Source organism: Psychrobacter sp. JCM 18901 (assembly GCF_000586435.1).
Taxonomy (GTDB): Bacteria; Pseudomonadota; Gammaproteobacteria; order Pseudomonadales; family Moraxellaceae; genus Psychrobacter.
In genome coordinates this window covers 1-41,646 of the sequence record NZ_BAWH01000025.1, presented here as the reverse complement: position 1 = coordinate 41,646, position 41,646 = coordinate 1, and the positions used below count along the sequence as shown (strand labels likewise).

General features: G+C 43.0%; 31 protein-coding genes, 3 tRNA genes and 11 pseudogenes. 14 read left to right on the top strand and 31 right to left on the bottom strand.

What is annotated here, in order from left to right; translation table 11 throughout:
* Positions 1-17 precede the first annotated feature (17 nt).
* From TT11_RS14940 to uvrB, 5 genes and pseudogenes are all read right to left on the bottom strand, one after another.
* Positions 18-395: a hypothetical protein gene (locus tag TT11_RS14940; RefSeq protein WP_261871013.1), complete on the bottom strand. Its 378-nt coding sequence runs from the start codon at positions 393-395 to the stop codon at positions 18-20.
* 300 nt (positions 396-695) lie between these two features.
* Positions 696-1,478 (bottom strand): histidinol-phosphate transaminase, encoded by a 783-nt coding sequence (locus tag TT11_RS14935; RefSeq protein WP_261871012.1) that lies wholly within the window; start codon positions 1,476-1,478, stop codon positions 696-698.
* Positions 1,450-1,749, bottom strand: a complete 300-nt coding sequence (locus tag TT11_RS14930) for a hypothetical protein (protein ID WP_261871011.1) — start codon at positions 1,747-1,749, stop codon at positions 1,450-1,452. Before TT11_RS14930 ends, TT11_RS14935 begins: the two co-directional genes overlap by 29 nt.
* A gap of 310 nt (positions 1,750-2,059) precedes the next feature.
* A complete protein-coding gene (locus tag TT11_RS17520; protein ID WP_370587872.1) occupies positions 2,060-2,281 on the bottom strand; it encodes a UvrB/UvrC motif-containing protein in 222 nt (73 codons plus the stop codon).
* Positions 2,261-4,046 (bottom strand): annotated as a pseudogene (gene uvrB / locus TT11_RS14925) (excinuclease ABC subunit UvrB); the annotation flags it as partial. The gene TT11_RS17520 and the pseudogene uvrB, both read right to left, overlap by 21 nt.
* 593 nt (positions 4,047-4,639) lie before the next feature.
* Between uvrB and dps the strand changes: the two are divergent.
* A complete protein-coding gene (gene dps / locus TT11_RS14920; protein WP_201579771.1) occupies positions 4,640-5,122 on the top strand; it encodes a DNA starvation/stationary phase protection protein Dps in 483 nt (160 codons plus the stop codon).
* 255 nt (positions 5,123-5,377) lie between these two features.
* Here dps and TT11_RS14915 read toward each other — a convergent pair whose 3' ends face one another.
* The 6 genes from TT11_RS14915 to TT11_RS14890 all read right to left on the bottom strand — a co-directional run bounded on the left by TT11_RS14915 (position 5,378) and on the right by TT11_RS14890 (position 9,537).
* On the bottom strand, positions 5,378-6,088 hold the full coding sequence (locus TT11_RS14915; RefSeq protein WP_261871010.1) for a cation diffusion facilitator family transporter: 711 nt from the start codon (positions 6,086-6,088) through the stop codon (positions 5,378-5,380).
* 19 nt (positions 6,089-6,107) lie between these two features.
* Positions 6,108-6,365 (bottom strand): hypothetical protein, encoded by a 258-nt coding sequence (locus tag TT11_RS14910; protein WP_261871009.1) that lies wholly within the window; start codon positions 6,363-6,365, stop codon positions 6,108-6,110.
* A gap of 178 nt (positions 6,366-6,543) precedes the next feature.
* The gene (locus TT11_RS14905; RefSeq protein ID WP_261871008.1) at positions 6,544-7,377 is read right to left on the bottom strand and encodes an IS5 family transposase; all 834 of its coding nucleotides are present in this window, start codon (positions 7,375-7,377) and stop codon (positions 6,544-6,546) included.
* 93 nt (positions 7,378-7,470) lie between these two features.
* Positions 7,471-7,971: an acyl-CoA thioesterase gene (locus TT11_RS14900; RefSeq protein ID WP_261871007.1), complete on the bottom strand. Its 501-nt coding sequence runs from the start codon at positions 7,969-7,971 to the stop codon at positions 7,471-7,473.
* A gap of 213 nt (positions 7,972-8,184) precedes the next feature.
* A complete protein-coding gene (locus tag TT11_RS14895) occupies positions 8,185-8,595 on the bottom strand; it encodes a DUF2177 family protein (protein WP_057760908.1) in 411 nt (136 codons plus the stop codon).
* A gap of 39 nt (positions 8,596-8,634) precedes the next feature.
* Complete coding sequence (locus TT11_RS14890) at positions 8,635-9,537, bottom strand: LysR substrate-binding domain-containing protein (protein ID WP_261871006.1); 903 nt, start codon at positions 9,535-9,537, stop codon at positions 8,635-8,637.
* 108 nt (positions 9,538-9,645) lie between these two features.
* On the opposite strand from TT11_RS14890, the gene TT11_RS14885 reads away from it, so the two are divergent.
* Positions 9,646-10,818 (top strand): MFS transporter, encoded by a 1,173-nt coding sequence (locus TT11_RS14885; protein ID WP_261871005.1) that lies wholly within the window; start codon positions 9,646-9,648, stop codon positions 10,816-10,818.
* A gap of 101 nt (positions 10,819-10,919) precedes the next feature.
* Here TT11_RS14885 and TT11_RS14880 read toward each other — a convergent pair whose 3' ends face one another.
* The 6 genes from TT11_RS14880 to TT11_RS14855 all read right to left on the bottom strand — a co-directional run bounded on the left by TT11_RS14880 (position 10,920) and on the right by TT11_RS14855 (position 16,172).
* Positions 10,920-12,371 (bottom strand): cyclopropane-fatty-acyl-phospholipid synthase family protein, encoded by a 1,452-nt coding sequence (locus TT11_RS14880; protein ID WP_261871004.1) that lies wholly within the window; start codon positions 12,369-12,371, stop codon positions 10,920-10,922.
* A gap of 115 nt (positions 12,372-12,486) precedes the next feature.
* Positions 12,487-13,548, bottom strand: coding sequence for a DUF1365 domain-containing protein (locus TT11_RS14875; RefSeq protein WP_261871003.1), 1,062 nt, complete (start codon positions 13,546-13,548; stop codon positions 12,487-12,489).
* Positions 13,549-13,632: 84 nt separating this feature from the next.
* The gene (locus tag TT11_RS14870; RefSeq protein WP_261871002.1) at positions 13,633-14,703 is read right to left on the bottom strand and encodes an NAD(P)/FAD-dependent oxidoreductase; all 1,071 of its coding nucleotides are present in this window, start codon (positions 14,701-14,703) and stop codon (positions 13,633-13,635) included.
* Entirely contained in the window at positions 14,657-15,163 is a 507-nt protein-coding gene (locus TT11_RS14865; protein WP_261871001.1) for a hypothetical protein, read from the bottom strand. The genes TT11_RS14870 and TT11_RS14865 overlap by 47 nt, the downstream gene beginning before the upstream one ends.
* Positions 15,126-15,371: an FAD-dependent oxidoreductase gene (locus tag TT11_RS14860; protein WP_261871000.1), complete on the bottom strand. Its 246-nt coding sequence runs from the start codon at positions 15,369-15,371 to the stop codon at positions 15,126-15,128. The genes TT11_RS14865 and TT11_RS14860 overlap by 38 nt, the downstream gene beginning before the upstream one ends.
* 48 nt (positions 15,372-15,419) lie before the next feature.
* A complete protein-coding gene (locus TT11_RS14855) occupies positions 15,420-16,172 on the bottom strand; it encodes an SDR family NAD(P)-dependent oxidoreductase (RefSeq protein ID WP_261870999.1) in 753 nt (250 codons plus the stop codon).
* A gap of 565 nt (positions 16,173-16,737) precedes the next feature.
* Between TT11_RS14855 and TT11_RS14850 the strand changes: the two are divergent.
* Together TT11_RS14850 and TT11_RS14845 are read left to right on the top strand one after the other, a co-directional pair.
* Positions 16,738-17,941: pseudogene (locus TT11_RS14850) on the top strand (pyridoxal phosphate-dependent aminotransferase).
* Between the two features lie 256 nt (positions 17,942-18,197).
* Positions 18,198-18,273 (top strand) — tRNA-Asn (locus TT11_RS14845).
* A gap of 504 nt (positions 18,274-18,777) precedes the next feature.
* On the opposite strand, the pseudogene TT11_RS14840 reads toward TT11_RS14845, so the two are convergent.
* The 4 genes and pseudogenes from TT11_RS14840 to TT11_RS14825 all read right to left on the bottom strand — a co-directional run bounded on the left by TT11_RS14840 (position 18,778) and on the right by TT11_RS14825 (position 21,736).
* Positions 18,778-20,095 (bottom strand): annotated as a pseudogene (locus tag TT11_RS14840) (arsenic transporter).
* Positions 20,096-20,162: 67 nt separating this feature from the next.
* Positions 20,163-20,935, bottom strand: a pseudogene (arsH, locus tag TT11_RS14835) (arsenical resistance protein ArsH).
* Positions 20,922-21,329: an arsenate reductase (glutaredoxin) gene (gene arsC, locus TT11_RS14830; protein WP_261870998.1), complete on the bottom strand. Its 408-nt coding sequence runs from the start codon at positions 21,327-21,329 to the stop codon at positions 20,922-20,924. Before arsC ends, arsH begins: the two are co-directional and overlap by 14 nt.
* Before the next feature lie 44 nt (positions 21,330-21,373).
* A complete protein-coding gene (locus TT11_RS14825) occupies positions 21,374-21,736 on the bottom strand; it encodes a helix-turn-helix transcriptional regulator (protein WP_261870997.1) in 363 nt (120 codons plus the stop codon).
* Positions 21,737-22,090: 354 nt separating this feature from the next.
* Between TT11_RS14825 and TT11_RS14820 the strand changes: the two genes are divergently transcribed.
* Complete coding sequence (locus TT11_RS14820) at positions 22,091-22,699, top strand: MBL fold metallo-hydrolase (protein ID WP_261870996.1); 609 nt, start codon at positions 22,091-22,093, stop codon at positions 22,697-22,699.
* Positions 22,696-23,439, top strand: a complete 744-nt coding sequence (locus TT11_RS14815; RefSeq protein WP_261870995.1) for a rhodanese-like domain-containing protein — start codon at positions 22,696-22,698, stop codon at positions 23,437-23,439. Before TT11_RS14820 ends, TT11_RS14815 begins: the two co-directional genes overlap by 4 nt.
* 374 nt (positions 23,440-23,813) lie before the next feature.
* On the opposite strand, the gene TT11_RS14810 is transcribed toward TT11_RS14815, so the two are convergent.
* The 4 genes and pseudogenes from TT11_RS14810 to msrB form a co-directional block, all read right to left on the bottom strand.
* Positions 23,814-23,890 (bottom strand) — tRNA-Asp (locus tag TT11_RS14810).
* A gap of 37 nt (positions 23,891-23,927) precedes the next feature.
* A tRNA-Val gene (locus tag TT11_RS14805) sits at positions 23,928-24,003 on the bottom strand.
* Positions 24,004-24,229: 226 nt separating this feature from the next.
* Entirely contained in the window at positions 24,230-24,715 is a 486-nt protein-coding gene (locus tag TT11_RS14800) for a glutathione peroxidase (RefSeq protein ID WP_261870994.1), read from the bottom strand.
* Positions 24,716-24,852: 137 nt separating this feature from the next.
* Positions 24,853-25,277, bottom strand: a pseudogene (gene msrB / locus TT11_RS14795) (peptide-methionine (R)-S-oxide reductase MsrB).
* Between the two features lie 444 nt (positions 25,278-25,721).
* Between msrB and TT11_RS14785 the strand changes: the two are divergent.
* Complete coding sequence (locus tag TT11_RS14785; RefSeq protein WP_370587871.1) at positions 25,722-27,200, top strand: aminotransferase class I/II-fold pyridoxal phosphate-dependent enzyme; 1,479 nt, start codon at positions 25,722-25,724, stop codon at positions 27,198-27,200.
* Positions 27,122-27,355 carry an aminotransferase class I/II-fold pyridoxal phosphate-dependent enzyme gene (locus tag TT11_RS17515; RefSeq protein ID WP_370587870.1) on the top strand — a complete coding sequence of 78 codons (234 nt, stop codon included), beginning with the start codon at positions 27,122-27,124 and terminating at the stop codon, positions 27,353-27,355. The genes TT11_RS14785 and TT11_RS17515 overlap by 79 nt, the downstream gene beginning before the upstream one ends.
* 115 nt (positions 27,356-27,470) lie before the next feature.
* Here the strand turns inward: TT11_RS17515 and TT11_RS17510 are convergent.
* Both TT11_RS17510 and TT11_RS14765 read right to left on the bottom strand, forming a co-directional pair.
* Positions 27,471-29,038 (bottom strand): annotated as a pseudogene (locus tag TT11_RS17510) (inorganic phosphate transporter); the annotation flags it as partial.
* 619 nt (positions 29,039-29,657) lie between these two features.
* A complete protein-coding gene (locus tag TT11_RS14765) occupies positions 29,658-31,250 on the bottom strand; it encodes an ATPase (RefSeq protein WP_370587869.1) in 1,593 nt (530 codons plus the stop codon).
* Positions 31,251-31,665: 415 nt separating this feature from the next.
* On the opposite strand from TT11_RS14765, the gene TT11_RS14760 reads away from it, so the two are divergent.
* The 6 genes and pseudogenes from TT11_RS14760 (at position 31,666) to TT11_RS17500 (ending at position 37,675) form a co-directional block, all read left to right on the top strand.
* A complete protein-coding gene (locus tag TT11_RS14760; protein ID WP_370587868.1) occupies positions 31,666-32,259 on the top strand; it encodes a hypothetical protein in 594 nt (197 codons plus the stop codon).
* Positions 32,256-32,378 (top strand): hypothetical protein, encoded by a 123-nt coding sequence (locus tag TT11_RS17505; RefSeq protein WP_370587867.1) that lies wholly within the window; start codon positions 32,256-32,258, stop codon positions 32,376-32,378. Before TT11_RS14760 ends, TT11_RS17505 begins: the two co-directional genes overlap by 4 nt.
* Positions 32,379-32,468: 90 nt before the next feature.
* Positions 32,469-33,568, top strand: a pseudogene (gene ubiE / locus TT11_RS14755) (bifunctional demethylmenaquinone methyltransferase/2-methoxy-6-polyprenyl-1,4-benzoquinol methylase UbiE).
* A 118-nt stretch (positions 33,569-33,686) separates the two neighbouring features.
* The gene (locus TT11_RS14750; RefSeq protein ID WP_261870988.1) at positions 33,687-34,391 is read left to right on the top strand and encodes an SCP2 domain-containing protein; all 705 of its coding nucleotides are present in this window, start codon (positions 33,687-33,689) and stop codon (positions 34,389-34,391) included.
* 102 nt (positions 34,392-34,493) lie between these two features.
* Positions 34,494-36,151 (top strand): annotated as a pseudogene (locus TT11_RS14745) (ABC1 kinase family protein).
* A gap of 96 nt (positions 36,152-36,247) precedes the next feature.
* Positions 36,248-37,675 (top strand): annotated as a pseudogene (locus tag TT11_RS17500) (FAD-binding oxidoreductase).
* A gap of 103 nt (positions 37,676-37,778) precedes the next feature.
* Here TT11_RS17500 and ruvB read toward each other — a convergent pair.
* The 4 genes and pseudogenes from ruvB to TT11_RS14710 all read right to left on the bottom strand — a co-directional run bounded on the left by ruvB (position 37,779) and on the right by TT11_RS14710 (position 41,487).
* Positions 37,779-38,762 (bottom strand): Holliday junction branch migration DNA helicase RuvB, encoded by a 984-nt coding sequence (gene ruvB, locus TT11_RS14725; RefSeq protein ID WP_057760949.1) that lies wholly within the window; start codon positions 38,760-38,762, stop codon positions 37,779-37,781.
* A 175-nt stretch (positions 38,763-38,937) separates the two neighbouring features.
* Positions 38,938-39,557 (bottom strand): annotated as a pseudogene (ruvA, locus tag TT11_RS14720) (Holliday junction branch migration protein RuvA).
* 78 nt (positions 39,558-39,635) lie between these two features.
* Positions 39,636-40,673, bottom strand: a pseudogene (gene fba, locus TT11_RS14715) (class II fructose-bisphosphate aldolase).
* 427 nt (positions 40,674-41,100) lie between these two features.
* Positions 41,101-41,487, bottom strand: coding sequence for a hypothetical protein (locus tag TT11_RS14710; protein ID WP_261870984.1), 387 nt, complete (start codon positions 41,485-41,487; stop codon positions 41,101-41,103).
* Between the last annotated feature and the right edge of the window lie 159 nt (positions 41,488-41,646).

The following is a 41,646-nucleotide window of genomic DNA, read 5'->3' as shown; positions in this document are numbered from 1 at the left end:
TAGTTCAATTAATTAGCCTAAAATCTATTTGTGTCAGATGCTTGAGAAGTTATAGAGGCCGTAAAAGGTAATGATTGGCTACGACGGAAATACTTCGAGGTGCTATCAATAATTTTATCTACTTCCTTAATTAAATCATTAATCACGTCATCGTAAATACCATGATATAGCTCTTTTTCAAATGCTGTAAATGGGTGTTTGCGCGACGCTGAACCCACCTCAGTCACGCCGTCTTTGCTATAAAAAATATCTACGCGACCATCACTATTCAACACACAATTTAATAATCCACCTTCAATCTCCAGCTCTACGCGTTCTGGCATAAAAATATAGTCATCTACATTGATAAGCTTTTTCTCTACTTCTCGTTTAAAAAATGATTTGATATCGAACATAGGTACATCCCTAACTTTATAATTATAAGATACGTGAGCATGCCGAGCACTGTGACTGTTACCCAGTATTCATCTGCGTGATTAACGGGTCATGCTTTACTCAGTTATCGTATAAGATAGTGCTAGATTATTTAAGGTGCGATATGTAAAACTGCGTTTGATGTTGGTAAAAATGTGCGATTGACTTTGAATGGGATATAGACCCAACGAAACAGAACCAGAAAAATAGACTCAACAAAAAAAGAAGCGACCAATAAGCAACTTCCCTTTTTTATTATCGAACTCCATTGACTAACTGAGTTAGACCCAGCCCTTCTCACGAAATGATTTGAGTACCTCTACAAATACTGCCATCTCATCAGGTCTGCCAAGTGTTAAGCGATTAAAGCCACTGATTGGCGCAAACTCACGCCCGACAGCAATGCCATGTTCGCGCATTCTATCGATATAGGTTTGCACATCGCCTTTTATTTCATGGAATATAAAGCTTGCCTGCGATGGCAAATAGCGTAAGCCAAGCTCATCTAATGTTTGCTCGACCAGCTGACGCGATTGATTGGCTGTACGTAAGCTCAATGCTAGAAATGCTTCATCATCAAGAGTCGCTAACGCAGCTACAGCACCTGACAAATTAGTATTATCAATCGAGATAAATGCTTCTAATCTAGCTATCATTTGCGGGCTAGCTACTGCATAGCCAACACGCATGCCCGCGAGTGCACATAGTTTTGAGAAAGTACGCACTACAACGATGTTTTCTGAGTACTCCTCTCGTATCCATGCGACACCACTCTCAAAACTTGGATCAGTCACATACTCTGAATAAGCTTCATCTAATAAAAAGTAATGGTTACTTGGTGCATGCCCTACCCATTCTTTGAGCTTTTCTGTGTCAGTAATAGTCGACGTTGGATTATTTGGATTGCACAGATAAAACAAGCTAATACCGTCAAAGTCATCAGCGACTTTTTGCATGCTTTGCAAGTCAAAGGCATAATTTTCAGTGGTCAGCGGTACTTTTACCACAGGCACATCGACGGATGTCGCGTATAACTCAGCATAGGCAAAGGTTGGATGCGGCACGATAACTTGGAATTTTTTTGCCTGCTACTAATGCTTGATTTTGTAGCATTTGGACGACAGTACGAATATTTTCACTAGAGCCACTACCCAGTGAGATTTGGCTCTCTGTCACACCGTTTATCTCAGCGACTTTGGTAATCAGCGCCGCACGTTGGTCATCGGGATAACGAAAGCCGATGTCTAAAGAGTCGACAACGGCTTGTTTGGCCGCATCTGACATGCCGAGTGAGTTTTCGTTAGAGTTTAATTCTATTAAGTTGTTGGTAAGCACAGTAAATAATACGCCTAGATTATGTCCATTCCAAAAATTTATTATATGTTGACAATGTGGTCTATGAGAACAACAAGCCTAGCCCAAATAGAGCATTACAAATGCTCGGCTTGTTAGCATTTGACTTAAATTTTTGAAATATTATATGGGTGGTGAGATTTATGCGGATATGGTAAGTGGCAATGCGCAGTATTACAAGTATTCTGCACATTCCGATATTGAATAAACCATAAAAAGTGAGGTACTCAACAAGCACCTCACCTTCGCTATTGTTTAGCCTCTTTTTAGCTTCAATATTCGACCCAAGTTATCAGATTAAATGTGCTTTTAACTCAAGCACTTTATCACGCGTTTTTGCTGCTTCTTCAAACTTCAAATCACGCGACATTTGCTGCATTTGCTTCTCTAATCGTTTGATTTCTTTGGCAAGCAGATCAGGACTACGCAAGATATTGATATCCACATCTGGCAAGTTACTCTTAACTGGGATAGCTTGATTGTCATTGGCATCCAAACTTTCACCAGTATCAATCTTGTCTGTGATACTACGGCGAGCACCTTTTGGCGTGATGTTATGCTCAAGGTTAAAAGCAATCTGCTTATCACGGCGACGATCCGTCTCATCTATCGCCTTTTGCATACTTGGCGTAATGCGATCAGCATAGAGAATAGCTTTACCGTTTAAGTGACGCGCGGCACGACCAATGGTCTGAATAAGCGAACGCTCTGAACGCAAAAAGCCTTCTTTATCCGCATCAAATATCGCTACCAGTGATACCTCAGGCATATCCAAGCCTTCACGTAATAAGTTGATACCGACCAGCACATCATGCACGCCAGTACGGAGCTCATGAATAATCTGCATACGCTCAACAGTATCGATGTCCGAATGTAGATAAGCGACTTTTACATCATACTCTTTAAGATAACTGGTCAGATCTTCCGACATACGCTTGGTCAATGTGGTAATCAGTACACGCTCGTCCTTTTCACGGCGTTTGGTAATCTCTGATAGCACATCATCGACTTGCGTCAAGACAGGACGTATCTCAATCTCAGGGTCAATCAGACCCGTCGGACGAACAACCTGCTCTACGACTTGCTCGCTGTGTTCAAGCTCATATAGCGCTGGCGTGGCACTAACATAAATGGTTTTGGGCTTGATACGCTCCACTCTTCAAACTTCATCGGGCGGTTATTCATCGCACTTGGTAATCTAAAACCATAATTGACCAAGTTTTCTTTACGCGATCTATCGCCTTTATACATCGCACCAATCTGCGAAACCGTCACATGCGACTCATCAAGGAACAACAAGGCATCTTCTGGAATATAATCAAACAACGTCGGCGGCGCTTCTCCTGATGGACGGCCAGAGAGATGCTGTGAGTAGTTTTCGATACCGTTACAGTAACCAAGCTGCTGGATCATCTCCAAGTCATACTGAGTACGCTCTTTGAGACGCTGTGCTTCAATCAGTTTGTTGTTGTCACGGAAGTATTCTAAACGCGGCTCTAGCTCAGCACGAATCGTATGGCTAGCTGCTTCTAACTTATTGCGCGGCGTCACATAGTGCGACTTTGGATAAATGGTAATACGTGGCACGCTGCGTACTGTCTTACCCGTTAAAGGATCAAACCACGTAATCTTCTCAACCTCGTTATCGAATAAATGCACACGTACGGCTAGCTGCTCAGACTCAGCAGGATAGATATCTAACAGCTCTCCACGCAAGCGATACGTACCACGGCCAAAATCTAGCTCGTTACGCGTGTATTGCATCTCAACCAAACGCTTGATGGTCGCCGTACGGTCGATGTTATCGCCCACAACGACATGCAATAGCATTTTTAGATAACTTTCTGGATCACCCAAACCATAGATACAAGATACCGAAGCGACGATAATCGCATCGCGACGCTCTAACAAGGCACGCGTGCGGAAAGGCGCATCTGATCAATATGATCGTTAATAGCGCTGTCTTTTTCGATAAAGGTATCACTAGCAGCAACATACGCTTCTGGCTGATAATAGTCATAGTAACTGACAAAATATTCGACCGCATTATTAGGGAAAAACGATTTGAACTCACCATATAGCTGAGCCGCTAGCGTTTTGTTGTGCGCCATAATAATGGTTGGGCGCTGAGTTTCAGCGATGACCTTTGCCATGGTATAGGTCTTACCAGAACCAGTCACACCTAGTAGCAACTGCTCGTCCATGTCCGAATTGATACCGTTAACTAGCTTTTTGATGGCTTGCGGCTGGTCGCCTGCTGGCTCAAAGTCAGTCACCATCTCAAAGGCACGACTTGATATTTGCGTCCCTGACGCATTAACACCACTAATTTCAGCTTCGCCTTGGAGCTGAGTGGCCAATTGATTTAACTGACGCGATGAGCGCGGTTCAGGCATTCGCATAATGGTTTTCTTCTTCTTAAGGTTTATAACAATATGGGGTCTGAGCAGCGGTTTTTAAAGGAGAATAAGGAGTCTTATCCTATAGTCGAAACGCTCTCTCGTTGCCCAAAATATGAGTATATAAAGGTAAGATTTATTAAAAGTTAAGGCTTAATAGTAGCGGATAAAACTTACATCGTTATAAAAAAACGCACACAGTATTCGATAAATTTACAAAGCTTTTCACGGTTAACAAACTCGTTACACGACCACCTAACAAAGCCTAACACTCAAGGGTTCCAACACTGAATTAAGCTGCTATTATCGTTCTTGAATTAACAAGTTGATGACTTTTCAGTACTAGTGAACAAATAGCTTTATAGCAATTCGTATCATTAGCTGTAACTTGCTTGTCATCGAATAGAAGACCAATAAAAATACATTGAACTTTCATTCAATATAATAATTTTAAATAAATGACGGAGTAAAATATGAGAGAACGTTACGCAAGTGGTATTTCAGACGAAACTGCGAAAAAAATGATTGATTTGCTAAACGCTAACCTAGCAAACGTTATCGATTTAACCTTAGATGGTAAACAGTGCCATTGGAATCTACAAGGTACTGGCTTCATCGGTGTGCATCAGTTATTAGATGAAACATCAGAGCGTATCCTTGAAGTATCAGATACCATCGCGGAGCGTATTGTAATCCTAGGTGGTCAACCAAACGGTTTGGCAAGTCGCGTAGTCAAAGAGTCTATCCTAGATGATTATCCAACCGACATCACTGAGGTAGATCAGCATGTACGTGAGTTAACTAGCCGCTATAAGAAAGTCGCAGAGACATTGCGCGAAGCAATTGCCACAGCTGGCGATGCAGGTGATGAAGACACCGCTGACTTATTTACAGAAGCTAGCCGTATCGTTGATAAAGACGCATGGTTCATCGGTGCAAACGCACCAAAGAAATAATAGCATTCAATTTGACTAGTCACTAAGCACTAGAGTTATAAAAAAGCGTCATAGTTGACGGCTTTTTCGTGTCTAGGTTTTTGAATTTAGCAAACGTACTTAAAAGCATTCGATATGACATACGTATTACATATTCAATCCATCAAACCCTCAGATTAAATATTCTCTAAACTTAGCAGCTCAGCGTTAGGTTCGGACAGCGTCAAGATAGCCTCTTGAAAGACTGGGTTACCTCTAAATAAATTTTCAATCTCTTCAAACTTCTGAGCGATATGCTCTTCTTTTTGATTGCCTGCGATATCTACTGCCGCCACCATAAATATCTTTTTTTGGGCCGACCCACTCTAAGTGCAGGTAAGACACACTATCGATATCTGGATGATTCAGCAGCTCGCTCAAAACGTATTCGTGCATCCGGTCAGTGACTCTATGCCCGACTAAGAAATCTCGGTTACGACTGATCAAAAATATGGCGACGACACCCAGTAGTAGACCGACGATGATAGACCCTAACGCATCCCAATATGGTTCGCCCGTATAAGCGTGCATCCCCATAGCAGCAGCGGCAATCACCAAACCGATGACTGCTGCTAAATCTTCAAAGAATACGCCGCGCAACGTTGGGTTGGACGTATCTACGACATAGCCAAGTGCACTGATATCGAGCGCTTCACCATGCTTTTTACTTTGTCTGTATGCCTGAATCAATGAGATCCCTTCGAGCACAAACGCTACTGCCAATACGATAAAGCCAATCGTATAGTTAGCCTCAGACTCAGTAGCGTTCCATTCCTTAATACCGGTATAGATAGAGACAATCGAACCTGCCGTAAATACACCGAAAGCCGCAATCATCGACCAAACGTAAGACTCTTTGCCGTAGCCTAACGGATGGCTTTTATCAGCAGGTTTGATAGATTTTTTTTCTGCGACGATGAGCAAAGTACCATTACCAGCATCTGCCATGAGTGAGCTGCCTCTGCAATCATGGAGCTGAGCCTGTCATAAAGGCGGCAACGGTTTTTGCGATTGCAATAACTAGATTGGCCCCGACTGCAATTAACACAGTGATCAGTGAGCCTGAATGCTCATCATTGGTTTCAGGGCTTTGATTAAGGGTATGTTTTAATTCAGGGTCATTTGGAATTTTAGGATTGCCCGCCCCACGCGCGCGAGGTGTTTGCGCCTTAGGAGAGGCTGGTAAATGACGCTGGGGATTAGCAATAGATGGCTTTAGACTCATGCTAGACTCACTGAAATAACGTATTGATAGTAGAATTTTTGCCGTAGATAAATGGCTTGAAACATACATCAGCTTAAAATAAGCGCTCTACAATAACAGTGTCTTTTTAGTGAGTCGTTGTATGAATTATTAATTCAATAAAACTGGACAACTTTATACAATAGACCTCTTGCAAAAGTCATAGTTTAAGCTCGGAATTAATGATACCAGCAAACAGCTTCATTCTAAGATCATAGCGCTGACGACGGTTGCGATATTTATGAGCCACGATTTTAAACAACTTGATTAAGCCTATTTTGTGCTCAACCACAATACGGAACTTTGCCAGATAGTGATTGGCCTGTTTGCATATCTCCAATAACTGACCACCACGAGGTTTCTTAAATGGTGTGAAAGTTTGGTTATGTAGCTTTGCTAACCCTTGATAACCACTGTCTGCTAGATAGTTAGTGTTCTCAGGTAACCAATCAGGACAAGTATCTTTATATAGCTTAAAATCGTGGATTGACCCTTTACAGGTTTGCACATCAAGTATCAAACCGGTTTGCCAATGAACGATAACCTGCGCTTTTAAGGTGTGTTGTTTTTTTCTTGCCGCTGTAGTAGTCTCTTTGGTTTTTTTTGGACGCTCAATTGGGGTTTCGGTGGCATCGACAATGACGACTGACCAATTGATGTCCTCATCGACGCGACTAGGCAACTTTTTAGGCAATTCAAACCTGCCAGAGTCAATCAGCATGTCTTCTACTTTACGAATGATACGGCTAGCAGAAGACTCATGAATACCAAAGTCCATACTGATATGATAAAGCGTGCGGTATTCACGCCAATAAGTAAGGGCCAGTAATATCTGCTCCTTAAGACTGAGCACGCTTGGTCTACCTGATTTGGTCTTAGATGCTTCATGCTCTTCCATGGCCTCAAGCATGTCATAAAAGGTGGTTTTATGAATGCCAGTGTAGCGTTTAAAACCAGCGTCACTTTGTTTGAGTAGCTTATCTATGTTTGGCATATCTATTAAGTAAGTAGAGTTCAATGATATACGTTGTGTATTACAACTACTTTTGCAAGAGGTCTAATTTTAGCTAGTTCTAAATAACTAGGGCTATTTTTCTCTTTCGTTATACTCTTCGTTCTCGCCAAACTGCTTGTTAATCTCCTCGAAGTCGCAACTTGGACGATGCGAGCTTTCCATACGCAGCTTCTTTCGCTCTTTAGCTGCATCAGCTCGACATTGCTGCATCTTGTTTTTGATATCGAGTGGCGGTGCGGAGGTTGGTTTGCCATTGTCATCGATAGCCACCATCGTAAAGTAACAACTGTTGGTATGACGGACGGTACGACCGCGCACATCTTCTGCTTCGACGCGGATACCTACTTCCATTGAAGTATTACCAACATAATTGACACTGGCGGCAAAAGTAACCAGCTCGCCCACATATATCGGCTCACGGAACATCACCTGATCGACAGACAGTGTCACCACATAGTTACCACTATAGCGACTGGCACAAGCATAAGCGACCTGATCAAGCATCTTGAGCAAATCCCCACCATGCACATTGCCAATGAAATTCGCCATATCAGGTGTCATCAGTACTGACATATATAGCTCGTGGTTTAATGGGGCTTTTTTTTGGCAGTGGAGCTGGTATTGTATTGCGGCATAATATTCCTTAATGGGTTAACACTTATTTATTATGTCTACCATTTATACAGCAGGTCGCCGTATAGCACAAACAGACCTCTGTCATTGGACAGTCTAAATTGTGTAAATCAGGGCTATTTAAACAGCGTTATATAGGCCAAGATATAAGCATTAGCTTAACCAGTGAAAACGATACGCAAGCCAAGCTACTATGGCGCTAACCGAACCGGTCAAAATACCACCCCAAACAAAATCTACCAACGCTGTATCTAGCGTAAAGCCCTTATACAGTGCTAAATTGGTAAAGTCGTATGTTCCATAAGCCATCAAGCCAATCAGCCCGCCGAGTAAGAAAATATGACCAACCGATGCACCTGCTTTGATTTGCGGATACAGAACCAAAATACAAAGCGCCAATATATAAAACATATAAAACACGCCAGCCGCCATCATGTTTGGCTCATCAGCCAATAGATGCCCGATACGCGACTCATAAAAGGCGCCTTTCATGGTCGTTAGCCATACAGCATCGACACCCAAAAAGATAACCACAGCAGCGAGATAAATAAAAACGTAACCCATGATATTACCTCTTATAAAATGAATAAAAACGGATAAAATTTATAGTGTCAGTCTTGGTTGAATAAAGTCTAAAAATGCCAGAATACGCGAAGATACGGCACTGTTTTTGTAATATACCGCCTGTATGGCTTCGCGGTTATTTGGTCTGACTATCGCCTCGGGCAATACCTCAACCAATCGTCCAGATTTCAAATCTTCACCAATCATAAAATGTGACAATAAAGCGATACCTTGGTGATTTAAACATAGCTGACGCAGGGTCTCGCCGCTACTGGCTGTCATGTGGAAATTCAGTTTAACTGGTGTTTTTAGTGGCCAGCTATTTAGTTTTGACGCATCGTTAAAGCCAATTAACTTATGGGTGCTCAAATTATCAATATTCAAATCCTCAATATGAGTCACTTCATTATACTGATGTAAATATTCAGGACTGGATACTAGCCGCAGCTTACTTTTACCTAATAGACGTGCATGCAAATTTGAGTCTTTTAAATCGCCAATTCTGATAGCCAGATCCGTTTTGTGCTCAAGCAAATCGATAATATTGTCATGCGAGGTAAGGTCGAGAGTGATATGTGGATATTGCGCCACAAAACCACCAACCAAAGGCGTCAGTTGATGAAAGACAAACGGGCTCGCGGCGTCAATTCGTAGATGGCCACTCGGCGCTTGCTTTAACAGCTTAATCGCCTCTTCACCGGTATATAACGTATTTAAACTCTCACGCGCATATCTTATAAAGACATGCCCTTCCTCCGTCAGCTCCAAGCGCCGTGTCGTTCTATTTAGCAGCGTGCATTGCAGTGTATCTTCGAGTCTGGACACTGCACGAGATACTTTAGCTACTTGCTGATTCAATAAGTTGGCAGCGCCAGTAAAGCTACCCGTGTCTACTACCGTCAAAAATATCTCTATGTCTTCTGTTTTAGCATGTCCCATCATCATGATTACCTTTACAAAATTGACAAAGGTATTTTGTCATTTGTGCTGTTTTTTGCAAACTATAAATCGGTCAAACTACGCGCATCATTTAATTATTAGGATGTCGTTATGCCACTCGCTTTATGGGCGCTTACTCTAAGCGCATTTGCAATTGGGACAACCGAATTTGTCATCGTTGGATTGGTGCCAACTATTGCCGCCGATCTCGGCGTGAGCTTGCCTTCCGCAGGGTTGCTCGTTAGTCTATATGCCGTCGGTGTCGCCATCGGTGCCCCTATACTTACCGCACTCACTGGCCGCTGGAATCGCAAAATAGTACTGATGAGCCTAATGGGTCTGTTTGTCATCGGCAACTTGCTGGCTTGGCAAGCACCCAGTTATGAAACCTTGATACTCGCCCGTATACTGACCGGTCTGGCGCATGGTGTGTTTTTCTCTATTGGTTCCATGATTGCTACTAGCCTTGTTAGTAAAGAAAAAGAAGCTAGCGCAATTGCCATTATGTTTACAGGACTTACTGTGGCGCTCGTCACTGGCGTACCCCTTGGCACATGGATTGGACAACATTTCGGTTGGCGCGCTACGTTTTTGGTCGTCTCAGTACTAGGTTTAATCGCTTTAATTGGTAGCGCAATATTAGTACCGAAAAACCTAAAAAAATCTATCCCTGCAACGTTCAAAGAGCAACTACAAGTCATTGTAAAACCACAGTTACTGCTGGTTTATCTCATGACTATTCTTGGTTATGGCGGTACGTTTACGGCATTTACCTATCTAGCACCTATCTTAGAGCAGCAAACCAAATTTGCACCATCAGCCATTGGGCTCATCATGCTCGTATATGGCGTGTCCGTTGCTATTGGTAATATCTGGGGCGGAAAACTTGCAGATAAACGTGGCCCTATTAGTGCGCTTAGCATTATATTTAGTGCCCTAAGTGTCATTCTTTTACTGTTCACCTTTACTATGCAGTCCAAGATTGCCGCAGTGCTAACTATTCTAGTATGGGGTGCTTTCGCCTTTGGTAATGTACCAGGTCTACAAATCTACGTGGTTAAGCAAGCTGAAAAATATACGCCAAATGCCGTCGATGTTGCCTCTGGATTGAACATTGCTGCATTCAATATCGGTATTGCACTGGGCTCAATCATCGGTGGTAGCGTGGTTGAAAATATGTCATTACAAGACACAGCTTGGATCGGTGCTGTTATTTCTTTAATGGCACTAGCGGTCACACGCTATTCAGGTCTACGTGATAAGCGTGCCCTGCCAGCATCGTAGAACCTTTCGATGTACAACCTCTCAACACATGGGTCCCAAACTGTTTGTGCAGTATGAGACCCTATTAATGTCATAAGCAAACCATATCTATATGATTAGACTTATACTGATGCGGTGTCTGTTCTATCTTCTTCACTAAATGTCTCATCGTTCAAAACCGTTTTATGATTTAAGACGGCAGATGGCAAATCAGAAAAATGTAGCGTATCGATATTGTTAGGCTTCACCGCAGTAACTTGTACCACACCTATCGTGCGCTCCAAAAACCCACCTTCGCAATAGCAAAAGTAAAACTGCCATAGGCGGATAAAAGCATCGTCATAGCCAAGCGCTTGAATCTCTGCACGCTGGGCCATAAATGCAGCACGCCAGTCACGCAGCGTGTACGCATAATCAAAACCATAATCATGCAATTGTTTGACGACCATATCGGTCTGCTCAGTAAATTGGGTCGTCAGCTCTTGGTTTGAGAGCAGACAACCACCTGGGAAAATATGCGTTTGGATAAAATCAACCGAGTCGATATAGTCTTGATAATTTTGATCATTAAAGGTGATGGCCTGCAATACCATAAGACCTGTCGGCTTGAGCAAGCTATTACACTTGGCAAAGAAAGTCGGTAGATACTCATGCCCCACCGCTTCAATCATCTCGATACTGACTAACTTGTCATATTGACCTGTCAGCTCGCGGTAATCTTGTTTGAGCAGTGTGATTTTGTCAGACAATCCTGCTGCCTCGACTCTTCGTTGCGCCTCGTCATATTGCGCATCAGAGATAGTCGTGGTGGTCACATGGCAGCCGTAGTGTTTGGCCGCAAAGATAGCAAAACCGCCCCACCCTGTACCAATTTCGATCACATTATCATCCGCACTGAGCTGCAAACGTTGGCATATGAGCGACAGTTTGTGCTGTTGCGCATCGCTAAGCGTCACGTCAGGCGTAGGATAGACTGCTGATGAGTACATCATCGTATCGTCCAAAAACCGCTCATACATATCGTTGCCCAAATCATAATGCGCTAGGATATTGGATTTGGAGCCAGATTTGTCATTACTACGTAGCTGATGCTTCGCTTTTTCAAATGCTTTACTAATACCAGCAAAACGATTCTCTAGTTTATTCAATACAGCCAAGTTACGAGCTGCCAACCGAATCAAACCTGTTAGATCATCCGTATCCCATTCACCATCGATATAGCTGTCTGCTAGCGCGATAGAGCCACCAAGTAATAGCTGACGATAAACAGCAGGATCATGAATCTGTAACGTCACATGTAGCGAATGGCGACCAACCGCCGAGCTACTAGCATCATTAGTAGCTACTTTGCCAAAGCTACTTGTCTTAGGTTCCTGCTCATCAAATGTTTCAATCAGCGTGAGGCTACCAAACTGAACGTGCTGCAACGCACGAAAGATAAGCTTTCTCGCTAAGTGATTCACACTATTGCTGACTGGCTGTAGTACAGCACTTTCATTAACCACTTTGCTCACACGAGCAGTTAATTTTTCTAGTTTTGTGACTGGTGCTCGATCGGTCGGTCGTGCTGGCATCGTGTATTTATCCTTATTTAAATGCTTTATTTTTTAGTAGTACATTAACGAGATTTTTAGATTGTTGATATTTAAGATTGCTGTAAATATAAGACATCTTTTGCGTTCGATACTGCTAGCTGCTTTTCTGTTGACTGTCGGCCAATTTTTCATCGTAGTTGATATACGGCACCTTTTTAATCGCATAGAGCTTGAACGCATGCCAATAAATACGGGTTAATGATGTCATATTCATCAGAGGGTTTTTTCGCAAGCTATGACGAACGGCATCTTCTGTCATTGGCACCCCTGATATCTTTATACCAGTTTTTAGCACTTCACCGCGCTCATCACTGATATTGATAGCGATACGCACTTGTAATCCAGTATTAGATTGCTCGTCTGTCTTTGTACGTTTTACCGTAACTTGCCAGCGGTACAGCTGATCGATAGGGTTAAAAGGTGATACGTGAAAGTCCTTGTCATGACAAAAATCAGTATCCTCTCCTTCTAACAAAAACCCGTAGTAATGGCGCTTGTCCCATGGCGTATTAGACACTTCAGCCAATAGATGAGTTGGCGTTTGCTGCGCATCAAACCCTAAGTAAAAATTAACTGGGCTAAAGTACATGCCCGCATTACGGCAGATAAGCAGTCCCAACATATCGCCTTCAGGTGCGCTCCCCGCATATTTCTCGAATGCTCGGCTTAGACGCTGCTTCAATGCTTGATTAGACCGCAAATTGCTATCAATATTTTTATTGTTACTTATGTTTTCATTGTCATTTAGGCTTTCATTATTACTTAGGCTATTGGTACTCTGTAGGTCAGTATGCTGTAGCTCAATATGCTGTAAATAGTCATCAGCACAGAAACGTTGTAGCGCCTTTTTCTTTGCTGAAAATAGAGGTAGACCTTTTGCTAGTAGCTTTTTTGGTAACACTGTACGTAATGGTAATTTTTCTAAAAACTTACTCTCATCAAATGCTGCTGTACTAATTTCAGGAAGTTCCTGTCCTGCCGCTAGTGCGCTAATATTGATGCCCCAATAGCGATAAGGGTAGACGAATTTATTCACACTAGGTAGCAGCCGACTGTGCCATGTCGTACCCTCAAACAGCTGATGCGGCAATGCAGTGGTATCATAAGAATACTCATGACTTGGCATAGCATTGGTATCTTGAGCGGACGTGGTCATAAATAGTCTCTTGGGTAACGGCGTACTTTTTATATAGCGAATCTTTCAAAACACTTAGAATACATAACGGCATTAATCGTCATATCATTTGGTTTTACGGCGACCGAATAAGCCACGCTTCTTATATTGGCTCGTATCAGCAGTTGAACTCTGCAAACGATTAGCATACTCGACCAGCTCCTGATTGGTTGTCGCTGTGGTTACTTCACGCTTGTTCAGTCTACGTAATTTGGTATCCGCTTTTATAGGTAAGTCTTTATAACGGAAAGGCGTATGCGCGCTATCAGCGTCAGGTAAATGAGCTGGATCAACCTCGTCTTTTATATCAATATCAAGCCCAAGCGCCTGACAGACGCGTAATCCACTGCGTACGCCATCTTCATGAAAGCCATTAAACCAATAGGCTCCGCAGAAATGCGTGTGCGAACCGTTACCAGAGATACTCGACCATTTAGTCTGTGCCTCAATCATCGCAAGATCGAATACTGGATGACTGTAATCAATGCTCTTAATTATCTGCTTATCATCGACGCTTTTGTTGTCTACAGCTGGATTTAGGGTGACCAAATAATTGTGTTTTTTGGTCAAGCGTTGCAGGATATTCATATGATAAGTCAGCACTGGCTTTGCAGGTACTTGTGCGTTTCCAGACGCTTGCTCATCCTTAGTATTGCCTGAGTTTGTTTCATCTATTAAGTAATTCCAGCTTGCCCATGCAAGTGGTTTCTTAGGTAAAACACTGGTATCGGTGTGCAATACAGCCGTGTTTTTGGTAAAGCGAAAATGACCTAATACTTCAGATTCATCGGTGCTTGCATCCTTTAAAATCTTTAGCGCAGTATCTGCATGACAAGCAAATATAACCTCATCGAATACAATTTTTTCGCTACGGTTGTCAGCGTTACCTTTATCCTGCACTGTCAAAGCATTCTGTACTGTCAAAGTTACTTGCTCACCATCACGAACCACAGATTGTACTGGGCTATTGACTCGTATCTTGCCACCCGCTTTGATAAAGCGTGGAATCAGTTTATTGACATACTGTTTTGAACCGCCTTTTATCGTAAACCACTGCGGACGATTGACCACGTCTAGCAACCCGTGGTTGTCAAAGAATTGTGCAAAAAAATACCAGTGGGAAATCTTGTACTTCATCTAGACTGGTTGACCATATAGCCGAGACCATTGGCAATAGATAGTTATCGGTAAACAGCTGACCGTATTTCTTTTGCGTCAAATAACCGCCAAGCGTTTGCTCTGCAAAGCTACTGATATCTTGCCCTTGAGAGCGTGCGCTATCATAATCTTGGCGTAGCTGTTTGATATGCTTATTAAACTGCAAGATATCTTTGATAAACTGCCAGAATTTTGGATTGAGTACATTTTTACGCTGTGATAATAAAGTATTAAGCGTATGACCATTGTATTCAAAATGACGTGCAGTATTTTTGACAGAAAAACTCATGTCCGTTGCCTGAAATGGCACCTGCAACTCATGCAGCAAACGAAAGAAGTTCGGGTATGTGCGCTCATTGAAAACAATAAACCCTGTATCTATCGCACTACTCTCTACATTACTACTCTTTGCTTTTTTTACCGTCTTGTAAAGCCACATTAATCGTGTTTACATGCCCGCCGATATAATCATTGGCTTCAAATACCGTCACATCATGTTGCGTGCCTAGATAATGGGCGCATGTCAGTCCTGATACACCTGAGCCGATGATAGCGATACGTTTTTGGGCAGTCTGATGGTCAGAGTCTGTTGCAGCATTAGTAGCAATCTTTTGGTTACTTGCACGCTTGAAACGAGTAAACGGCATAAAAGCATTCCCTTCTATATTTTTCTGTCGATATGATGGCTAAGAGTTCTATTGATAGTAGATTATTTTTTTATTAAGTTTTTCACTAACTTGCTGCCAGACCAAATCAGGCAACGTGCCCAATGCTTTTAAAGGCATAGTCAATTTCTTTGGAAATTCAATCACCTCATGCCCACTTTCGATACCGTCGCGTATGGCTTTACTGGCCTGCGCTGGCGTCTGGATAAATGGCATCGGAAAGTCATTCTGTTTGGTCATCGGTGTCTCAACAAAACCAGGTACGACTAAGCTAACTGACACATCATGCGGAGCAAGGCTAATCTGTAAGGTCTTCATCAGATAATGGATAGCAGCTTTTGAACTACCATAGGCCTCAGCGCGCGCAAAAGGCACATAAGCAGACGCTGAACCGATACCGACCAAGCGACCTTTTGAAGCGATTAGCTTTGGCAGCACTCCTTCGATCGCATGCGATAAGGTACCCATGTTTACTGACATCACTTTCATAAACACACTGCTATCAAAGTTCGGCATATCTAAGTACTCGCACATGCCAGCACCGCAAATTGCTAGATCGACATTGTCGATTTTTTCAAAAGCTTCGATGACCTTTTCTCGATCCATTAAGTCTAAATCAATCGTTTTTGCGCCTAACGTCTTAAGCTCAGCCAACGCTTCGTCGTCACGGCCGACTGCATATACATGATGATCTGCTAGCAGATAGTCTTTTGCCAACTGCTTACCAATGCCCGACGTCGCCCCAGTAATGAGAATATGTAATTTTTCAGTAGAATCTGTCATCGTAAATATCCTTTTTGAGTCTTCTTATCTTTTTAAGTATTTTCATAATATGGAATTAATGCTCTTGAACTGATTGCTTAATAAAAATTTAGACCTTTGATAACAGCTAGCTATTATTGTTATTTTTCACAAATATCATTGGTCGCATTTCATTAAGCTATAGGCCATTTTATTTAACAAATCTAAATAATTATAGTGGTCGGCTACAGGTTTATTGTTGTGTCTTCGCAATCGTCTAGGCTTAAGCTTAATCTCAGCGTGTTATTTGTCATTTTCACAAATACCCTGCTATCACAAGCAACGACACAATATTCTGTTACTAGCGTCGTAAGACAGCTCAATATCAGCATGCTACAATGCAAAAACTAATGCAAAAACTAGCAATCGCGTCGTTTGCCGAAGCATCATCACCATCATCTATAGTCGAATGACCGCCGTATTACGGTAAGATGACGCTATCTTTTCTTAAACTGTCTGACATCTTGTCCTGATAGCAATGAAAACGTTATATAATTAATATCAGATTTTCACCAACCCCACCCTCATATAAAAAAAAGGATCTCTCATGAGCGAGTTGCAACTGTCTGACCGCGTCAACAACATCCAACCATCACCTACGCTAGCGATTACCAATAAAGCCAAAGAGCTAAAAGCAGCTGGTAAAGATATTATCGGTTTGGGCGCTGGTGAACCTGATTTTGATACCCCTGAACACATCAAAAAAAGCAGCAATCGATGCAATCAATGATGGCTTTACTAAATATACGGCTGTCGATGGTACGCCAGAGCTAAAAACAGCCATCATCGAGAAATTCAAGCGCGACAACGACATCAGCTATGAGCCAAATGAAATATTAGTATCGGTCGGCGGTAAGCAGTCGTTCTTTAACCTTGCTCAAGCATTTATCAATCCTGGCGACGAAGTCATCATCCAGCACCATATTGGGTCAGCTATCCTGACATGGTTATCATTGCAGAAGGCGTGCCAGTCATCGTCAAATGCCCAGCTGAACAAGATTTCAAAATTACTCCTGAGCAGCTAGAAGAAGCAATCACTGACAAGACTAAATTGTTGGTATTAAATAGCCCATCGAATCCAACGGGTATGATTTATACATTAGATGAGCTAAAGGCCATCGCTGAAGTATTAAAAAAAGCATCCACAAGTTTATGTAGCTTCAGACGATATGTACGAGCACATCCGCTGGACAGGCGATAAGTTCTACAATATCTTAAACGCAGCACCTGAGCTAAAAGATCGTGCCATCATCTTGAACGGTGTGTCTAAAGCGTATGCGATGACAGGCTGGCGTATCGGTTATGCGGGTGGCCCTGCTAAGCTAATCGGCGCGATGAAAAAGGTACAGTCACAGTCTACTTCATGCCCAACATCAATCAGCCAAGTGGCAGCGGAAGTCGCTATCAGTGGTGATCAGAGCGTACTAGAGCCGATGGTAGCCGCTTTTGAGAAGCGCTGTGACCTAGTCGTAGATGGTCTAAATGCTATTAAGGGCATTACTTGCTTGCGTCCTGATGGCGCATTTTATGTGTATCCAAATATCGTACCGCTTATCAAAGCGGCTGGCCTGTCATCATGTACTGAATTCTCAGCATGGTTATTGGACAAAGTAGGCGTGGCAGTCGTACCTGGCGATGCATTCGGTCTTGGCGGCTATATGCGTATCTCGTACGCTACTGATGAGGCAACATTGAAAGATGCACTATCACGTATCGAAAAAGCAGTGGCTGATTTAGACGTTGCTGAATAAATCGTAAATAGCAACGAGTCTTACCGCTGTTCATTAAAAAGACGCCCTATACACTCTATAGGGCGTCTTTTTTGCGAGAGTCTTAGACATAATTAGGAAAAACACGCTATCTCATCATTAAAATGACAATTTTTACTAATTATGCAAAAAAAAGGCTTGACGTATTTTTTAACTTTGCTAGAATACGCCCCACTTAGCAAGAACTCGTTAGAGACTTCTAAGGCTCGTTGTAAGCGATTAAACACTTACAGCCTATTCTCCAATAGCTCAGTTGGTAGAGCAACGGACTGTTAATCCGTGTGTCCCTGGTTCGAGCCCAGGTTGGAGAGCCACATTTTAGTAGTAAATTTCTTGAGTCAACTTTGATTCAATTATGGCATTTGCCAAAACCCTCATCAATTTGATGAGGTTTTTTTATGCGTATCATTTAGGTTCTGTTGAACATTCAAATGTGGTACTGGCAGTGACTATTTTTTTAGACAATACGCAGTGAAATTTTTGACGCCTAGTCGTTCTAGGTTAGACAATTTCGCCATGTATTGGCAAAAAAATAGCCCTGTCCTGAAAGGCTGATGCTAAAATCACCTCAAACGTTGTTGCAAGCCTAGTTAAGGTCTCGATATTATCGTCGGTTTACGCCTAGTTTGATGCGATTTTAGCGATCAGCAGTCCTAATATTTGAATGTTCAACAGACCCTAATATTGGTTATCTATTTTGCCATTTTGATAAGCGCTAATCACTACTTTATCTCATACTTGATTATGACAATGATATTTAAAAATGAATATCATTGTCACGATAGAATATTACTATAGCAAGTTTTCTATTGTCTAGTTTAGCTTGGCAACATTGTTAGCATTGGCAACCAAAATACCAATGCTAACAGTGTCACTAACAACACAGGCGGCGTGATCAGTAGACCAATCTTTATGTACTGCCCCCAGCTGATTTTGTAGTCCTTCTCTGCCAACACATGTAACCATAGTAAAGTAGCCAGACTACCAATCGGCGTAAACTTAGGGCCCAAATCATTACCAATGACATTGGCATAAATCATTAGCTCTCGCGTTGCAGCAGGTACTTGTGCTTGATCAATCGCAAGCGCACCGACTAAGGTGGCTGGCATATTATTCATAACAGACGCGACTATGGCGGATAAGAACCCAGTTCCAACCGTAGCAATGACGGCACCTTGTTGTCCCAACCAGTTGAGTACTTGCGCCCCATAGGCAGTAAGTCCTGCATTACCCAAACCATATACCACCAAGTACATACCGATTGAGAATAGTACGATTTGCCAAGCGCCTTGCGTACTACATCGCTCACAGAGACCACCGCACCACGCCCGCCTTGCCATATGCGACCAGCGATTGCCATTAGTGCAACAGCAGCGATACCTGTAACCAGTGAAATAGGCAGCCCCAACGGCTCTGTTGCAAAGTAGGCGACCAGTAGCAAGCCTAATAGTGGAAAAGCAGCTCGGAATACTAATGGATCGGTAATGGCAGATTCTGGAGCGCTTAGCTCGCTAGTTGAGTAGGTTTTTGGAATATGACGTGCATAGACAATCCACAATACCAGTAGCGTCGCTAATACAGACACTATATTGACCGGTACCATTACCGCCGCATAACGACCAAAGCCAATATCGAAATAATTGGCACTGACAATGTTGACTAAATTTGAGGTGACCAATGGCAAGCTTGCCGTATCAGCGATAAAACCAGTCGCTATGATAAATGCTAAAGCTGATGGTGGCGAAAATTTCAGACGTAGCAAGATAGCAATGACAATCGGGGTTAGTAATAGCGCAGCACCATCATTGGCAAAAAAAGGCAGAAATAAAGGCGCCCAATATGACAATCATCGGAAACAACAAGCGCCCTTGCCCATTGCCAAGACGTGCCACGTGCAATGCGGCCCAGCCAAAAAAACCCTGCCCGATCTAAGATAAGCGAGATGATAATCAGCGCCACAAAAGTAAAGGTCGCATCCCAGACAATATCCCAGACGATACCCACATCTGATAACTGCACGACGCCAAGCGCTAACGCGACTAAAGCACCACCCATGGCGCTCCAGCCGATGCCCAATCCTTTAGGTTGCCAAATAACTAAGACTAAAGTGACCACAAAAATAGCAAATGCAAGCATTGTACGACCTTACTTAAGCTGATTTTATTCAGCCGATTTAATATAGGAAATTAGATCGATTAGGAGGTTAGATCGATTTTTGATTGACGCGGCTCGATAGTTCTTCAGCACTCTCAACGCGTTCTGAATAACGATCAGTGAGATAATCTGAACGTCCGCGTGTGAGCCAAGTAAACTTCACTAGCTCCTCACAGACATCGACAAGACGCAGATATAACGGAGACATATCCATGCGATTGTCGTCGTTGAACTCCAAAAACGCTTTGGGTATCGAGGATTGGTTGGGGATAGTAATCATCCGCATCCAGCGCCCGAGAATACGCATCTGATTGACTGTATTGAAGCTCTGACTACCGCCGCTGACTTGCATCAGTGCTAGGGTTTTACCTTGAGTTGGACGCACGCCACCTAGGGACAGCGGTATCCAATCGATTTGCGCTTTCATAATACTGGTAATACTACCGTGACGCTCTGGACTCACCACAGCATGCCTTCTGACCACTGCGCCAACTCCCGCAATTCTTGCACTTTAGGATGGTCTGAGTCTACATCGTCAGGCAATGGTAGGCCGGATGGATCAAACATTTTTACTTCACAACCATACCAACGTAGCAATCGGCTAGACTCTTCAGCGGCCAATCTAGAAAATGAGCGCGCACGGACAGAACCGTATAGCACTAGTATTCTTGGCGGATGACGTGAGTCATTTGGCGCAACCAAAGACTCAATATCGATAGGCTGAAGATTATCTATATCAATATTGGGTAAGTCGTCTAAGCTAAATTCTGGCGAAACAGTAGGATCAACTGCCAATGCTTGGTCAACCTCAGTGTTTGTCATGAGTAACAACCTCGCCGTCTTCTTTTGTGAAGCTATTTACTGGATTGGCTAGCAATTCAAACACACGCTCTGACGGGCGGCATAGAGCAGCGCCTTTATCAGTCACCACGATAGGACGGTTGATTAAAATAGGATGCGCAATCATAGCATCGATAATTTGATCGTCAGACAACTCAGGATTATCTAGACCAAGCTCATCATTGATAGCTTCTTTGCTTCTTAATAGCTCTCTAGGCGAAATCTGCATTTGTGCCAATAGCTCAACTAAACGGTCGCGGGTTGGTGTATTTTTCAGATATTCCACCACTTCTGGCTCTTCACCTGACGCTTTAATAATGGCAAGCGTATTACGAGAGGTTCCGCATTTAGGATTATGAAAGATTAATGGCTTCATAGTTTTTACACCTATTTTATGTATTTATTGAAATGATAATTGGTTTAATCGTTACTTTGCTCAGCAGACTCATTTACGCTGCAGCTACTCAGGCTATCCATGAGTGACGCACACAATTCTGGATGTCCCGCACAGCAATCTTGCAACAGGAACTGAATGACGTTATCCATATGTGATAGCGAAGCACGATAGATAATCTGTCGGCTATGACGCTGTGAGACCACCCATCCTGCCCGTGCTAGCACCGATAAGTGGGCTGACATTGTGTTATGAGGAACAGAGAGCTGACGGGCTATTTCGCCCGCAGGTAGGCCTTCAGGCTCGTGGCTGACTAGCAGCTTAAAAGCCTTTAAACGAGTATCTTGAGAGAGCGCAGCAAAGCTTGCGATAGCATTAGTTATTTCCATATGTCCAATAATACAGACATATTAAAATAATTCAATGTTTTACAGATATTTTTATTCTAAAGAGATACATCTATGTGATTAAACTATATATATCAACAAGTAAAAGCAATTAACTAAATAGTGGAAATAATGATCACTTCACCTCTTTAACCTAAAATTCTCTACGTTTAGTCTTATGTAAATAACAAGTTTAATATATGTTATTGTATATTGATGACACTTATAAGTTCATGCTAGATTGAATGCAAGCTTATGCACAGTAAAACTAGATTTGGCTGATAGCTCTCGCTCTGTACTGCCAATAAACCTGATTAAAATAACTATTATGATTAAAACAACAATAAGGAAATGACCATGCTACTAGAGAAAATTAAGACACCTGGACTTTCGCACTTATCTTACTTGGTAGGCTCTAGTGGTCAAGCAGCGGTAATTGACCCACGTCGTGACTGCGCAATATATGTAGAAAAGGCGCGTGCAGCAGGGCTTGAAATCACTCATATTTTTGAGACACATCGTAATGAGGATTTGGTTTCTGGCGCACCTATCTTGGCTGCAATGACAGGAGCAATAGTTTTGCATGGACCCAATCCAGAACAACCTGTTGTCTACGCTGAGACCGCACGTAATGGTGATTGCTTTTCAATTGGCCAATTAGAAATCCGTGTCTTAGAAACGCCTGGTCATACCGATGATCACCTGGCTTATGCGCTGTTTGACACAGCGTACCCAGATAAGGCGGTTGGCGTTTTTACTGGGGATGCGCTATTCGTAGGTGATGTCGGTCGTACTGACTTCTATCCTGAGCGTCGTAGAGAAGTTGCAGGTCTACTTTATGACTCATTACAAGACATTTTAGCGCTCGGTGATCAGGCGATTATTTATCCGGCTCATGGTGCTGGCTCCGTCTGTGGTTCAGGTATGGCAGAACGTGAGTTTCTACCGTCGGTCACGAAAGAATGAACAACCCACGCTTACAGATTACCGATCGTGAGACATTTATTGACTTCAAGACTAGCGAAAACCATTATCAGCCGCCCTACTTCAGATTGATGGAGCGCCTCAACATGGAAGGTGGTGAAGCACCTCCAGTCGTTATGCGTCCGCGTAACCTTTCGCTCAAACAACTGCATGACTGCGATGCTGATCATCTCATCGATATTCGTGAACCCATGGCATATGCGTCAGGACACTTGCCCGGCTCTATGAGCTTACCTGTCAATATGCTACCTGCGTTTGCTGGATGGTTTATTGAAGAAAGACAAAGCTTGGCACTGATTGCCTCTGATGAAGAGCAACTGGCAACTGCGATGGAGCATCTGGTACGTATTGCTTTTGATAATGTTATAGGTGGCTATGTGGGTGTCGTCCCTGCCGCTACCAAAGGGGAACAGATGCAGCAAACCCCTATGATCGATACAAACGAGGTAGAAAGTCGTCTTAATAATGCTCAGAACTGGACGTTGCTCGATGTACGCGATATCGATGAGAGAAATACCAATGCGATCGAAGGCTCACAGCATATCTATGTTGGTCATCTGAACGAGCGTTGGCATGAGCTTGACCAAAGTCGCCACTACACCTTGATGTGTGCCAGTGGTGCTCGGGCAACGATAGCAGCAGGATGGCTCGCTAGTCGAGGTTTTGAGCACATTGATATCTATCTAGGGTCAATGGGTGCATGGCAAGCAACGCATGAGTAACTCTTTACCCTTAACTAAAATCTACAATGAGCTAAAACGCATCTCAAGTGTTAGATAATGAGTTCCAAGTAAAGCCACCAAAGAGTACTGTAACTAAGACATGCTATACCTAAAACAAGTACGACGACCTTTCTTTTACTCAGTATAAGACTGATATAAAAGAAGGGTTGTCGTTTTAGCTGACTTTTAAGTGATATGACTTGAGTAAATATAAGTCATGGCTCTAGATTCTAATTCTTACTGTATTTCCTTACCTGACTTATCACTCATAAAACATAGATACATAAAAAAAACAGACACAAAAAAAACCTCAAACAATCTAATGCTTGAGGCGAAACTTGCTTAAACTTAACAGTTTAAATTCGTTTTAAATATGGCGCAGCGGACGGGACTCGAACCCGCGACCCCCGGCGTGACAGGCCGGTATTCTAACCAACTGAACTACCGCTGCTTAGGTCTCTTAGCTTGTTTAGCCACTTGCTAAGAAGTGGTGGGTGATGACGGATTCGAACCGCCGACATTCTGCGTGTAAGGCAGACGCTCTACCAACTGAGCTAATCACCCTTCGAACAATTGCTAGGCAATTTATTCAACATCAACCGAGCTCTTAAGTTTGTCACTAAGCTCCGTTGCTGTGGGTGTGTATTATATAGATTTACTGTTGGGTGTCAAACAATATTTACCACTTTTTTTAGATATTTTTTTCGACTTTTATTAGAATGTCTAGCAAGCATTTGTTTTTATTGATTTTATATTTTCATACAAAACCAATGTTTTTTAGATTTAATGCTTATTTATTGGCTAGTGCTTGCTCGATGTCGTTTTTGATGGCTTCTGGCTTAGTCGTTGGTGCATAGCGGTCAATAACCTGACCTTTACTATCGACTAGAAACTTGGTGAAATTCCACTTAATACCATCAGTCAGCACGCCACTCTTTTGTTCTTTGAGCCATTCATAGATAGGATGAGCATCTGCGCCATTAACATCGGTCTTTGCCATCATCGGAAAGCTGACACCATAATTCTTTTGGCAAAACGCACCAATCTCGTCATTGCTACCTGGGTCTTGGCTACCAAATTGATTACAAGGAAAACCGATAACTACCAGTCCTTGATCCTTATACTGTTGATATAGCGACTCTAAGCCTTCGAACTGCGGCGTAAATCCACATTTGCTTGCAGTATTGACGATTAATAATACTTTATCTTGATAATCTGAAAAGGCTTGTGAGCTACCATCCATGCGCTCAGCCGTAAAATCATAAATTGTACTCATCATTTATCCTTAAATTGAGGTTTTTATTGTTTTGAGTGTCTATGCACTACTTCTTTTTCTATCATACACATAATAAAACTATTGAAAAGGAAGCACCTTGTACTTCCCTTTCACGTTTCTAATACTACTTAGACTACTTACTTCTCAGACTTATCTAAATCAATAGATACTGATTGATGCAATAACGCATGCCTGTTGTCTCAGTAGGACCATCAGGGAATACATGGCCCAAATGTGCGCCACAGTTGCTGCAAGTGACTTCGGTACGAGTCATGCCTAGCGAGTTATCGACGTGCTCTTCAATCGCGCTGTTATCGATACCTTGATCAAAACTTGGCCAACCACAGCTCGCATCAAATTTATTACTTGAGTCAAACAAGCTTGCACCGCAGCCTTTACAACGGTAAACGCCATCATCGGTCGCATCATTATATACACCTGTAAATGGGCGTTCAGTGCCCTTCTCACGCATAATATGATACTCATCAGCGGTTAAACGCTCTTTCCAGTCAGCTTCAGTCAACTGGCTGATTTCTTCTTTGCTTAGTTGATTGTCTTGCATAATTTATCCTTATTCGAGTATTTATTATCTAATCTCGGTAACTATTTTATCGCCATATGATTATGAGAACGACGTGCTCTATCTGTTGGTTATCGACGCACTATTCAAGACATATATAAGAAAAGTACTCTCTATATTGTAAGATAGATAGCATGATTGACGAGATTAACTGAGTCAAATATAGCAAACTAATTTTAGATAATAATGGGTAAAGATGTAATTTTGATACCCATACATTTTATAGTCTATATAAGAGATTTAGAGCCGTATGAACATAAGCCAAACGTTAATTGCAAGATATACTTGCAAATACTAATAAAGCTGATTGTAAAATCATTTGCAAATTAACTATCAATGCAATAATATCTTGCATTAGTATTTGACTAAAATGTTTAATATATCTCTACACTGAATATTTACTGATTAACAAAGGCTCAAACAACAATGTCTGACGACAATAGTAAAAGTACGCAAGCGGAACGACTGGTACAGTTGCGCCGTGATAAAGGATTTACTGCTGAGCAGCTAGCGCAAGCCATGACAGCCGCTGGTGCAAAAGTGAGCCGTGGTGCTATTTCAAACTGGGAGCGCGGTACCAACGGCATTGTCTCATCCAAGCTGCCTACGCTCGCGCGTATTTTGGGCTGTAGTGAAGGCTACCTATTGCGCGGCGACCTCAATAATGAGGCTATTGATGCAGACGAGTCGACATCATCTGTAGAGCGCAGTAAACATCAAGAGCTAGATACGAGTTCACACGCCCAGTCAGGTATTAAGACAACTGATGCTCAGTCCACGCTAACTTCTACTGCTGGTAAAGACTCAAAAACCAATTCGACAACCAATCCGAAAAACGGTCACGCTATGAACACCATAAAAAAATCTGATAAATTACAAAACGTTTGCTATGACATTCGTGGTCCTCTCTTACAAACTGCCAATAAGATGGAAGCAGAAGGCAAACGCATATTAAAATTAAACGTGGGCAATCCAGCGCCTTTTGGTTTAGAAGCCCCGCATGAGATTTTGCGTGATGTCGCTATGAACTTATCTGAGGCGACTGGCTATTCAGACTCACAGGGGATTTTCTCAGCACGTAAAGCCATTTTGCAGTATTACCAGTCTAAAGGTTTGTTATCAGCCGTTGATGTGCGTGATGTGTATTTGGGCAATGGGGTTTCTGAGCTTATTGTCATGACCATGCAGGCATTGATGAACGATGGTGATGAAGTCCTCATTCCAATGCCAGACTACCCGCTTTGGACTGCCGCGGCCAACCTCGCTGGCGGTACTGCTGTGCACTATCGCTGTAATGAAGAAGACAACTGGCATCCTGATATTGAAGACATTAAGTCTAAAATCACGAGTAAAACAAAGGGCATCGTGGTTATTAACCCAAATAACCCGACAGGCTCACTTTATAGTGATGAGCTATTAAAGCAAATCATCGAAGTTGCTAAAGAGCATGATTTAATCATCATGGCTGATGAGATTTACGATCGTATTCTATATGATGATAATGTACATACCCCAATGAGCACCCTAACTGACGACGTGCTGGTGCTCTCTTACAATGGCTTGTCGAAGTCACATCGTATTGCAGGATTTCGCTCAGGTTGGATGATGGTATCGGGTCGTAAACAGCACGCAGCTGACTTTATTGAAGGCTTAGATATGCTCGCATCTATGCGTCTTTGCTCTAACGTGCAAGGACAGTATGCTATTCAAACCGCGATGGGTGGGCATCAGAGCATGCAAGACCTGACTTCTGAAAAAGGTCGCCTATATAAGCAACGTGAAATGCAGTCTCACGTCTTAATGCTATTAAAGGTATTTCTTGTACCATGCCTCAAGGCGCGTTTTACTGTTTTCCGAAAATGGATCCAGAGGTTTACCCTATCACCGATGATATGGATTTTATGATGGACTTGCTCGTTGAAGAAAACGTATTGATGGTTCAAGGTACTGGGTTTAACTGGGACAGACCTGACCATTTCCGTCTGGTGTTCTTACCTAACTTGCTTGACCTAGAAAATGCGATGGATAGATTGGACAGATTTTTTGCCAAAAAAACGTAAGCAGTTTGGTACCGAGTAAATTGTTATACATCATTAAAAAAACGCTTATCGGCATGATGCTGATAAGCGTTTTTTATTGCGTTGAACTTAGTTATTCAAACTCAATTATAATAATTCACTGATAAAAACAGCGCATTAAAAAAATGTTGCTCAATACTAGATAGCTGATAGCAGACATAGTAGCCGCTGCAGGCAGCGTCACAATCCAAGCCAAACCAATCGGTTTCATAAGCTTCCAGTTAGTATCTCTGTTGACGATACCGATACCCAGTACCGCGCCTACTAGCGTGTGAGTACTTGATACAGGTAGACCCATCGTCGATGCACCCATCACAACTGCTGCTGCTGCTAGCTCAGCTGAGAAGCCTGAAGCTGGATGCATTTTCGCTAGATTGGTACCAACGGTTTGAATCACTTCTTTACCAATGAACCAAAGACCAACGATTAATGCTACACCAAAAGTCAGCATGACAGCAGGTGGCACGGCAGCTTCAGTAGCGATACTGTTAGTACGAATCACATCCATGATAGCGGCAAAAGGACCAACCGCGTTGGCAATATCGTTTGAACCATGACTAAAGGCAAAAGCTGACGCGGTAAAGACCTGCATCCAGCTAAACATAATGAACGTCGCTTTGGTCAAATCTTCTTTATGCTTACCGCGGATACTCTTGGTATAGATATAAGTCGCTAACCATACTAGCGCCGCTATCATACCCATAATCAAGAAGCCCTGTAGTGTAGTCAGGCCACTATTAACATTTTTCAGACCTTTAAAGACGACTAGAGAAGTCATCACCGCACCACCTGCGGCAGCAATGATGGGTACCCATTGCTTAAGTGCTTTTAAAGTATCAAGGCTACTACGCTCATTCTCAATATCATAAAGCTTTTTGTAGTAATCAGTTTCTAGGTCTTCAACGTTACAATCATCATCTTTATATATTTCCTGATCACGTAACATCGCTGACGTATAAGCCAATTGCTCAGACTCTGTCAAACCATCCAAAAACTCTTTATGGTTTTGCTTTAAGACTTTTTTTATTGCCTTTTAACGTCGCAATATAAGCTTCGGTTTTATCATTATATTCAATGATGTTTTTCTTGATTTGTCCATATAAAAGATAAGACAACACGCCACCTAGTAGCGGTGACAGTACCCAAGAAATAGCGATAGTCCCAACCGTTCCCCAGTCTACCGTTGATAGCGCCATATCTGTACCACCTAACGTGATACCTAAAACAATAGAGCTACCAATCACACCGCCAATAATGGAGTGAGTGGTCGAAACAGGCAGACCTTTTTTTGGTCGCAAATAACAGCCAAAATGCTGCTGCAACCAATGCGGAGAGCATGACATAAATAAACTGATTGGGCGTCACTGATAGACCATCTAGATCGACGATGCCGCTTCGAATCGTATCAGTAACCTCCCCGCCTGCAAGGACTGCCCCCGATACTTCAAATATCGCGGCAATACCCAATGCTTGCGGGATAGTCAACGTCCCTGCACCCACCGAAGTACCAAATGAGTTGGCGACATCGTTACCACCGATATTGAATGCCATAAAGACACCAAAAGCGGTCGCCACGATGAATAGCGTCGTTTGCTGACGCATGGTGTAATCTAAACCCCACCACAAAAAGTAGGAAGTCATCGCAATCAGTAAAATGGCAAAAAAATAGATTTATTCTTATAGAGCAACTGGCTTGACTGACTCTGTAGAACTGCTGCTAATACCCATACGTTAGTACGTCCTGCGTAAGCTGATTAAAATTATATGAGGTTGATAATACTGCGCTGCTACTCACAGTGCTTGTCGCAGCATCTAATGAAGTAGCAATAGAAAATATATAACATGCGGTTAGAAGGTCTTAAACCGACTATAATGAAAGGAGAAGTACATCCTTCAACATGTCACAAAGCCGCAAGTAATGTTGCCAAATCGTCTGATTACAGCATCTTGCGGCTTATATATTTCTTAGCGATATTTGTGGTACTACTAACAGCTATTGTAACAATTTTTGTCGTAATTATTAAGTTATCTATACTAAATAACCAAAATACGTTGTTTGCTAAATTAAAATTATTATTTAGCAGAAGCTGTTTTGCGCTCTATTATATTAAATATGAGCACATAATGCATGATGATATTGCGAGATTTGTAACTGCGAGTGTATACGGACAAGACTACACTCTGTAAAAGACAGGATGGCTCGAATATGTTTTGAGCCATCTTACTTAGGAAATACAATTATATGAGCCTATAAGAGCCCTTAAACTTCAGGCATCTTTAACAACTACTTGCTTTTGGTGATTGCCGACAACTGCTCTATAGCATGATCTAACACATCTAAACGCGCCTGACGCTTTTCGTTGGTTGCAATAACACACCATGGCGCTGTCGTTGTATCCGTGCGTGCCAGCATATCTGCTGCAGACTGCACGTAGTCTGACCATTTATCACGGTTACGCCAGTCATCATCCGTTAGTTTAAATTGCTTATGCGGTGTTTCTTGACGATCTTCAAACCGTTTAAGCTGCTCTTTTTTATCAATCGCTAACCAATACTTGATAACCAACGTTCCTGCTGCTGCCAAGTCCGCCTCGAAACGGTTGATTTCATCATATGCTCGTTGCCATTCATTAGGAGATGCAAATCCTTCGATGCGCTCAACCAGCACACGCCCATACCAAGTGCGATCGAAAATAGCGATACGGCTAATACGACTGGTTTGCTCGTCAGGCAATCGCGTCCAGAATCGCCACAAGTAAGGATGCTGAGTCTCATACAACATCGGCGCGCCAATATTATAGATTTGATACTCGCGAGGATCTAGCGGTGCGACCAACCTCTTGATTGCACCGCCCTTTCCCGCAGCGTCCATCCCTTCAAAGGCAAACACCACATGCCGACCTTGACGGGCACGTAGCAACTCAGCAAGCCGCGCTTGCTTCTCTGCCAATGCCTCACGATAGTCGGACTTGCTGATTTTTTTATCTTTAATAGACGTCAGCTGCTTAGGTATCGGTACAGGTTCAAACTGTTTTTGTTTAGTATCTGAGTTAAGTTCCAATGTCTCGGACTGGGGAGCGTTTGCTGATATTTCATTATCATTGTCATCGCTATCTGTCTGACTACTCGCCAGCGCGGTTTGCATAGCGTGTAGCACCAAGTGACAAAAGTTATCAGCGGCCTCTAACTTATCGTCACCATCAATGATGACCCAATCATCCTGTTGACGCAGCAAGGTCGCAGCCACCTCATTAAACTTCTCGATGACTTGTTTGTTATTCCAGTCAATTTGATACAAAAACTGCGGATCTGCTTCATCATCCTTTAAGCGACTGTGCAACGTTTCGATATCAACATGAAACCAACATTTTAATAACTTGGTTTGATTGGCAATAAGATCCTTTTCAAATGCTTTTAGCGTGTCCAACTGCTGCTGTAGATAGTCTTGCCACTGAGCGATAGGAAGCGAATTTTTACCTTTTTGACCTTTATCATTTGATAATGCTTCAAGGTTCTCACTATCTGATGTCGCTAGTCGCATGACATTGTATAATAAATCAGCATACCAGTTGCCGAAATACACCATGACATCGCCATGGCGTGGCATGGCGCTAGTATGCGCTTGCCAAATGGGTTGATAGTTCAATGGCGAATGACCAATAGTTGCCTCAACTTTAAGCAGCCTTGGATCCACCCATTGCCTCAACTGTTTAACGGCGGTACCTTTACCCGCTTGCTCCATTCCATTAACTAGCACCAATAGACCTGTTGGCTTATTGAGGGTCGGCGGCGTTTGCTGGCGAGTGGCTTTTAAAGCATACTGAGCTGTTACCAATGCCAGTCTAAGCGAATCCTCATCCAGTGAAAACTGACTCAAAGGATTGGGCTTTAGACGCTGCTCCACAACTTGCTCGCTAAATTGTGTACTTACGCTTGTGGTGCTTTTGGTTCAGTAGTATCATTTTTTTGAGACATGATTACACTCGCTATTGTTATTGGGCTGCTTTACTAATGAATGACTTATGGGATAGCTCTCGATAAGATAACTCTCAACATTTTTATCTCATCGCTCATTTTCATCTCATTTAATCATAGCACTGCACCAATTGAGTAAATAATATTGCTGTGTAACAGATTGGTATTTGTATTCTTAATTATTTTCTTTTAAGGTGAACACAATTTTGGGTATAGGGTAGAACAGTTGTTGCAAGCCTTATAACCCTGAACCACCATATTTAAAACAACCATACTTAAATTTGATTACCCTATTTACTTCTACAGGATTCACTGCCATGACCGCTTTAGCTGATTTACAACAGCATTTGACACGTTTTTGGGCGATGCCTCATCACCAAGATGATGCATTAAACGCTAAGCTCAAAGAAGTACAATCATGGCAACAAGTACGTCTCCAACAGACGCATCGCGAGCTATTTGAACAACCCAAAAACCAGCTAATGGCAGATTACTTTCTCACCCAACTATATGGCGGCGAAGAATTCAAGTTATTGGCAGAGCAGTTAGCACGTATCCTGCCAAAAGCGAAAAAGCTAGAACGTCTTGCCAAAGAGTCAGCCCTAGAGGCTGGTAGTATGGGCATCCAAGCGGCGATTTTTGCCATTGAGCTAGATCTGCATTTAGCCCAGTGGTTACTCGCTCAGGATTTACCAGTGGATGAAGAGAATATGCTAACCGCCTATCGTACTGTTGATGAAGAAGACGAGCGCCGAGTTCAGATTGCTAATCTAAAAGACGTCTGTTATCGCACGGACAAACACCTAAATTCGTTTATGCTCAAAAAAGCCTTTGCACTAGCAAAAAGTACAGCCTATCGTCATGGCTACCAGCCGCTTTATGATTTTATTGATACAGCTTTAAGGCCATGAAACCTCTGAGTAGCGTCAGCGATTTTATTGAGCCGTTCTGCGAGCGTGAACTGTCCATTATCGATCAGGTTCATGATACGGATAATGGCAGTAAGCCGGTAGCGTTTGGTGTATCATAAACTCAATATGCTAAATGGCCAGTTGACGCTTACTATTTAACGACTTCCTCCGATAAAGACAATCATAAAAATAAATTCTAGGACAACATGATGACTGATAATGCAAAAGATAGCAGCGCTCCTTCTAATCAAGCCACAACGACTAATGGTCATTTGCAAGACAAACTGGTAAAAGACAGTATTGCTCATAATCAACAGATTAGCGCGCAGATATTACGTAATCAAACCACCAATGTCGTGCCGAGCAAGAATAACAGCGTTGCTAGTGATGACAATAGCGACTTTACTAAAGTTCAAGACCTACCTACTGGAACGCCGCAAGGCCAACAAACCACTATGCCAAACAACGACAAAACGACTCGCACAAATACTTCAGAGCAAACCATAAAACAAACGCTATTCAATCAGCGTGATGATATCAATAATCCGCACACGCCTGAAACAGATGGTAATGAGCAGACGCATTTTGGCTATAAGACCGTCAATAAAGCAGAAAAACAAGCACGTGTGGCTGACGTATTCACTTCTGTTGCCAAAAATATGACATCATGAATGATTTGATGTCATTTGGTATTCATCGTCTATGGAAGCGCTATGCGATTAGTCTATCAGGCGTGCGTGCTGGTCAGCATGTCCTTGATATCGCTGGTGGTACGGGCGATTTAGCCAAAGTATTTAGCCGTGAAGTCGGTAGAAATGGCCACGTAGTACTATCTGATATTAATGCTGCGATGTTAGAAGTGGGCCGTGAGCGCCTGATCAATGCTGGCTGTAACAACGTTGATTTTGTCTTGGCAAACGCTGAGACATTAGCGCCTTTTGATGACGAAAGCTTCGATTTAGTCACTATTAGCTTTGGTTTGCGTAACGTCACAGACAAAGATGCCGCGCTAAAGTCTATGTATCGCGTCCTAAAGCCAGGCGGTCGTCTATTGATTCTGGAGTTCTCAAAGCCCGTATTTGAGCCACTATCTAAGGCTTATGATTTGTATTCATTTACCGCACTGCCAGTAATGGGTAAGTTAATTGCTAATGATGCTGAAAGTTATCAGTACTTGGCTGAGTCAATTCGTATGCATCCTGATCAGCAGACACTTAAGCAGATGATGCAACAGGCTGGTTTTGAGAACTGTGACTATCATAACCTGACTGCTGGTATCGTGGCTGTCCATCGCGGCTTTAAAGCGTAACGCTAAATTACGATTGGCAAGACCATTACGTTTAGGAGACTATATTGAACCTAACACGAACATACCATGCGCTGATGCAGCTAATGCAAAGGCGCTCACTTACCGATGCGAGAGCCTTATGCTGACTGTCCTTCTATTAGCTGGTGCCGAGAAGCTAATTAATATTGCCATTGCTAGTGATGAGATTACCAAAGCAGGTTTAGCGCCGCTTGCAGGTAAGGTGTTACGACTTAATATGGGACTGCCTGAAATTCAGTTAGACATCTTGTTCACTCATGAGCGTTTGCGCTTTGAGCCGGTCACGACAGAGAGCATATTTGAGCCAAGTGGCCAAATGAGTGAGCGCCAAAAAGCCAGCATGGAACGCGCACGTTTTGGTCATAGTCGTCCAGACTGTACCATCACCGTAGACAATGCTGCTCAACTGCTCAATCTGATGCGTGGCGCTGAAGGCAACCTACCAATCGCTGGTGATTACAAAGTGCTAATGCAGCTCAAACAACTGGTTGCAGGGTTTGATCCTGACCTAGCTGGACAGCTTGAACCATTTATTGGTAAACCAATGGCTAGCCAGTTACATCTCCTTATCTCTCAGCTTAAAGGTAGCTGGCGTCATAGTGCCAAACGTGCTTTTGATGACGTTAGTGATTGGGCCAATGAAGTGGCTGGCAATAGCACACCTGACCCTATCGAGGTGACTGAAGTAAATGATCTTAAGCAACAACTGTTAAAATTACGTGCTGACGTCGAACGAGAAGAAGCCAAACTTGCTGCTATTAAAGAAGAGCAAGCGCAGTTTCTCAATAACTCGTTTCATCAATAGCCGATTGCATCGATCATAAATGAACGCTATTACCGATGGCACTATTTATGATTAAGCACAGCGCTTACCCCATTTTCGTCTTTGTTTAGAGTACCTAATCCCATGCTATTATCGCACCGCGCTCGTCTACTTGAGCTTTGGCGTATCGCCGCAATGTATCGCCTTGATACCCATTTTTCTATCGAGGAAGCACCGCAGCTGCAGCCTTTGGCGCGATTAATTCGCATGCATCCAGCAGCATGGGGCAAAAAGCACCAACCAAATGCGATTAAGTATGCGCTTGAAGATATGGGTACGCTGTTTTTGAAACTGGGCCAGTTACTCTCAACGCGTCGCGACTTGGTACCGCCTGAGATTATCGCTCAGTTGATTCAGTTGCAGGACAAAGTTAAGCCTTTTGACGCTGATATTGCTGTTGCTCAAATTCAGCATCCTAAACATGGTCTTGGTCAGTCTATTGAAACCTTGTTTGCCCGATTCGATATCAAACCGTTAGCGGCCGCTTCTATCGCCCAAGTTCATACGGCTGCCTACATGATGGGCGTGAAGTCGTGGTGAAAGTGGTTCGCCCCGATATTCGCACTGTGATTGTTTCTGACTTTGAACTACTACGGGAATTGGCAAGTTGGGCATCTGCACGAATTGAAGCAGCACGTGCCATTCATATCATTGATATTGTCGAAGACTATCGGCAAGTCATGCTCAATGAGCTTGATTTGACGCTTGAGGCTGATAATACTACTCAGATGCGCAACAACTTCTTGGGTTCAGCACTGATGTATGTGCCTGAAGTTTATGATGCTGCCAAAAACGTGATGGTCATGGAGCGTATCCAAGGTGTCCCTATCTCACAAGTTGAGATGTTTGATCAGTTAGGCTATGACCGTGCGGCGCTTGCAGAAAAAGGCTTAACGATATTTTTCACCCAAGTCTTCCGTGATAACTTCTTTCATGCTGATATGCATCCAGGCAATGTGTTTGTAGAGACGCCACCTGTGCAAACCTTACATGCAGGTATGGCAGCAGTTGATTTAGGTCATGAGCACGTTATATCGGGCTTGATTGCGCCATCATGGGCACTTTATCAAAAGACGATCAGCTCATCGTGGCGCGAATGCTGCTTGCCGTGATGAACAATAACTTTACCGCTGTGGTTGATATCGTCAGCCGTGCAGGTGGATACCACCAAATGCTGATAAACATGCCTGATGCGTGATATGAAACGTACCGTCGGCCCTATGCTACAAAAATCAATCGATGATATCGACTTTGCTGGCGTACTGATGCAGATTTTGGACATTGCGCGTAGACACCATATGAGTATCCCACCGCAGCTGATGCTTCTGCTAAAAACTTTGGTCCATGTAGAAGGGCTCGGTCGTGATTTATATCCTGATCTGGACATTTGGTCACTTGCCAAGCCAATTCTAAGCAGTTGGATTAAAGAGCAATTAGATCCTATGCGTAATCTACAGCAACTGCGTCAACAACTTCCTGAAATGCTCCTGTCTACCACCGATATTCCTAAACTATTAGATCAAGGACTACAAAGCCTTGCCTCACAGGGCTCTCGACAAGACAGTCAACTACGTGAAATACAACAAATTCGTGCTGACATGCTAAACGACCGTCGTCGTGATTGGTTGGCACTTGCAGGGTTTGCTATTTTTATTGCTATTGCTACGCAAGTTATCGGCTGGCTATCACCTATATTTTATATACTGGCTGTCTTGGTAGTAGTTTGGCGCACCCTAACTTAGTTACAATAGAACAAATGTCTGTCAATAAATCATATCAAATGGATATTGAATATGCTAAGTTAATGCTAAATATTCTCATTATCTATAGGAACACTCATGTCAGCGCTACCACTGTCACAGACCCATAACACTAGTAAACCAGACTATAGTGAGGCTATCACAGCTTTGCAGGAACGTTTTGGTAAACAACTGAGTGTGAACGCTACAGTTCGTGAGCAGCATGGCCATACCATGACGTGGTTAGCCAATCAGCCGCCAGATGCAGTATTAATAGTACAGGACAAACAGGAAGTAGCTGCGGCCGTTGAGATTTGCCATCAGCATCAAATGCCAGTGATTGCTTTTGGTATCGGCTCTTCTTTGGAAGGTCAATTAAATGCTCCCTATGGTGGACTGTGCATCGATATGCATGCGATGGATGCTATTTTACAAGTCAATAATGAAGATTTGACTGTTACCGTTCAGCCGGCGTGACGCGTGAGCAGCTAAACCATTATCTGCGCGATACAGGGCTGTTTTTTTTCCGATAGACCCCGGTGCTAATGCCAGTATTGGCGGCATGGTCGCCACTCGAGCCTCAGGTACTAATGCGGTGCGTTATGGCACTATGAAAGATGTGGTACTCGCACTAGAAGTAGTGACCGCAAATGGCTATATCGTACGAACAGGCACACGCGCGAAGAAGTCTGCGGCCGGTTATGATTTGACGCGCTTTATGATAGGCTCAGAAGGTACACTTGGTATTGTCACTGAAGTCACGCTAAAACTATTTGGTATTAGCGAGTGTATAGGCAGCGGCATTTGTCATTTTTCAACCATCGAAGATGCTTGCCAGGCCGTAATGCTAACGATTCAAATGTGCTTACCTATTGCTCGTATCGAGCTGCTTGATGCAATGCAAATCAAAGCATGTAATCAATATGCCAATCTCGATCTAACCGAAACGCCTACGCTATTTGTCGAATTTCATGGTACAGAGGCAAGCGTTGCTGAACAGGCGCAAATGTTTGCTGATATTATCGAAGAGTTTGATGGTCGTGATTTTGCTTGGGATACCAATGAAGCTGAGCGTAAACGTCTCTGGCAGGCAAGACACAATGCTTATCATGCTAGCTGTGCGTTACGTCCTGAGACAAGCGCCCTATCGACTGACGCTTGCGTACCTATTTCGCGCTTGGCAGAATGTGTCAGCGCCACTGCAAAAGATATTGAAGCATCAGGGATGATTGGACCAATTGTAGGTCATGTAGGCGACGGTAACTTTCATGTTTTATTATTGGTCGATACCAATAATCCTGAAGAGGTAGCTACTGCTGAGGGTATTATCGGTCGTCTCGCCACGCGGGCCATCGAGATGATGGTACTTTTACGGGTGAACACGGGATCGGACAAGGCAAACAAAAATATATGCAGCAAGAACATGGTAATGCGCTGATACTTATGGAGGCTATCAAGGCAGCCCTCGATCCTAAAAACATCCTTAATCCAGGGAAAATATGGCCTGAGGCTTTATCTGCTTCCTAATACTATTATAAAGACTAAGACCATACTAAAACCAAAGCAATAGCCAAAAAAATGCGCCTACTTCTAATCAAAAGCAGGCGCATTTTTTATTAAATACTAATTATTATAACATCTGATCAATTGCCATCTGTGTCAGTACGCGACCACGAGCAGTACGCAGAACATAACCTTGTTGAATCAGATATGGCTCAATCACATCTTCGAGTGTACCACGGTCTTCAGCCATCGCTGCTGCTACCGCTTCAACACCAGCAGGACCACCGTCAAAGCGCTCGTGCAATATTTCGATATAGCGTCTGTCTAAATGATCAAGACCGCGTCTATCCACTGCCAACATATCTAGCGCGCTACCTGCAATCGCGCCATTAATACTACCGTCGCCTCTTACCTCGGCATAGTCACGCACACGGCGTAATAGGCGGTTAGCAATCCTTGGTGTACCACGTGCACGGCGCGCAATCTCTACAGCGCCATCTTCACTCATTGGTACGCGCATTAGACGTGCTGCACGACTGACAATCGTCGTTAGATCAGCGATATTATAAAATTCGAGTCGCTGTACAATTCCAAAACGGTCACGTAGTGGTGAGGTTAGCAGTCCTGCCCTAGTGGTTGCTGCTACCAAGGTAAATGGTGGCAGATCAAGCTTGATAGAACGCGCAGCAGGCCCTTCACCAATCATAATGTCCAACTGGAAATCTTCCATTGCTGGATAAAGTATCTCTTCAATAACCGAGCTCAGACGGTGAATTTCATCAATAAACAGCACGTCACCCGCTTCTAGATTGGTCAGCATGGCCGCCAAATCTCCTGGGCGCTCAAGCACAGGCCCTGAAGTAGAACGCAAATTGCCACCCATTTCACGAGCAATAATATTGGCGAGGGTCGTCTTGCCCAGACCCGGTGGACCAAATATAAGTGTGTGATCTAGCGCTTCGTCACGGCCACGAGCAGCACCGATGAAGACTTCCATCTGCTCACGTACCACCGGCTGACCAATATACTCAGCCAATAATGCTGGTCGGATATTGGCATCAGGAGCGTCACTTGCGCCTTCTAGCGGATTAATTAAACGATCTTGCGTCATAGAATTTATCATTATATTAAAAAATTAGTTAACAAATAGCATAACCAAACGCTGCGCATAAGTCATGCAAAACCTCATTAAGCGAGCACTAAAACGAAAATAAGCGACATTCAATGTCGCTTATTAATTTAATACATTATGTGGTTGTCATCGATAGACGGCTAATTAATATGAATTAAAAGCCAGATAATTGCTGTAAAGTAGCTTTTAATAAGCCTTGAGTATCAGCAAAAGTATCTCCTTTACTCTTAGCAGCTTTAATCGCTAGCTGAGCTTCTTTTTCTTTGTAGCCCAAGCTAATCAACGCGCCTTCCACTTCAGCGATGATACTGCCTTCGTGAGAATCGTAGTTTCCTGTGGTGTCAATTCAAACGCACCATTATCAACGTCGATATTCTTTAACTTGTCTTTTAGCTCAATTAATAAGCGTTGCGCCGTCTTTTTACCGATGCCTGGGATACGAGTCAATGCTGTCTCCGACTCTTGCTCGACGTGCATCTTTAGCTCAGCTGCTGACATTGCAGACAGCATAGCCAAGGCCATTTTTGCCCCAACCCCGTTAATTTTAATTAACTGGCGAAAAACATCACGCTCTTTTCGATCGATGAAGCCATATAGCAATTGGGCATCTTCGCGAACATGGAAATGTGTCCAAATGCTAGCTTGTTCATTAAGCTGTAACTGACAGAATGAAGGCAATGGCAGTTCGATATCATAACCCACCCCAGAGGTCGTCATGATACAAGCCGTCGGTGCCATCAAGTACTGCACCTGTCCGGTAATCAATCCAATCATTATTTACGACCTCTTATGTGGCATATTATAAAATCAGCTGCTACTTCATGATTAACAACTACGTTCTACAACACAGTCTTATTGGTAAAAGTTCACCATACCTTCAAGACTGGTTGGGCGAATTTTATGTGCTTGACCTGCAGAGCCGAACGCTTCAAAACGATTGGTACAGATATCTGACATCGCTACCATAGACGCTTTGAAATATTTGCGTGGATCAAATTCACTTGGATTTTTTTGCAAGGAATTCGCGGATAGCACCGGTTGATGCCAGACGTAAATCCGTATCGATGTTTACTTTGCGTACGCCATGTTTGATCGCTTCAACGATTTGCTCAACTGGCACGCCATAAGTTTCTCCGATATCACCGCCATTTTCATTAATAACTTTTAGCCATTCTTGTGGCACTGATGAAGAACCATGCATGACCAAATGCGTGTTAGGAATACGGGCATGAATCTCTTTTACGCGCTCAATAGACAAAATGTCGCCTGTCGGTGGACGTGTGAACTTATAGGCACCATGCTAGTACCGATAGCAATCGCTAACGCATCGACATTGGTATCTTTTACAAACTGCTCAGCTTCATCAGCACTGGTCAAAAGCTGCTCATGATCCAATACGCCTTCAGCGCCAGAACCATCTTCTTCACCAGCCATACCAGTTTCAAGACTACCTAGGCAACCGATTTCGCCTTCTACAGAGACACCGCAAGCATGAGCCATCTTAACAACTTCGCGCGTGACGCTAGCATTGTAATCGTAGTCCATTGGCGTTTTGCCATCTTCACCAAGTGAGCCGTCCATCATCACTGATGAGAAACCTAATTGAATTGAGCGTTGGCAGATAGCTGGTGACATGCCATGATCCTGATGCATCACTACTGGAATATGCGGCCATTCTTCGATCGCAGCGATAATCAAATGACGTAAAAATGCTGACCCTGCATAGTTACGTGCGCCTGCACTGGCTTGGACAATAACAGGTGAATCACAAGCATCCGCAGCCATCATGATTGCACGCATTTGCTCTAAGTTATTGACGTTAAAGGCAGGAACACCATAGCTGTGTTCAGCGGCATGATCTAGAAGTTGACGTAAGGATATTAGGGCCATAAGACGCTCTCTGATTAGATTTTGAATAGTATTTTAAAAAAACAGCTTGATAGCAATCATTTCACTGTATATTCGACCATACTGACCGTATATAGGTTAGTAAAAGTCTGAATGGTATTAGATATGATTACCACGCGGTGATTATAGCAAAAATTGTTCTGTCTTCGTAGCGGTTGACCGACTATTTGTCAGTCTATACCGTCTCTTGATATCAGTTTGACTTTTATAAACTGTTACTTTGTAAACTGTCACAATGGCATACAACGCAAAAAGCTTGGCAATCACCAAGGCTTTTCTAGTATTTTGAGGCTTATAAAGCAATGACCATTTTTAGATATTATTTACCAATGATTATCTATCAATCGATAGCGTCCTAGCAAATCAGTCATTATAGTGCTTAGTTAATAGTACTTAGTTATCGCGTAGCTTAGTACTGTTGCTCTGCATCAACTGCAACATCATTTGCACCATCAGCGACAGCGTTAGCGCCATCAGCAACAGCTTCAGCAGTATTTTCAACCGCTGTGTTAGTGCTTTCAGCAATAGCATCGCCAGTGTTTTCTAGAGCGTCTGTCGCAGCTGCACCAGCAGTGTCAGCGCCTTCGGCAACTTCAGCACCAGCGTCTTGAGCAGCAGCTTCAGCTTCAGCAGCAGCAGCTTCTGTTTCAGCGGCAGCAGCATCAACATTCGCAGCAGCATCATCGCCAGCAGATTCAACAGCAGCTTCAGTGTTTTCTTCTGTTTGTTGGCTACATGCAGTGATTGCAAAGGTACCAGCAAGTACGCTAGCAAGTAATAAATGACGTTTTAACATAATAAACCTCTCGTAAATAATGCATGTCAAAATACATGGTCGCGCTATTTTATAGAGTGCGAATCAGACATGCAATAATAATTTTCAGTATATAAATAAATAATGACTGCTTAATAATAATCGATGGCTATTGCGCTTACTTATGTCAATAAAAACAAG

What these genes read in the sequence shown, in the direction of transcription:
- TT11_RS14865 (WP_261871001.1), bottom strand. Translation starts at nt 15,163, where the DNA reads ATGTGGCTTTACAAGACGGTAAAAAAAGCAAAGAGTAGTAATGTAGAG.
- TT11_RS14855 (WP_261870999.1), bottom strand. Translation starts at nt 16,172, where the DNA reads ATGACAGATTCTACTGAAAAATTACATATTCTCATTACTGGGGCGACG.
- TT11_RS14915 (WP_261871010.1), bottom strand. Translation starts at nt 6,088, where the DNA reads ATGGCAGATGCTGGTAATGGTACTTTGCTCATCGTCGCAGAAAAAAAA.
- TT11_RS14820 (WP_261870996.1), top strand. Translation starts at nt 22,091, where the DNA reads ATGCTACTAGAGAAAATTAAGACACCTGGACTTTCGCACTTATCTTAC.
- TT11_RS14890 (WP_261871006.1), bottom strand. Translation starts at nt 9,537, where the DNA reads ATGATGGGACATGCTAAAACAGAAGACATAGAGATATTTTTGACGGTA.
- ruvB (WP_057760949.1), bottom strand. Translation starts at nt 38,762, where the DNA reads ATGACGCAAGATCGTTTAATTAATCCGCTAGAAGGCGCAAGTGACGCT.
- TT11_RS17515 (WP_370587870.1), top strand. Translation starts at nt 27,122, where the DNA reads ATGCCTCAAGGCGCGTTTTACTGTTTTCCGAAAATGGATCCAGAGGTT.
- TT11_RS14760 (WP_370587868.1), top strand. Translation starts at nt 31,666, where the DNA reads ATGACCGCTTTAGCTGATTTACAACAGCATTTGACACGTTTTTGGGCG.
- TT11_RS14800 (WP_261870994.1), bottom strand. Translation starts at nt 24,715, where the DNA reads ATGAGTACAATTTATGATTTTACGGCTGAGCGCATGGATGGTAGCTCA.
- TT11_RS14870 (WP_261871002.1), bottom strand. Translation starts at nt 14,703, where the DNA reads ATGAAGTACAAGATTTCCCACTGGTATTTTTTTGCACAATTCTTTGAC.
- TT11_RS14860 (WP_261871000.1), bottom strand. Translation starts at nt 15,371, where the DNA reads ATGCCGTTTACTCGTTTCAAGCGTGCAAGTAACCAAAAGATTGCTACT.
- TT11_RS14910 (WP_261871009.1), bottom strand. Translation starts at nt 6,365, where the DNA reads ATGAGTCTAAAGCCATCTATTGCTAATCCCCAGCGTCATTTACCAGCC.
- TT11_RS14815 (WP_261870995.1), top strand. Translation starts at nt 22,696, where the DNA reads ATGAACAACCCACGCTTACAGATTACCGATCGTGAGACATTTATTGAC.
- TT11_RS14785 (WP_370587871.1), top strand. Translation starts at nt 25,722, where the DNA reads ATGTCTGACGACAATAGTAAAAGTACGCAAGCGGAACGACTGGTACAG.
- TT11_RS14940 (WP_261871013.1), bottom strand. Translation starts at nt 395, where the DNA reads ATGTTCGATATCAAATCATTTTTTAAACGAGAAGTAGAGAAAAAGCTT.
- TT11_RS14900 (WP_261871007.1), bottom strand. Translation starts at nt 7,971, where the DNA reads ATGTCAGTACTGATGACACCTGATATGGCGAATTTCATTGGCAATGTG.
- TT11_RS14885 (WP_261871005.1), top strand. Translation starts at nt 9,646, where the DNA reads ATGCCACTCGCTTTATGGGCGCTTACTCTAAGCGCATTTGCAATTGGG.
- TT11_RS14710 (WP_261870984.1), bottom strand. Translation starts at nt 41,487, where the DNA reads ATGTTAAAACGTCATTTATTACTTGCTAGCGTACTTGCTGGTACCTTT.
- TT11_RS14825 (WP_261870997.1), bottom strand. Translation starts at nt 21,736, where the DNA reads ATGGAAATAACTAATGCTATCGCAAGCTTTGCTGCGCTCTCTCAAGAT.
- TT11_RS14875 (WP_261871003.1), bottom strand. Translation starts at nt 13,548, where the DNA reads ATGACCACGTCCGCTCAAGATACCAATGCTATGCCAAGTCATGAGTAT.
- TT11_RS14895 (WP_057760908.1), bottom strand. Translation starts at nt 8,595, where the DNA reads ATGGGTTACGTTTTTATTTATCTCGCTGCTGTGGTTATCTTTTTGGGT.
- TT11_RS14750 (WP_261870988.1), top strand. Translation starts at nt 33,687, where the DNA reads ATGCTGACTGTCCTTCTATTAGCTGGTGCCGAGAAGCTAATTAATATT.
- TT11_RS14880 (WP_261871004.1), bottom strand. Translation starts at nt 12,371, where the DNA reads ATGCCAGCACGACCGACCGATCGAGCACCAGTCACAAAACTAGAAAAA.
- TT11_RS14905 (WP_261871008.1), bottom strand. Translation starts at nt 7,377, where the DNA reads ATGCCAAACATAGATAAGCTACTCAAACAAAGTGACGCTGGTTTTAAA.
- arsC (WP_261870998.1), bottom strand. Translation starts at nt 21,329, where the DNA reads ATGAAGCCATTAATCTTTCATAATCCTAAATGCGGAACCTCTCGTAAT.
- dps (WP_201579771.1), top strand. Translation starts at nt 4,640, where the DNA reads ATGAGAGAACGTTACGCAAGTGGTATTTCAGACGAAACTGCGAAAAAA.
- TT11_RS17505 (WP_370587867.1), top strand. Translation starts at nt 32,256, where the DNA reads ATGAAACCTCTGAGTAGCGTCAGCGATTTTATTGAGCCGTTCTGCGAG.